A 55,637-nucleotide genomic window follows, 5' to 3' on the forward strand; every position below is an offset into this window, starting at 1 on the left:
GAGCATGAGACACATACGCCATTCGTCACCACGTCAGATGCTGCTCGCATCGTTTACAGTCGCGGCTTTCGCGATCACTTCCTGCGCTGATACCGGCGTTTCACCCGCGAACCCGAAGGCAGCAAGCGACAGCGCCGCCACCCCACCATCGACGTCAGAAGTACCCGAAAACCTCAAAGGCCGCCTGGCACACCAAGGTCAACCAGTGGTCGGCGCAAAAATTCGCGTGGAAGACGCGAACGGAAAACTCATCGGCGAACCCAAAACAAACACCCAAGGCACCTGGACCCTCCAAGTACCTCACCCCGGAACCTACAAAGTCACCCTCGACCCAACCTCCCTACCCAACCACATCACCCTCCTCACCCCAGACCGCGCAACCCGCACCGTAACCGCCTACGAGGACCACGACATGACCGTCCTCTTCGCACTCACTCAGAAGAAAACCTCTTAGGGAGTTTCGACGCGCCCGATTACGAGCCATTGTCAAATAGGTCCTTGAGCACAGCCAGAGCACGCGGCCCGATCTCTTCACCGGGAAAGAACCTGTCGCAGCACTCCACTGCCTCAGCCGAAGACGTGATCCCCACCAGCGTCGCCAGGCTAAGCAGATCATCGATGTCGCGCGTCCGTGCCGCCATTGCCTTCATCGCGAACACATGCTCTGGCGACGCGGCCATCACCCTCAACCCCGGATGGTCGAAGACCCGACGCTTACCCGGATCCGGCTCTCCCGAGATATAGACACTGGCCTGCTCATTCAGCCACCACGGCGGCAAGTCGAGTTGTGCCGCCACTGCCCGCGCCTCTTCCAGTACGACACCGTGCGGCAGGAACAAGGCATCGACATCCCTTGTCACCGCACAGCGTCATGGGCCAGCGCCATCGCGGCTCCTCCGACGATGAACAGGTCCGCGACCACGCCCCGCCGCACCAGGCGTTCGCCCAGCGCCGTAAACGCCTGCTCCGATTCCGCGCGTCCGAGCAGTCCGTCTGACGTCATGCTGCCTCCAGGTCGCTGCCGGCAAGAAACACGCCGTGCTTGCGGAACGCCGCCGGCGCCCACACAAGTGCCTCAGCCCGCTTCGACGGAAGCTCAGAGACGAACCATGGTGTCCGCAGGACCCGCGACACCGTCCATTCCGGCGGAGCCGCGTCGTGTCGAGCCGCCAGGTGCTCAGCCAATGCGGCCAGCAGGACATCCCAGCGCTCGTCCCCAACCGGTTCGGGTTCCTCCCGCAGCAGCGGCAACTGGCGCTCCGATTCCTCCCACCGGTACTCCTCAAGAAACTCCCATACGAGTTTCCAGCGGACCCGGTCGTCCTCGGCGGCCACGAGCCGGGCGCCGAGTTCGGTCATGGTCATGGGCAGGTACGCCACCAGTGCGCCTCCTCCGCCGAGATGTACGCAGACTCACCAGCGAGTCTATGGCTCCGGGCCGCAGCCATCATGCCCTGCGCCGCTTCTTCCCCCGCCCGGCCAAATGTGCTGTCGATCGCCTGCGGCGACTGAATACCGAGCGGCAGCTCGTGTCCAGCCTGCTGTGCCTGGGCTTGCCCCCTTGAGGAAGGCGCCTGAGCGAAGCGAAGTCCTACAGGGGTCGGGCCCCCGGCCCGACTGGAGGAACGCGGGAGCGAAGCGACCACGTTTGTGGCGGGGCGGGCATCAGCTGGTCAACACTCCAGCTGGGCAACGGGCGGGCCTGGAAAAGCGTCTGAGCGACAGCGAAGTCCTTTGGCCTTGGGAAGGGCGCCTGAGCGAAGCGAAGTCCTTGCCCTTTAGGAGCGCAGCATCGGGGGGTGGAGGAGTTCGGCTGGGCCGCGTTTGTAGAGTTTGGCCGGGCGGCCGCCGTCCCGGGTGGTGGTGGCGCCGGTTTCCACCAGGAAGCCTTCCGCCTTGGTGACCTTTCTGTGGAAGTTGCGGGGGTCCAGGAGTCTGCCCCACACGATCTCGTACACCCGTCTCAGGTCCGCCACCGTGAACTCCGGTGGGCAGAAGGCCGCGCCCAGCGACGTGTACTCCAGCTTCGCCCGTGCCCGTTCGATGGCGTCCAGCATGATGCGCCGGTGGTCGAAGGCCATCACGGTCAGTTCGGCCGCCGGGATCCACGCCATGTGCGCCTTCTCGGAGGCGGGCAGGTCGGGGGCCAGTCCCAGATAGGCCACGCTCAGCACACGCTGTCTCGGGTCCCGGTCGGGGTAGCCGTACGTCTGCAGCTGCTCCAGGTGCACGGGCGCGCCGGGCAGGCCCGCCCGTTCGGCCAGGATGCGGCGGGCCGCGTCCGGCAGGTCCTCGTCGAGCTGGATGAAGCCACCTGACAACGACCACCGCCGGAGAAAGGGCGGGTTGTCCCGGCGCCAGACCAGCGCGCTCAATGCCTGGCAGCGCACCGTGAGCACGACCAGGTCCACGCTCACCGGGACGCTCGGCACCATGCTCCGCACGTTACACGCTGATCCGGACCCGAAGCGGTTCCGTCGCCGCCTGTCCGGAGGGGAGCTTCACCCCGATGCGGATCCATTCGCCGGGCGGCACCTGCGACCAGTCGAAGGGTACCCACGCGGTCTGCAGACCTTTGGCGAGGCTGGGGTCCTGGGGAGCCTTGTCCAGCCAGCCCACGCCCGCGATGTCGAGGTCCTTGGTGCCGCCGCTCCATTCGACGGTGACGCTGCCGCCTTCGAGGTTGTAGCCGCGTACCTCCATGCCGTCCTGGATGTCGCGGTTGCGGCGGATGGCGTCCACGACGATGGGGCGGGCGTAGTCCTTGATGATCTCCTTCTCCAGGGAAGGGTCGCCGCAGGTCATGTAGTCGCTCCACATGTAGGAGACGACCTTCTGCACGTAGCGGCCGGCCATGGTCACGGCCTGGTCGAGGCGCTTCTTGTCGGTCTTGCCGCGGGTGCCCTGGGGTGTGCAGGGCTGGTCGCCGGAGGGTTCGAAGGCTTCGACGTTGGCCCAGAGGTCCACCTTGAAGCCTTCCGCGAGCATCTGCTCGCGGGCGATGGACATCTCGCGGTAGTAGTCGCGGGTGGAGCCGTGGTAGGTGTCGCCGTACGTGCTCTCGCCCACGAGCGGCCGCAGGCGGGGGTCGACCTCGTCGCCGCGCTGGTCGGGCCAGAAGAGGCCGACCTTGCCGGTGCCCCGGCTGTCCTGCGGGGCGATGATGCCGACGCCGGTCCTGGCCAGTGCCTTGAACGCCTCGGCCACCTGCAGCGGTGTCTGGCCGAAACCGACCCGCTTCCTGGCGTCCATGTAAGGGCTGATCAGGATGGGCTTGTCGGGAAGCTCCTGTTCGACGATCTCGTGCTGGTCGGCGTACACGTGGAGCGTGGGGTTGCTGGTGAGCGTGGCGCCCATCTGTACTTCGAAGGGCTGGTAGACGCCGCCGAGTGCGGCGCGGCCGTCGAAGCGGGCGCCGTAGTCCTGCAGGATGCGGCGGGTGAGCGTGGTCAGGGCACCGATGTGGGCGGGGTTGGCCCTGGTCGGGGTCTTCTGGTCGCGGGGGGCCAGCGGCAGCGCGGGGAAGACCCGGACGCCGAACTGGTCGCCCAGCTTGAGTAGCTGGGTGAGGCTGTCCATCTCGGACGCGGCGATAAGGATGAGGTCGTACTTGCCGGCCCCGTCGAAGTTGCAGCTCGCGTCGTCGGAGCCGTCCATGGGCGCGATGAGGCGGAAGTAGACGCGCTTGCCGACCTTGATGGTCCGTTCCACGTCGGTGCAGCGGAAAATGCTCGTGCTGTACGACTCGTCGGTCCGGTAGACGAAGGTCCTGGCGATGCGGTTGCCCGGGTTGAACTTCTTGAGGTCGTCGTCCGCCGCCTGCCGGCAGGTCCTGCCGTTCTCGACGCAGTCGGCGTAGAGGTCGTCGACCTGGTTGTTGTCGCGGCGCAGGATGCGTCCCTGGTCGTCGATCGGCCGGTACTGCATGCCGTACCCGATCCTGATGACGGTGTCGCCGCCGACCCGGTGGATCTCCTGGAACTGGTGGCGCCAGGTGCACGGGTTCGACTTCGGCATGATCCAGTAGCCGGTGACGGCGTAGGTGTACTTCTCGTCGGTGTCGAAGGTGCCGCACGGGTCGCTGAACTCGGTGACCTGTGGCGTCGGCTGTTCCTTGGTGGGGCTCGCGACCGGCTTGCTGCTGGTCTTGATCGGTTTCTCCGAGGAGGAGGGCAGCACGATGACCACAGCCGCTACCGCGGCGAGGACCGCTACGCCCAGGAGGACGAGGAGCCAGCGCACGTTCAGGAACCTACCGCCCTCGTGATGTGCCGGAAATAAACAGCCAGAGCTACTTCTTCACCCCGGCCCACGCCTCAAGCTGGGCCACGAACCGCTTGGCGGAGTTCGGCCAATGGTGGTTGGCACGGGCCGCCGCGTAGCCGCGGGCGCCCTGGCCCTGCCGTTCGCGCACGTCGTCGCGGAGCGTCAGCACCGCCTGGGCCACGGCCTTGGGATCCTGCCACGGTACGACGACGCCGCTGTCGTATCGCTCCACCAGCTCCACCGCGCGCGGCGACGGGGTGGTGATCACGGGGATGCCGTGCGCCATGTACTCCACGATCTTCGTGGGCATGGAGTGGCGGTAGTTGGGCTCGTCGTGGAGCAGCGAGAGCCCGGCCAGAGCGCCGTCGAGCCGCTTGAGCGCCTCGTCGTTGGGCATGAAGTCGCGCCATTCGAGCACGCCTTCCGCCACGGCCTCGTTGAGCATGGGACGGCTCTGCGGGTCGGCGTAGCCGATCAGCTCGACCGACACCTTGTACGGCTGCAGGATGCGGGCCACCTCGACCGCCTCGCGTACGCCGCGTGCCCACGACAGCCAGCCGAGGTAGACGACCCGGTCGCCGCCCGGGGCGGTGACGGTGTCGGGCACCCATGTCTCGTTGGGCACGATCAGGTGGGCGTGCTTGAACCGGCCCGCGTACGCGGTCTCGGCCAGCAGCAGGTGAAGGTGACGCTCCGCCGTACCCTCGAGGAGCCTGGCGAAGAAGCGGACCGGCGGGCGCAGGAACGACGGCAGCCAGTGCTTGAGCGAGAGCGTCGCCGGCGTGTCCTCGTGCACGTCCCAGACCACGGGCGGGCGCTTGCGCACGCCCCAGACCGCGAACAGCAGTTCGGGGTCGTGGATCAGCACCAGGTCAACCTTGGCCCGCATCCGCTTGAACAGCTTGCGGGCCGCGAGCACGGCCGAGATCCGCTTGCGCTCGGCGGCGCGCGGCAGGTCGACGCTGTTCACCCAGGAGCGGGGAACGACTCCGCGCGCCGTGTACGGCGCGGCGTACGTGACCTCATGACCGGCATCGACGAGCGCACGGATCTGCCGGTGCAGGATCCTGGCGTCCTCGGGGTGATGCACCACCGTCATGACGAGCACGTGCACTGCGCGCAGCCTCCGTCGCTACAGCCGCTCGACGCGTTCACCCTCGGTGAGCACACCGCGGGTGTCCAGCACGAGCCGGGCCTTCTCCTCGATCATCCCGAGGTCGAAAGCGGCGTGCTTCTGCAGCAGCAGGGTCACGTCCGCCTCCACTACGGCCTGGGCCAGATCCTCCTCACGCGGCACCGGAGTGCCGTCCACGAGCCATTCCTTGACGTGCGGGTCGACGTAGGAGAGGTCGGCGCCCAGTTCCAGCAGGGCCCTCGCCACCGGCAAGGCCGGCGTCTCCCGCTCGTCGGCGATGTCTTCCTTGTAGGTCACGCCAAGCATGACGACCTTGGCGCCGTTGACGGCCTTCTTATGCCGATTCAGCAGGCGTTGCGCGCGGGCCACCACGTAGGACGGCATCCGCTCGTTGATCTCCTGGGCCAGCTCGACGAACCGGAAGGGGTAGCCGAGCTTGCGTACCGTGTACGAAAGGTAGGACGGGTCGACGGGGATGCAGTGCCCGCCGACGCCCGGTCCCGGCAGGAACTTCTGGAATCCGAACGGCTTGGTGGCCGCCGCCTCGATGGCTTCCCAGAGGTTGATGCCGAGTTCGTCGCAGAAGATCGCCATCTCGTTGACGAGGGCGATGTTGACGTGCCGGTAGGTGTTCTCGAGCAGCTTGGCCATCTCGGCCTCGCGGGTGCCGCTGACGGGCACGACCTGCTCGATGAACTGCGCGTAGAACGCGGCGGCGCGGTCGCGGCACGGCGTGGTGTAGCCGCCGACGACCTTCGGGGTGTTCCGCAGGCCGAACTTGGGGTTGCCCGGGTCGATGCGCTCGGGCGAGAAGGCCAGGTGGAAGTCCTGACCGGCGATGAGACCCGAGGTTTCGAGCAGCGGGCGGGCCACGTTGTCGGTGGTGCCCGGGTAGGTCGTGGACTCGAGCACGACGAGCGTGCCCTTGGTGAGGTTGCGCGCGACCGTGCCGGTGGCGCCTTCGACCGCGGACAGGTCCGGGCGGTGGTCCTCGTCCAGCGGGGTGGGCACGCAGATGACGATGGTGTTGCTCTTGGCCAGCACGGACTCGTCGAGCGTGGCGCTGAAGCCGTTGTCCAGCATGTGCTCGAGATCGGCGTCCGTCAGGTCATCGATGTAGGACTGACCGGCGTTGAGCGCGTCGACCTTGCGGGGGTCGACGTCGACGCCGACGACCCGCAGTCCAGCCGCCACGGCTTCCTTGGCCAGTGGCATGCCGACGTATCCCAGGCCGATGACAGCCAAGTCGATTTCTGTCACAGCTGTACCTTGGCGAGCCGGAAACAACACTTCATGGTCGCAAAGGTTATCTCAAGTCCACTCAGCTCACGCCTAATGCGAGCGAACCCGTCACAACCGGCAGGCAAATCCCGGGTCATCGTTCGTCTAGGGATCGGTAGAGCGTTCGATAAGTCTCGGCAACGCGGCTCCAGGTCCGCTTGGCGGCCACTTCAGCCCGTCCCGCCTCACCCATCTCAGCACGTCTGGCGGGGTCCTCGCGGAGTGCGGCCAGCGCCTTCGCGAGCTCTTCCGGGTCTCCGGGCGGCACGAGCAGACCGGCGCCGTCCGAGCCGACAAGCTCCGACAGAGCAGGCAAATCACTGAGGACGACGGGCTTCCCGAGCGCCATCGCCTCGACGGGTTTCAATGGCGTAACGAGTCGGCAAACCCGCAGGTCCTCCCGAGGACAGACGAAGATGTCGATCGCCGCCTGAGCTTTCAGCGCTTCTTCAGGATCGACCCGTCCGGGCAGGATCGCGCTGTCCAGGCGCAGCTCCTTGACCAGTTCGAGGAGGTTCTCCCGCTCGCTGCCGTCGCCGACGATCAGCGCGCGCACCGGAGTGCCCTGGTCGCGCAGGTACGCCGCCGCCCGCAGAAGAGTGGCGAAGCCCTCATAACCGACGATGCTGGAGACCGAGCCGACCACGATCTCGCCGTCGGCGATCCCCATGTCCCGGCGGAACGCGCCGCCGTCGTAGGAGACGCTCAGCAGTGAGTCGTCCACGGCGTTGGGCGCCAGGTAGATGTTCTCGCGCGGCACCCCGCGCTCGACGATCTCGGTGGCCATCGTCTCGGCGAGCGTGACGACGGCGTCGGCCTCGCGCATGAGGAACGCCTCGCGCTCGCGCTGCAACACCGCGCGCTGGCTGCCGGTACGCACGTCGGGGTCACGCGAGACCCAGGTCTCCTCCAGGAACCCGCGTACCTCGTAGACGAAGGGCGTGCCCGTCCGCTGACGTACGGCGTGGGCCACCGAGCCGTTGCGATGGTCGGTCGCCGCGTGCAGAACCTGGGGCCGCAACTTTTCGACCAGCCCGGTTACCTCGTCGGCGCCCCTGATGATCCGCCCGGTGGTCTCGAAGGGCATCTCGCCCCGCCCGTCCGGCAGAAGCCGGTAGTACGGGATGCCGTCGACCTCCTCGAACGGCGTCGCGTCCGCGTGTCCCTGCAGCATCGGCCAGCCCCAGCTGGTCACGACGTGCGGGTCGAGCCCGGCGGCCTTCTGCGCGGTGACGATGCGGTGGGTGCGCACGGTGTATCCGGCCTGCGTGTACGGCAGGGCGTTGGTGACGCAGTGCAGCACCCGCCCGGCGACCCGTACCCCGATCGCCACGGCCGGCTTCGGCGGGATCGGATCGGGGCTGATCGCGGCCAGCTCGCCCCGGTAGTAGGCGGCCCTGCGCTTGACGAAGGGGTATTTGACGTGGGGGTCGAGCACCTGGGCTGCTTCGGTGATCCGGCCGGCGTCCCAGTGCTCCTTTGCCTCGTTCCACGGGGCCTGGACCGCGCGCATGCTGATCTTCCGCACCGCCCAGCGCACCTTGCGGGCGGCGGGCCAGGCGACCTTGCCCACGATGGGACGCAGCACCGGCGGAAGCGCGTCCGCGGCGGCCTGGGCGACCCGCACCGGATCCGACTTCACCTTCGTCACGACGACGCGGGACACGATGATCGGGTGCTGGACGAAGCCCTTGAGTAGTCCGCCGACGCCCGCTCGGGCCGACTTGGCGGAAACCTTGCGTCTGGCGTCGGATACCACGCGGTGACCGTACCATAGGCAACGTTTTTCCCTGGTCGCTCTAATTTCCGCAGGTTCACGATGAAAGGCGAGGTCAATGAGGGAGAACCCCCTGGTCCTTCACGTTCTGGGCGCCCGGCCCAACTTCGTGAAGGCCGCCCCGGTGGTCCGAGCACTCGGCGAACTCGGTGTGCGTCAGGGCATCATCCACACAGGTCAGCACTACGACGAGTTGATGTCTGACGTCTTCTTCCGCGACCTCGCGCTGCCCGACCCGCTCGCGAACCTGGCCGTCGGCTCCGGCACCCACGCCAAGCAGACCGCGGCGCTCCTGATCGGCCTCGAAGAGGTCTTCACCGAGCACGATCCCGACCTGGTCGTGGTCTACGGCGACGTCAACTCCACGCTGGCCGCGATCCTGGTGGCGGCCAAGCTCGGCATCAAGACCGCGCACGTCGAGGCGGGCCTGCGCTCGTTCGACCGCGGCATGCCGGAGGAGGTCAACAGGATCGTCACCGACTCGCTGTCGGACCTGCTGTTCACCACCTCGCCGGACGCGCTGCAGTTCCTCGCGCGCGAGGGCGTCGCGCCGGAGAAAGTGCACTTCGTCGGCAATCCGATGATCGACAGTCTCTTCTCCGCGCTGCCCGCGCTGGACCCCGCGCCGATCGTGGCGCGGCTGGGTCTGCCGGAGCGCTACGCCGTGGCGACGCTGCACCGCCCGGCCAACGTCGACAGCCCGGCCGCCGCCAAGGAGCTGGTCGACTCCGTTCTGTCCGTGGCCGAGCGCATCCCGCTCGTCGTGCCGATCCACCCGCGCGGGCGTACCCGGCTGGCCGAGGCCGGTCTCGTGGACGGCCCGGCGGTCAAGGTCGTGGACCCGCTCGGCTACGTCGAGTTCCTCTCGCTGGTACGCGGGGCCGCGCTGGTCGTCACCGACTCGGGCGGCGTGCAGGAGGAGACGACCATGCTCGGCGTCCCGTGCCTGACCGTGCGGCCCAACACCGAGCGCCCGGTCACCATCACCCACGGCACCAACCGCCTGGTCACCCCGGCCTCGCTGCCGGCCGCCGCGGACAAGGCGCTGGCCGACGGCGCGGCGACGCCCTCGGGCGAGCTGCCGCCCCTGTGGGACGGCGCCGCCGGCCCGCGGATCGCCCGGGTCGTGGCCGCGTGGCTGAAGGGGGACAACCTGTCTCCGGCCGCGCAGGGCACTCGGGGCGAATAACCCCACAAACCCGGACAAGGGGTACGGCGCAGCCGTACCATCGACTGACCCCGCGAAGCGATAGGCGAGCACCATGGCCGAAACCCCAGAAGAGCCGACCTACCAGCGGCTCGGTCCCGTCAACTGGCTCCCGGAGGAGCGCAAGCTCGTCGAGCGTTACGAGGCCGACATCAGGGAGCTGCGGCGACGGCTGGAGATCGCCGAGGCCAAGGCCGCCTACGCCGGATGGAAGCTGGAGGCCACGCAGGCCAAGCGGACGTTCAAGCTGGGTGAGGCCCTCGGCGCCAAGAGCCCGGGGCAGATCATCAAGGCCGTCCGCTCGCACGACAAGGCGCCCAAGGCGCCCGAGCAGGCGGTGACCGAGATCATCGAGCAGGCGGGCAAGCGGCCGCCGCTGGTCGACGTGCCCGCGATCAAGTGGCCGGCGGGCCCGGTGAACCGCCCCGATCTGCGCGTGGCCGTGATCCTGGACGACTTCTCCCGGATGGCCTTCCGCTACGAGTGGGACCAGATCGAGTTCGGGCTCAAGGACTGGCCGGAGATCTTCGCCGAGAAGCGGCCCGACCTGCTGTTCTGCGAGTCGGCCTGGCACGGCAACCAGGGCCGCTGGCGCTACCAGATGACCGGCACCAACGCTCCCAAGGACCCGCTGCGGGACCTGGTGGCCTGGTGCAAACAGGAGGGCATCCCCACGGTCTTCTGGAACAAGGAGGACCCGCCGAACTTCGACTTCTTCATCGACACGGCCAAGCTGTTCGACTACGTGTTCACCTGCGACGGCGACATGCTGCCGAAATATCGGGAAACACTGGGACACGACCGGGTGGACGTGCTGCAGTTCGCCGCCCAGCCCCGCGTGCACAACCCGATCCAGCAGAAGCAGGGCCGCCTGCACGACGTGGTCTTCGCCGGCATGTACTTCCGCGACAAGCACCCCGAGCGCCGCGAGCAGATGGAGACCGTCCTCGACCCGGTACGCGAGCTGGGCCTGCACATCTTCGCCCGCAACGGCGAGGTGGACGAGAAGTACGCCTGGCCGGAGAAGTACCGCCCGCACATCGTCGGCGAGCTCCCCTACGACCAGATGCTGGCCGCGTACCGCATGTACAAGGTCTTCCTCAACGTCAACTCCGTGCTCGACTCCCCGACCATGTGCGCGCGCCGCGTCTTCGAGCTGTCGGCCTGCTCCACCCCGGTCGTCACCGGCTGGTCGCGCGCGATCGAGGAGACGTTCGGCGAGCTGATCCCGATCGCCCGCGAGCCGATCGAGTCCTACAACCAGGTGCTGCACCTCGTCAACAGCCCCGAGTTGCGCGCCCGCATGGGCCACCTGGCCATGCGCGAGGTGTTCGACAAGCACCTGTTCTCCCACCGCGTCGACCAGATCCTGCGGCTGCTGGGCCGCCCGGTCAGCGCCGGCGAGCGCTCGATCTCGGTCGTGCTGCCCACCAACCGCGCCTCCCAGATCGAGCACGCGATCTCCTCGGTGGCCAAGCAGATCCACCGCCCGCTGCAGCTCGTGATGGTGCTGCACGGCCTCGACATCGACCCCGTCGTCGTGGCCGACAAGGCGCGCATGGCGGGCATCAGCGACGTGACCGTGCTGCCGGCCGCCGCGGAGCTGTCGCTCGGCGCGTGCATGAACCTCGGCATCGCGGCCGCCGAGGGCGAGCTGATCGCCAAGATGGACGACGACAACCTGTACGGCGAGCACTACCTGTCCGACCTGGCCCGCGCCTTCGACTACACCGACGCCCAGCTCGTCGGCAAGGGCGCGCACTACAGCTACTTCGAGGGCTCCAACACCACGATGCTCCGCCTGCCCGGCCTGGAGCACCGCTACTCCTTCCTGGTCCAGGGCGGCACGTTCCTCGGCAAGGCCGAGATGTTCCGCGCCTACCCCTTCGCCGACATCACCCGCGGCGAGGACACCCACCTGGTCCGCCGCCTGAAGGAGGACGGAGTCAAGATCTACTCGGCCGACCGCTTCAACTTCGTCTACTGGCGCAGCGCGGACGCCAGCATGCACACCTGGCAGGCCGACCACATCAAGCTGACCCGCAACGCCCAGTTCTCCTTCGTCGGCCACCCCGGCCCGCACGTGCTCATCTGAGCACCGCGCGGATCATCACCGCCAGACAGAACACCCCGAGCACCAGCCCCCACACCACGTCGGTGACGTAGTGCATGCCCCGGTAGAGCCGGGAGGCCGCCACGATCAGCGGCAGCCCGGCGCCCATCGCCCAGACCAGCCCGGTCAGCACCCGGTGCCCGTGCAGATGGATCGCCAGCAGGACGGCCAGGCCGCCGTAGAAGCAGACGGCGGCGCTGACGTGCCCGGACGGCCAGCTGCTCGTCGGCGGCGCGGCGTCCAGGTGCGCCACCGGCGGACGGCTCCTGGCCACGAGCGCGCTGGTCGCCAGGAACACCAGCGACTGCGACCACACCGCCGCGACCAGGAACACCGACTCCCGCCAGCGACCCAGCGCCAGCCGGAACCCGATCGCCGCCAGCGCGGTGAGCACCACGATGACGGGGGTGTCGGACAGGCTGCTGCCGATGTGGGTGGCCTGATTCAGGAGCGGCACGCGCTCGGCGGCGATGTCCGCCATGACGCCCGGCTCTGCCCAGTCGGAACGCTCGACCAGTTCCCCCAGCGCGAACGTCGCCGCCGTCATCAGCAACAGCCACACGACGGCGGGCCATAACCGGTCGATGATGTCACGCACGTCGCGCCACCTCCGGTTCCACGCCTTCTACCAGCGGTTCGGCGGGCTCCTTGCCCATGTCGCGGCGCCAGCCCTCGAAGGCCGCCGTCGTGGCGGCGATCACCAGCAGTCCGAGCAGCACCCCGCCCACCGCGTCGCTGACCCAGTGCACGCCGAGCGCCACGCGCGTGGCGGCCACCGACACCGCGAGGAACGCCGCGATCCCCCACGCCAGCACCTTGCCCGCCCCGCGCAGCCGGGGCAGGAGAAGCAGCACGAGCACCCCGGCGCCGAGCGTGGCGGTCAGCGCGTGCCCGGAGGGGAACGCCTCGCCGGGCGCGGTCGAGACCGGGTCGGGCAGTTCCGGCCTGATCCGGCCGACGACGATCTTCAGCAGCAGGCCGAGCACCCCGCCCGCGGTGATCGTGACCATCGCCCAGACCGCCGGCCGGGAGGCGCCCTGCCAGGCCAGCCACGCCGCGACCGCGATCACCGCCAGCCGCCACGGCCAGGGACCGAACACGTCCGTCCAGGTCAGCATCCACCGGGTCAGCTCCGGGTTGGCCGTGGCGACGGCGTGCATGCCGTACGCGGTCTCGCGGTCGAGCTGCCACAGCGGCGGAAAAGCCGCCTCGACCAGAAGCGTGAGCGCGGCGAAGAGCGCACCCGCGCAGAGGGCGACGACGACGGCGAGCGTGAGCCTGAGACCGAAGCGGGGCATCAGAAGTCCTTGGTACGGCGCAGCCGCGGCGGCCGGCCATCCGGGTCGACGACGAGACGGTAGAGGGGCATCGCCAGCGCCTTGCTCACCCGCCCCAGCTCAGGACGGCCATGGCGGCGCAGGCGGCCGGGCGGGCGGGGGCCGCGCCGGTCGTTCTCGTGCCAGGCGTCCAGCCGCGCGGCGGACTCGGCGAACGCCTCGAAGGCCGCCTTCGGATCGCACAGGTCAAGGACGTCGTCCTCGTCGCGGTCCAGGTGCTCGGCGGCCAGCGTGAGACGCAGGTCGCGGGCGAAGCGCCGCGCGCCGGCGGGCGGGCGCGGATCGGGCTCCTCGTCGACCACCGCGCAGCTCAGCTCGGAGTCGAACGTCCAGGAGCGCAGGTTGACGTTGTCGGAGCCGATCGTGGCCCAGACGTCGTCCACCACGCAGACCTTCGCGTGCACGTAGACGGGCGTGCCCTCGTGGTTCTCCAGGTCGTAGATGGCGATGCGGCCGCCCCCGGCGCGCGTCAGCCGGTCCAGCGCCTCCGCGCGGCCGATCAGGCTGGCCGGGCCCGCCAGCCAGCCGTCCTGGTCGGGGTGGCGTGGCACCACGATGATCATGTGAAGGCCGGGTTCGCGCTCCAGCGCCTCGGCGAACGGCTCGATGACCTCCGTGGACCACAGGTACTGGTCCTCCAGGTAGACCAGCGAACGGGCGCGGGCCAGGACCTTGAGGTAGGCCCGCGCCACGCTGCGCTCGCCCTCCGGCGCGAACGGCAGAGCCTTGCGCAGATGCGGGTAGGTCCGCAGCAGTTGCACCGCGTGGGTGCCCGCGGGCTCCGGCGGCGGGCCCGGCTCGGGCAACGGGGGCGCGTCGTCCATCTTGCTCAGGCGGTCGCGCAGGCGCCTGAACGGCTGGCGGGTCTCCGGCGCCGGGTCCTCCCAGCGTTCACAGAAGACCTTCTCCACCTCGGCCACCGCCGGGCCGCTGATCGCCACCTGGGCGTCGTGCCAGGGCGGGCGCGCGCCGTACGCGCCGGGCATCGGGGCGGCCTGCGGGTCACCCTGGTGGGTGACGTCGTCGCGGCGGCTGTGGCACAGGTCGATGCCGCCGACGAAGGCGACGTCCCGTCGTGTGTCGCGGTCGTGGCGCAGGATCACGAACTTCTGGTGGTGGGAGCCGCCGTGCCGTACGCGGGTGTCGAGGAGGCACTGGCCGCCGGCGGCCTCGATCCGCTCGCCCAGGTGGCGGTTCTCCTCGGCGCTGAAGCGCAGGAAGTCCAGGTGCGAACGCCAGATGAGGCCCCTGACCAGCGCGCCCCTCTGCGCGGCCGCGGCCATCGCGCTCGCGACGGCCGGGCCGTCCTTGGCCAGGCGCTCGTCCGGGTCGCCCCGCCAGTCGGCGAACAGCAGCAGGTCGTCGCGGCCCAGGTCGGCCAGGCGATCCCGGAGTTCGGCGAAGTAGGTGGCGCCGTGGATGAGCGGGCGGACGAGGTTGCCCCGGGTCCAGGCTTCGAGCTTGGTCCCGGGGTTCCCGCGTTCGTCCTCGGTGAGGAACCAGTCGTCGAGTCTCATGTCCGGCGCCAGCGCGACTCCCCGAAGCAGTAGCCGGCGAACAGCAGCAGCCCGAGCGCGACCACCACGAGCAGCCACGGGCCCACCGGGGTCTTGGCGAAGGCCCTGAGCGTGCCGTCGATGCCGCTGACCTTGTCGGGGTCGAAGGTGAGCGCCGCCTGGACCACGAAGATCCCGGCCAGCCCGGCGATCAGTCCGCGGGCGGTGTAGCCGGCGATGCCCAGGCGGTCCATCACCTTGCGGGCGCGCGGCGGCATCCGGCCGATGTCCAGCTCTTCGCGGAACTTCTTCTTCACACCCTGGTAGACCCAGTACGCGCCCAGCGCGATCAGCCCCAGCCCGATGACGGTGACGATGACCTGCCCGGCGGGCAGCGAGAGCAGGTCGCCGGTGACGTCCTGCGACTTCTTGTCCTCCGACTTCGCGCTCCCGGACAGCAGCACGGTCAGCAGCGTGAAGACGATGAACACGTACACCGCCACCCTGCCCACCGACTCGGCGCGGTCCAGGGCCTTCCTGCTGCCGAAGAAGACTTCTGACAGCTGCCAGAGCGCCAGCGCGGCGAACCCGACGACCATGATCCACAGGACCACGGCCCCGAAGGGCAGGTCGGCGATCATGCCGATGGCGCCGTTCTTGTCGGCCTCCTGGTCGCCGTCGCCCAGTGCGATCTGGACGGCGAGCACTCCGATCAGGCCGTAGAGCACGCCACGGCAGGCGAGCCCGATGCGGGCCAGCCGTACCATGGCTGGACTGTCGGCCGCTTGGCGGGCCGCGGTCTCTGCCTGGCTCACCGATTCCTCCTGAAGGTCGTTGAGACCCCCAAGTGCCCGAGATGAGGTGCTTTAGACGTCTCGCACGGTTTCGGCCGCATGCCAGCTCGCCAGAAACCGCAGCGCCTCCTCGGTAGGCGAGCCCGGCTCGGCCAGGTAGGTGACCAGAACCTGGTCGCCCTGCTCGCCCGGCCGCAGGCTGTCGTAGTCGAGCACCAGTTCGCCGGCGAGCGGGTGGTCCAGGATGTTGCGCCCGGCCGACCGCTCCCGGACCTCGCGCTCGGCCCACAGGCGGCGGAAGTCCTCGCTCTTGACCGACAGCTCGCCCACCAGCGCGGCCAGTTCCCGGTCCCCGGGGTGGCGGCCCGCGTCCAGCCGCAGGAACGCCACCGTCTCGCGGGCCTTGTGCTCCCAGTCACGGAACAGGGATCGGGTGTGCTCGTCGAGGAAGACCAGGCGGGCGCAGTTCAACGGGCCCTCCGGCGGAGTGGGCCGGTTCCAGAACAGCAGGGCGGCCAGCCGGTTGCAGGCCAGCATGTCGGTTCTGCGGCCCATGACGAAGGCGGGGATGTCGGGCATGGAGTCGAGCACCCGCCTGAGCGTGGGACGGACCCGCTCCACCGGGGACGTCACCGCCTTGCCGCTCGCCGGGCGGGCGAGGTCGTGCAGATGGGCGCGTTCGGTGTCGTCCAGGCCGAGCACGCGGGCCACGGCGTTCAGCACCTCGGCGGAGACGTTGCCCGCCCGCCCCTGCTCCAGCCGGACGTAGTACGGCACGCTGACCCCGGCAAGCACCGCGACCTCTTCCCTGCGCAGCCCGGCCACCCGGCGGCGCTCGCCGTACGTGGGCAGGCCGGCGTCGGAGGGCCGCACCCTGGCGCGGCGCGATCGCAGGAACTCCCCGAGGTCATTGCCCATGACCCCATTGTCGGACATCTCCCCACGCGGCGCCTGACCCTGCGAGTACCACCCTCGGCACGGTCCTGGTTACCCCGTCGGCGCCTTCCCAGGATGAAGCCATGGACAACCGCATCGCAGTCATCACCGGCGCCTCCTCGGGCATCGGCGCCGCCGTGGCCGTCAAGCTCGCCGGCCAGGGCGCCCGGGTCGCGCTCGTGGCCCGCAGGAAGGAGCGCGTCGAAGCGCTCCGCGACCAGATCGGCGACCGGGCCCTCGCCGTGGCCGCCGACGTGAGCGACCCGGCCGAGGTCGAGGCGGCCAGGAGCCGCATCGCCGCGGAGCTGGGCCGGGCCGACCTCGTCGTCAACGCCGCGGGAATCCTCGTCCCCGGCCTGCTCGACACGCCGGGACCCGGTACGCCCACGGACTGGCGGCGCCAGCTCGACGTCAACGTCGCCGGCCTGCTCCACGTCTTCCGCGCGTTCCTGCCCGACCTCCAGGCCGCCGCCGAGGCGGGCGGGCCCGCCGACCTGGTGAACGTCTCCTCGATCGCGGCCGCCAGGATCGAGCCGGGCGCGGCGGTCTACGCGGCCACCAAGGCCGCCGTCAGCCACCTGTCACGAAATTTCCGGAACGAGTTGGCGCCCAGGAACATCCGCGTCACCAACCTCGAACCCGGCGTCGTCGTCACCGAGCTGCTGTCCGCCTCCGAACTGGGAACGGCCTGGCTGGAGGACATGAAGACGAGGATCGACCCGCTGGCCGCCGCCGACCTGGCGGAGGTCGTGGCCTTCGCGGTCAGCCGCCCGATCCACGTGAGCCTCCCGGAGATCACCGTGGTGCCGACCCGCCAGGTTTAGATCTTCCATGTACATGCATATTCTGTACGTGCATGTACAATGAGGTTCCGCACGGAGGGAGGCGCCTGATGGCGACGGACGACGACGACATGTGGGTGGGCGTGATCCGCCTGCACGCCAGGGTCGAACACGAGGTGGCCGCCGCCCTGCAGAAGCACGGCCTCGGCCTGTCGGAGTACCGGGCGCTGTGCCACCTGTCGATCGCCGACGGCGGCTACCTGCGCATGCAGGAACTGTCCGACCTCCTGGGCCTCAACCAGAGCTCGGTCACGCGCCTGGTGGGCCGCCTGGAGAGCAGCGGCCTGAGCCGCCGCGACTTCTGCGACCAGGACCGGCGGGGCGTCTACACCCTCATCACCGACGAGGGCCGCGCCAGGAAGGACGGCGCCGCCCCGACCTACGAGGAAACGCTCACCGCCGCCCTGGACAGAGCCGCCAAGGAGGGCCTGGCCGACACCGTCACCGCCCTGCGCGCCTCCATGCACCGCACCACCTGAGCCCCCGGGAACGTCAGGAGACGGGCCTGATCGTGCGGAGCTCGGCGATCAGGTCCTTGATCACCGAGGATCCTGCCAGTTCGCGGGTGGTCACGTACCCCACCCGCCGCAACGGCGCCCCCTCCCCGAGCTCCACCGTGGCCACCTTGGGCGGCGCCCCGGCGGCCGACAACCGGGGCACGATGGCCGCCCCCAGCCCGTGCCCGACCATCGACATCGCCACCCCGTCGTCCTCGGGGCAGGCGCTGGCCGACCTGGCGGACCGCCGTACGGTGGGGAAGGTGGTTCTCAGGCCGTGATCCTGGCCAGCTTCTCGTCGGCCAGGCGGGCGAGCTCGTTCAGCCCTTCCTTCTTCACCTTGGTGCCGATGACCAGCAGGCTGGTGACGACGCCCTTCCTGGCGATCACCATCGCGGCGATCTGGGCGGCCTTGCCGTCGCTGACCGCGGTGGTGACGAAGGCGTGCGAGCGTTCGCCGCGCGCGGGCATCTTGAGCGCGACGGTCCGGTAGGTGACCTTGGCGCCGGCGACCTCGGCCCGGTACTTCGCGCACCGTGCCGGCACCGGTCCGGGGAAGGAGTCGGTGGCCACGATGGCCTGGGTGATGGAGCCGTCCTTGGAGGAGTAGGCGACGACGGCCGCCGGCGCGCCGCCGAGCTCGGCCGGGTCGAGCTGCCCGACCCCGGCGCAGTCCGGCTCGGACACCTTGGCCTCCTTGAGTGCGGCCATGCCCTGCTTGGTGGCCTTGAGCGAGCCGTAGGCGCCGGTCTCGGGGCCGTAGGCGACGCTCATGCCGTTCGGCGCGGACAGCAGCCCCGCGCCGAGCCTGGCCGCGTCGACCGGCTTCTTCGCGGAAGGGGAAGGGCTGGCGGCCTGCCCGCTGGAGCAGCCGACGCTGACCGCCATGACGAGAATGATTCCGGAAAAAGCCTTGTGCATGAATTCCCCGATTCGCATCTGCGGCATTTTTTATCACGCTAGACGAATCGGAGCACGCGTTTTCCGACCTTGACGGAACGCCCCGCCTTTACGGTTTCACAGGCTTTTGTGGTTTTTCTTCGGCGCCATTGGGCGTCGCCCCGTTGAGAATGGCGCGGGCCAGCCCCAGTCCGGTGCCGCCCAGCGTGAGCGCCTTGGCCAGGAGCTCCTCGACGCCCTGCGCGCCGTTGAGCACCACCATGTGGTCCACGTTGCCGAACGCCTGGGCGCCCGCCTGCACCACCTCCGGCCAGCGCTCGGCCAGTTGCTGGGCGATGACGGCCTCCTGGTTGTCGGCCAGCGCCTCGGCGCGCGCCCTGATGGCCGCCGCCTCCGCCAGGCCCTTGGCCTGCTCGGCCTCCGCCTCGGCCAGGCCCAGCGCCCTGGCCGCCTCGGCCTGGGCCAGACCGCGCGCCTTGGCCGCCGCGGCCTCCGCCTCGCCGGCGACCCTGGTGGCCGCGCCCGCGGCCTCACCGCGCAGCCGTACCGACTCCGCGTCCGCCGCGGCGGCCTGCTTGACCTGGGAGGCCTGGGCCACGGCACGCAGCTCGGTCTCCCTGGCCTCGGCCTCGGCCTGGGCGATGCGGGCGTCGCGTTCCGCCTGGGAGAGCGTGACCGTCTCGTACGCCTTGGCGTCGGCGGGCTTGCGTACCTGCGACTGCAGGCGCTGCTCGGACAGCTGGGCCTCCAGCTCGGCGGCCCTGGTCTCCTGGACGACCACCTCCTGGCGGGCACTCGCCTCCGACAGCGGTCCCGCCTGCCGGGAGGTCGCCTGGGCGCGGTCGATCTCGGCCTGGTAGGAGGCCTGCTTGATCTGGGCGTCGCGCCAGGCCGCCGCCTTGTTGGCCGCGGCGACCTGCTCGGCCTCGGTGGCCTCCTGGTCGCGCTGCGCCTCGGCGATGCGGGCGCTGGCGGCGATCTTGGCGGCGTGCGGCTTGCCGAGGTTGGCGATGTAGCCGGTCTCGTCGTCGATCTCCTGTATCTGCAGCGAGTCGACGATCAGGCCGAGCTTGCTCATCTCGTCGGCGGCCGAGGCCCTGGTCTCGCTGGTCAGGCGCTCGCGGTTGAGGATGAGGTCCTCGACGGTGAGGCCGCCGATGATCGAGCGCAGGTGGCCGGTGAACAGCTCGTGGATCGCGCCCGTCATGAAGTCCTGCTGGTCGAGGAAGCGCCGGGCGGCGTTGGCGATGGAGGTGAGGTCGTCGCCGACCTTGTAGATGACCACGCCCCTGATGTGGACGGGGATGCCCTGCTGGGTGACGCAGGAGACCTGGAGGTTGGCGGATCTGGTGTCGAGGCGCAGGCGCCTGGCGGTCTGGAAGCCGGGCAGCACCGCCGTACCCTTGCCAGTGATGATCTTGAAGCCTAACGAGTCGAGAGTGTCGCCGCGGCGACGGGCGCCGAGGCCCGAGATGATCAGCGCCTCGTTCGGCTCCGCGACCCGCCAGACGGCCTTGAACAGCAGGATGATGACGACGACAGCGACGAGGATCCCCCCGCCGGCGATGAAGAACTCCGGGGACATCAGGCCTCCCTAGACCAGTGCGCGAGCCACGTAGACCGTGCGCGGCGGGAAGTACTCCACCACCACCACGATCGTCCCGACCGGGAATTCCTCGTCGGCCACGCTCGGATGGGCGTAGAAGGCCTCGACGCCGCCCCTTACCTGGACCATCACCTCGCCGACCAGACCCGGGCCGATCCTCCCCGTGACCCGTCCCTGCTTGCCGACCATCGGTCTCCCCCCGTCGGTGATATTCCGGACGGTACTCCAATCAGGCATTCGCGGTAATAGGCGCCGCAAAATGTTCCTCCAGGGGCTGCGCGCCTTAGAGCGGTATTTACCGCCCGTAGCGATGATCGCGCCCATGAGTGACATCAACCCCCGCAGGGCACACGAGCTCGGGATGGGACGGCCTATATCGCGCCGGGACTTCTTCGACGGCGTGGCGATGGCCGCGGGGGTTGCGGCGCTCGGCGCCGCGGCGGGCTGCGGGCCGCGTTCCGGTGAGCCGGGCGTCATCGGCACCCCCGAGCTCCAGGTCCCGGCGGACGTGAAGTTCCCGCCCACGCTCACCGGCCTGCAGGGCAACACCGCGCAGGCGCTCAGCGTGCCGCACGCCCTGCGCGACGACCGCTTCTGGGAGTACGCCGGCACGCCCGAGTTCACCGGCGAGAACTACGACCTGGTCGTGGTCGGCGGCGGAATCAGCGGGGTCAGCGCCGCCTTCGAGTGGCTCCGGACCAACCCCGGCGCGCGCATCCTCATCCTGGACAACCACGACGAGATCGGCGGCCACGCGCGCCGCAACGAGTTCACCCCGCAGGCCCGCAAGGGCCCGCTCATCGGCTACGGCGGCTCGCAGTCGATCGAGGCGCCCTCGGTCTGGACGCCCGAGGGCAAGAACCTCCTGCAGCAGCTCGGCGTCAAGGTCGAGAAGTTCGAGAAGTACTTCGACCAGAAGCTCTACACCAACCTCAAGATGTACGACAGCGTCATGTGCGACCGGGAGACCTTCCCGGTGGAGCGGCTGGTCAAGTACACGCCGGGGATCAAGGCCGAGGAGTGGATCGCCCAGCTCCCGGTGGCCGCGCAGGCGAAGAAGGACCTGCTGCGCCTGTACAAGAACCCGCCCGACTGGTTCCAGGGCATGTCGCGGGCCGAGAAGGAGCGCAAGCTCGCCGACCTGACGTACTCGCGGTTCCTGCTGGAGGTGTGCAAGGTCCACCCGGACGCGGAGTTGTTCCTGCGTACGCAGTCCAGCGACGAATGGGCCTACAGCACCCAGGCGTTCGGGGCGATCGACGCCTGGGGCAGCGCGGAGGAATGGGACTACCCCGGCTTCCAGGGCCTGAAGCTCGACGCCGGCAAGCCCTCCAAGTTCAACTCCCCCAGCATGATCAAGGAATGGGACGCCGACGACGCGTACATCTACCACTTCCCCGAGGGCAACCAGGCCCTCGTCAGGATGATGGTCGGCCGGATGATCCCCGGCTTCGCCAGCGCGACCGGCATGGACGACATCACCACCGCCTCCTTCGACTACGGCAAGCTCGACCTGCCCTCGAACCGGGTGCGCTTCCGGCTGTCCAGCCCCGTGGTGTCGGCGTACAACGACGGCGACCCCGACACCGCGACCACCGCCACCGTGGGCTACTTCGACGGCCACCAGATCAAGACCGTGCGCGCCGGCGCCGTCGTCATGGCCTGCTGGAACATGGTCATCCCCTACCTGGTCCCGTCGCTGCCGCCCGCGCAGAAGCAGGCCATGCACCAGGCGGTCAAGATGCCGCTGCTCTACGCGATGGTGCAGTTGCGCAACTGGGAGGCCTGGCGGAAGGTCGGCATCAACCACACCCGCTGGACCGGCGCCTACTGGTGCGTCTCCGAGCTCGACTACCCGGTCAGCATGCCCGGCTACGAGTGCCCGAAGGACCCCTCCCAGCCGATCAACGTGCACATGATCGCCACACCGTGCGTGTCGGCGATGGGCCCGAGCGAGGGCGCGATCGCCGGTCGCCACAACCTGCTCAAGACGGACTTCTCCTTCTTCGAGTACACGATCCGCGACCAGCTGGCCAGGCTCCTCGGCGCCGGCGGCTTCGACCCCGGCAAGGACATCGAGGCGATCACCGTCAATCGCTGGGGCCACGGCTACGCCCCCGAGTACTGCCGCCCCTGGAACGCCTTCTACCCCGAGGGCCCCTTCCCGGCCGAGACCGCGCGCAGGCAGCACGGCAGGATCGCGATCGCCAACTCCGACTCGATCCCCGCCGCCTACGCCGACGCCGCCATCACCGCCGCCTACCGAGCCGTCGCGGAGCTGTCCACATGAGACCCTGGCTGAAGATCTTCCTCATCGGGCTGGCGCTGTGGGCCGCGTCGGTCCTGGTCACGATCTGGACGGAGAACTCCAACCTCGTCCCCACCGTGGTGCTGCTCGGCAGCTTCCTGGTTCCGGTGACGTTCGTGGTCTGGGCCTACACGCGCGAACGCTCGTCGGAGGTGACCGTCGAGCTGCTGTTCAAGGCGTTCGTGATCGGCGGCGTCCTCGGCGTGCTCGGCGCCTCGATCCTGGAGAGTTACCTCCAGCCGTCGCTGGTCATGTACGCCGGCGTCGGCCTCATCGAGGAGGGCGTCAAGCTCGCCGCCCTGATACTGCTGACCCGCGGCCTGCGCCGGCACGACGTCTGGGACGGCGTCGTGCTCGGCGCCACGGTCGGCTTCGGCTTCGCCGCCTTCGAGAGCGCCGGGTACGCCTTCAACTCGATGTTCACCAGCGAGGGACTCTCGGTGGCGCAGATTGTGGAGACCGAGATCCTTCGGGGCGTGCTCGCGCCCGTCGGCCACGGCCTGTGGACCGCGATCGCCGGCGGCGTGCTGTTCTCGGCGGGCGGCAGGCTGGTCGGCAAGGTGATCCTTGCCTACCTCGGCGTCTCCCTTCTGCACGCGCTCTGGGACTCGATGAGCGGGCTGGCGATCGCGATCACGCTGTTGCTGACCGGTCAGCCGTGGCAGTTCCAGCTGATCCGCATCGGGAAGGTGCCCGGCGTCACCGACGGGCAGATCCACCTCTACACGGTGCTGAACTGGGGCGGGCTGATCGTCATCTCGGCCCTCGCGTTGCTCTGGCTGCGCTCGATCAGCAGCCGAGCGCGCTGAGGCTGGCCGTCCAGAGCCGCTCGGCCAGGTCGTGGTCGGCCCTGCCGCGGGCCGGCTTCTCCTTGACGTAGTAGCGGCCCGGCTCGCCCGCGGACGAGGCCAGGTGGACCAGCGTGCGCGCGCCCGCCTCCGGCGGCTTGGCCATGCCGGGAACCGCCAGGTAGAAGCGCATCAGCAGCGTGTCGCCGGCGAAGCCGGTGCGGATGACGCCCGGATGGAAGCAGGTCGCGTGCACCCCGCGGGTGGCCAGCGCCTGTGTGAAGAGCATGTTGGCCTGCTTGGTGTCGCCGTACTGCATCCACGCGTTCCACCGGCGCCGCTCCCTGCTGAGGTCGCCGGGGTCCAGGCGGCCGGTGCCGGCCGCCATGGAGGTCGTCGTGACCACCTTGTCAACCCGGTCGGTCAGAGAATGGGTCAGCAGGAACGGCGCGAGATGGTTGACCTGAACCATCAGCTCATGGCCGTCTCCTGTCACTTGACGCCGCTTGCTGAGCACCCCGGCGTTGTTGGCCAGCACGTCGATGCGCTCGTAGCGCTCGCGCAGCACTCCGGCCAGCCGCCGCACGTCGTCGAGCGAGGCGAAGTCGCAGGTCAGGACGTCAGCTTTGGGGCCGGTCAACCCGCCGGCCACAGCCTTGAGCCGGGCCGCGTCGCGGCCCACGAGCACGACCTCGTGCCCGAGGGCCGACAGCCGCCCGGCCGCGGCGGCTCCGATCCCGGCACTGGCCCCAGTTATCACGGTAATCATCACGTTCCTCCCACTGCGCCGGAACCTTAATAGGTGCTAGTCTCCTGTGCGATCTTCCGGAGGTGTATTTACACAAAGTGTGGATATACGCCTCGACCCCGAGGTTGGAACATGGGCTCCCGAAACCGGTCAATTCGGTTCAAGATCTTCTTATTGCTGCTGCTCCCCCTGCTGTCTTTGAGCGCGCTCTGGGGGTTCGTCCTCAACCTCACCGTCGGTGACGGACAGAACCTTCTTCGGGCCAACACCCTGTACCAGACGATCGGCGTGACCTCCACCGATCTAGGGCTCCAGCTTCAGGCGGAACGTACGCGCTCCGTCGCCGCGGCCACCACGCGCAGGCTCACCGAGGACCTGGGCGAGCAGCGGGCCCGCACAGACACCTCCGTCAGCCGGTTCCAGAAGGCCGCCGTGGAAGCCGGCGACTCCGTCACCGAGGAGATGCGCCCCACCCTCGACGCCCTCAACGCCGAACTCGCCCGGCTGGGGTCCATCCGCGGCGACATCGACACCGGCAACAGCTCCCGGCTGAGCGGCATGAACGAGTACAACCGGGTGCTGGACGCGCTCTTCCGCCTCTACGACCACCTCGTCACCGTGCCCGACCTCGCCCTGTTCCAGCAGGCCTCCTCGCTGCAGTCCATGGGCAACGCCCGCGAGCTCATCGCCAGGGAGCAGGCGCTCGTCGGCGGCGCGGTGCTCAGCGGCGACCTCAGCCCCGCCGAGGTCACGGCCATGACCGAGTACGTGGCCTCCCGCAAGTTCATGCACGCGCGCGGGCTGGCCGGGCTCGACGTGTCGCTGCGGCAGCCGTACGAGGAGGTGTTCGGCGGGGAGGCGTTCCTGAACTTCAGCGCCGCCGAGCTGAGCGTGGTCAAGACCGGCAGGCCCCCGGCCAACGCCGACGAGTGGAACACCGCGGTCACCAAGCTCACCGACCAGCTCGACAAGATCGGCGCCTCCTCCACCGGGGTCATCGCCGAGCGCGCCACCGACGGCGCCACCGCGATCATCGTGCGCATCGCGCTCGCGGGCGGCGTCGGGCTCGTCGCCGTCATCGCCTCCATCCTCATCTCCGTACGCTTCGGCCGCCGCCTCGCCGCCGAGCTCGCCGGCCTGCGCACCGCCGCCCTGGACCTGGCAGAGGTACGGCTGCCGCGCCTGGTCCAGAGGCTGCGCGACGGCGACGAGATCGACGTCAAGAAGGAGGCCAAGCCGCTCAAGGTCAGCGGCTCGGCCGAGATCACCGACGTGGCCAGCGCGTTCGGCTCGGTGCAGCGCACCGCGGTGGAGGCCGCCGTCGGCCAGGCGACCGTCCGCCAGGGCGTCAGCCAGGTCTTCCTCAACCTCGCCCGGCGCAAGCAGGGCCTGCTCCACCGCCAGCTCTCCCTGCTGGACGCCATGCAGCGCCGTACGCACGACCCCGACCGGCTGGATGAGCTGTTCCGGCTCGACCACCTGACCACCCGCATGCGCCGGCACGCGGAGGGCCTGATCATCCTGTCGGGCGCCGCCCCCGGCCGCGCCTGGCGCAAGCCGGTGCCGGTGCTCGACATCGTGCGCGCCGCCATCGCCGAGGTCGAGGACTACGCGCGGATCAACGTCGAGACCATGCCCGGCGCCGCCCTCGACGGCGGCGCCGCGGCCGACCTCACCCACCTCGTGGCCGAGCTGGTCGAGAACGCCAGCATCTACTCCTCGCCGGAGACCGCCGTGCAGGTGCGCGGCGACCTGGTCAGCAACGGCTACGTGCTCGAGGTCGAGGACCGTGGGCTGGGCCTCAGCCCCCAGGAGTACGCCGAGATCAACGCCCGGCTGGCCGACCCGCCCGAGTTCGACCTGGCCGACAGCGACCGGCTCGGACTGTTCGTCGTGGCGAGGCTGGCCCAGCGCCACGGGCTGCAGGTGACGCTGCGCGCCTCCCCCTTCAGCGGCACCACCGCGATCGTGCTCATCCCGAAGCGGCTCGTCACCGAGCGGGAAGCGCTGCCTCCCGCGCCGGAGGAGGAGCCGATCGAGCTGCCGAGCCGTTCGAGCAAGAGGCCCAAGCCGCTCGCCGTGGTGGGCCAGCCGAACGACGGCCTGCCCAGGCGCGTACGGCAGGCCAACCTGCCCGCCCAGCTCAGCAAGCCGCCGGATCCACCGCCGCCGCCCACAACTGAACGCTCTCCCGACGAGGTACGCGACCTATTCTCCGCGTTCCAGCGGGGAACCCAGCGCGCCCGAGAAGAAGCAGACAACGAGGGGGACGACTCATGAGCACGCCCATCACGAACACCGGGGAGCTCAACTGGCTCCTCGACGACCTGGCGACCAGGGTCGCAGCCGTCAGGCAGGCCGTGATCCTGTCCACCGACGGCCTCGCGGTCGGCTACTCCAAGGGCCTGACCCGCGAGGACGCCGAGCATCTGGCCGCCGTGGCGTCGGGTTTCCACAGCCTGGCCCGCGGCACCGGCCGCCACTTCGAGGGTGGCGACGTGCGCCAGACCATCGTGGAGATGGAGCAGGCGTTCCTGTTCGTCACCGCCGCCGGGCAGGGCACCTGCCTGGCTGTGATGGCCGAGGCGAACGTGGACGTCGGCCACATCGCCTACGAGATGGCGATGCTGGTCAAACGGGTCGGGCAGCACATCACGACCAACCCCCGATCGGGCCTGTCATGACGATGTGGATGGACGACGAGGCCGGGCCGCTGGTCCGTCCTTACGCTCTGACCCGGGGCAGGACGCGGTCCGCCTCGGGTGAGACGCTCGACCTGATCGCCATGGTGAGCGCCGTGGGCGATCCGCCGGGCGGTCTCGGCCCCGAGCAACTCGCCATCCTGCGGGCAGCGCGCTCGCCGATCTCGGTCGCCGACGTCGCCGTCGAGCTCGACCTGCCGGTCGGCGTCGTCCGCGTGCTGCTGAGCGACCTGCACGACCACGGACTCATCTCGGTGACCGCTCCCAACGCGGCGGGGCCGCGGCCCAGTGAGCGACTTCTCAAGGAAGTGATCAATGGACTCCGAGCTCTCTGACGACCCCGTAGCGCTCAAGATCCTCATCGCGGGCGGCTTCGGCGTCGGCAAGACCACCCTGGTCGGCTCGATCAGCGAGATCAAGCCGCTGCGGACCGAGGAGGTGCTGTCCGACATCGGCATCGGGGTGGACGACCTCGACGGGGTCGAGGCCAAGACGACCACGACCGTGGCCATGGACTTCGGACGCATCACGATCAGGGAGGGACTGGTCGTCTACCTGTTCGGCACGCCCGGCCAGGAGCGGTTCTGGTTCATGTGGGACGAGCTCTCCCACGGCGCCCTGGGCGCGGTCGTCATCGCCGACACCCGGCGGCTGACCGACTGCTTCCCCTCGGTGGACTACTTCGAGCAGCGCGGCACGCCGTTCGTGGTCGCCGTCAACTGCTTCGACGGCGCCTCCAGGCACAGCGTCGAGGACGTGCGCGTGGCGCTGGACCTGGACGACGACGTGCCGGTGCTGCTCTGTGACGTGCGGCGGCGGGCGTCCGCCAAGGAGGTCATGGTCTCCCTGGTGGAGCACTCTCTGCGCACGCTGACCGCCGCGGGCTAGGTGTGCGGTGGTCCGGTGTACGGGAAGCCGGGCAGCAGGTCGGTGTGCGGCCCGATCCCGTCACCCTGGATCTTGCCGTTGCTGACCAGCTGCAGGCGGATGTCGGTGACGTCGTCGTCGAGCCGCCTGCCGTTCGGGTAGCGGGCGGGCTTGGAGCGGTCGAAGCGCAGCACGTCGGGCAGGACCGCCTCCAGGGCCTTGGCTGCCTCTTCTGAGGTGTAGCCGCCGGTGTGCTCCAGGACCTTGACCCACGTGTCCCGATATTTCCGGATGTCGTCCACGGGCTCGCCGGCGTTGTACGCGTCCTTGGCGTCCTCGGCGTTGAAATAGGCCGTGAGCGACGGATGGGCGCCCCGGTCCACCGAGACCCACCGCCCGTCCCGTGCGACGGCCACGCGGCCCCACAGGCCGATCAGCGCCTCGTCTCCGAGTACCTGGTCGGGCATCTCCATCGCGATGCTGATCACGTTGTTGCCGGCCATGGTGTCGTTGCCGGTCCACGTGAAGTCGTTGCCGATGCCTTCGAGGTCGGCGAAGAACGGGTCGCTGCGCAGGCCCACGGAAAGCGTGAGCCAGCCCTCCCTGACGATGTTCGGGTCGGCGCCGAAGCTCACGTCCACGTCGCGGACGACCACCTCGCCGCTCGCGTGGTGCTCCGTGGCCTGCTCGCCGGTGGCGTGGTAGAGGGTGACCTTCTGGCCGCCCTCGGCGTCCGGCTCCGAGAAGACGAAGCTGAACGCCACGTCGGACCGGTTGTCTCCGTCGGTGTCCACGTTGATCCGGTAGACGGCCCCGGGGTACGGGTGGGGGCCGGCCGGCGGGTCGAAGCCGAAGGAGTTCACATTCATGATCAACACGGTGTGATCCCGCCGGTCCGGCGACTGGAACGCGAACAGGTCGGTGAGGTCGAGACGGGCGTCCCCCACGGGCGGGCGCAGGTTGGGGCCGCTCAGATGATGTGACATGCCCGGCTCGTTCCCGGGCCCGCCTCTGGACTATCCCAGGATTGCTACAAGGCCTTGAGGCCGCTGATGACCTCTCTGAGCAGGTTCTCCGTAGGAGAGCCCACCTTGCCGAGCGGCGGGCGTATCTGGACCAGCCCGTAGTCGATGAGATCGCCCAGCAGCACCCGCACGACTCCGACCGGCAGGCCCAGCTCGGCCGCGACCTCGGCCACCGGCGCGCCCCGCCGTTGGGAGATCTGGCCCAGGAGCCTGCGGTGCTGCGTGCTCAGCTCCGCCTGCGCGGGCACGGGCAGCCCGGTCGCGGCCACCGTCGCCAGCAGGTCGAGAGCCGCCGAAGAGGAACGCGTGCGGCCACGGGCCACCGCGTACGGCCGCACCACCGGCCCGGCCTCCTCATCCACCCACTCGTCCTCGCGACTCACGATTCAGATCCCCCATCCTTCTCGCTGTCCTGGCGTCCGCGCTGCCAGCCTGACTGCAGCGAGGAGAGCAGCGCCCTCGTCTCCTCGGGCGAGCGTTCCTCTGTCTGTTCCTGCTTTACCCGTTGCGGGAGGTTTGCCTGCCTCGTACGGCGGGGCAGTTCCGTGTTCTTGGTCGTGGTCCGCGTACGGCGCGGCAACCCGGTCTCGGTCGTGCGCACCACCGAGACGGAGACCGACTCCAGCTCAGGCGGCGCGTCGGCCATCGTGGGCAGCGGCTCGATCAGCGCCGACGGCAGGAGCACGATGGCCGTCGTGCCGCCGTAGGGGGAGGGCTTGAGCGTCACCACCGCGCCGTGCCTGGCCGCGAGCATGCCCACGACCGCGAAGCCGAGCCGCTCGGTCTGCGACGGGTCGAACTCCTGCGGCCTGGCCAGCCGCTCGTTCACCGCCGACCTGGCCTCCTCCGACATGCCCAGGCCGCGGTCCTCGATCTCGACGGCGAAGCCCCTGCCGACCAGCTCGCCGCGTACGGAGACCTCGTTGCCCGGGGAGGAGAAGGCGGCGCCGTTCTCCATCAGCTCGGCGAACAGGTGCATGAGGTCGGCGACCGCGGCTCCGGCGACGCCGCACTCGGGCATCGGGTAGACGCGGACCCGGGTGTACTCCTCGACCTGGGCCGCGGCGCCGCTCAGGACGTCCTCGACCGGGATCGTGGAGCGCCATCTGCGGCCGGCCGTACCGCCGGACAGGAGCACGAGGCCCTCGGCGTGGCGGCGCATGCGGGTGGTCAGGTGGTCGAGGCGGAACAGGCGCTCCAGGGCCTCCGGTTCCTCGGTCTGGCGCTGCATCTCATCCAGCAGCTTGAGCTGGCGCTGGACGAGCGACTGGCTGCGGCGGGCCAGGTTGCGCAGCGCCTCGGCGATGCCCTGGCGGAGCCTGGCCTGCTCGACGGCGGCGTCGATCGCGGTGCTCTGCACGCTGTCGAAGGCGGCGGCCAGGTCGACCACCTCGCTGGTGGAGCCCGCCTGAACCGTGACGGGCGGCGCCTCGGCGACCAGGTCGACGTTCTCGCCCTTGCGCAGGCGGCCGACGAGCTCGGGCAGCCTCAGCTCGGCCAGCTCCAGCGCGCCGCGGCGCAGCGTGGCCAGTTCGCGGGTGATCCGGCGGCCGACCCTGACGGAGACGATGATCGAGAAGATCACGGCCACCAGGCCGAGCGCGCCCGCGGCGACGGCCCGCAGGATGATGGCGTAGCCGGCGGGCTCCATGCGGGCCAGCAGCGCGTCGCCGTTCTTCCAGACGGCTTCGTCGTAGCCCTTGAGCACGGGTTCGGCGACGCCGCGCCAGAGCTCGACGTCGCTCTTGCCGCCCGCGAGGTAGCCGGTGATCATGCGGTCCAGGACCGTCGTGTCGACCTTCTGGAACGGCACCCGCAACCCGGGTTCGAGGTCGGCCATCGCCCGCGGGTACTGGTAGCCCCTGGCGCCGTCGAGGCGGGCCAACAGCTGGCGGTCGGCTTCCGACGGCGCGCCCGAGGCGGCGACGATCAGCGCGTGCTCGCGGTTGAGCAGCTCGCGCACCTGGTCGGCGCCGATGAGGCCGCGGGCCTGCTGGTAGAGCTGCAGGTCGGTGCCGAGGGCGAACGCGGCGTACAGCCGGTGGACGGAGTCGGAGATCTCGCCGTAGGCGGCGATCAGCTCGGCCGGGGTCGCGGAGCCGGCGTCGACCAGCCGCCGGGCGTCGGCGAGGTCGCCGACGGCCGCGAGGGTCTCATTGAGCTGGCGGGCCATGTCGGGGCTCAGGGCGGCGATGGTGTCGGCGGAGGAGGCCTGCTCGGTGAAGGTCTTGCGGGCCTTGTCGGTCCTGGCCCTGCTCGCGGACAGCGCCGCGGGGTCGCTCTGGTTTCCGGCCACCTTCTCGGCCGAGGCGAGCCGTTCCTGCTGGAGAGCGCCGACCAGGCTGTCGGCGTGGTCGATCGCGCCGCGCCACAAGGTGTCGATCTTCAGCAGGTTGAGGGCGTCTCCGGAGGTGGTCCCGGCGGCGAATCCCCAGAGCCCCACGAGGGAGACCAAGGGGATCACGAGCAGCGCCGAGATCTTGAATCGGATGGATCTGCCCGATGCCATGACACCTGCTCCCGGTTAGAAGATCGCGGGAGAGGATAGCACCGAAGTAGTAGGTGATTATGATCAATTCGTGAGAAACTTGTGATATGTCAGGATTTGGACACGCTTTGCCCAGGCCAGCCTGACCAACCACGCGGCCAGAACCCCGAGCACCGCGACCTCCGCGACCAGCAGCACGCGCTCCACGAGCCCGATCAGCACCCGGTCGCCGGGCATCGCCACGTAGGCGATCGCCAGTACACCCAGCCCGCCCGCCAGGGCCAGCCACTCCATGGTCCGCGCGATCGGCTTCCACCGGGCATCGGCCGTGAACCTCGGCACGAGCAGCGCGGCCGCCGCGGGCAGGCTGACGAACGCGGCGATCGAGACGTAGCGGTGGATCAGCGCCGTCGTGGTCATGTCCACCCCGATGGGGGTGGTCGGCACCACCGCGGCGACGATCAGCGCTCCCGACCACACCCCCAGCAGCCACTGCGGCAGCCCCTTGATCGGCGCCCCCGCCGCCCGGAGCCCTGCCAGCAGCACGAACGACCCCAGCCCCAGAATCGCCATCCCCAGCTCCGTGACGCCCCCGCGGTCGGCCACGGCGTACTCGCTGACGGTCACGTTCATCGGGTCCAGATACGGGTCGGGCACGATCTGGCCCACGACGACGGCGATCACCGAGAAGGTGATCGCCAAGAACGCGATGTGGGGGTAGAACCTCTTTACTGCGGCCATATCCCAAGACTGCCCGGCACGGGCCGGCACAGGCATCGGGCCATACCCCTGACCTGACCCTGATCCCGTCTCAGGGGTCCCCGGGGGTCAGCGCTCGTCGGGGCCGCCCTCGATGAGGTGGTCCAGAACGCGCTCGATGGCCTCTCCCACCGGGCGCAGGACGGTGGTCGCCGCGTTGACCAGCGGCGCCACGATCTCGGTCAGTTCGTCGAACAGGTCGGGCTCTTTGGTCTCCGGAGGCGCCCAGCGCATCGAGTCGGCGCTCATCGCCTCCCAGTCGTCGACCACCCCGTCGATGACGTCGACGATGTGCTCAGGGTCGCTCCGCATGACCTTCTCCCAGGCGAGTCAGTCCGTTATGGCCACGGTAACCCGGAAATTGGCAAGTTCGCGGAAAGTGCCGGTAGCGTCCTGCGGACCCTGGCAGCGTCTCCAGGCGGGGTCTCCAGGCGGGGTTCCTAGGCGGGGATGGAGACGCCCACGCCGCCGCGGGTCTGCCCGCCGTACCGCTGGATGTCCTTGGCGAGGTCGAGGGGGCGGATGCCGGAGCGGGCGGCGATCACCTCGTCGGTGATGAGCGCGGCGGGCAGCAGCCAGGAGACCTCGAACTCCAGCCCGTCGGGGTCCTTGGCGTAGAGCGCCTTGGTGGTGGAGTGGTCGGAGGCGCCCGCGAGCGCGCCGAGCTCGCTCAGCTTGGCCGCGATGCGCCCCAGTTCGTCGAGCGTGTCGACCTCCCAGGCCAGGTGGTAGAGCCCGACGGAGGTACGCCCGGCGGTCGTGGGACCGGCCTGCGCGCCCATCTGGAACAGCCCGAGATCGTGGTCGTTGGTCGAGCCCGGAGCCTGCATGAAGGCGGCGCCCGGCATCTCCATGACGATCTCGAAGCCGAGCGCGTCGCGGTAGAAGGCGACGCTGCGCTCGACGTCGCGGACGTAGAGCACCGCGTGGTTGAGCCGCTGGACCGGCATGACGATCCCTCCTCGGAAATTTGAACTCTCAAGCAACATACCCCGACTTATTTGAGAGTTCAAGTAAACTGACCGACATGACCCGATGGCTCGACGACGAAGAGCAGCGCATCTGGCGCAACTTCCTGGCCACGACCCAGCTCGTCAACGAGCGCCTGGACCGCCAGCTCCAGCGTGACGCCGGAATGCCGCACACCTACTACATGATCTTGGTTGCCCTGTCGGAGACGGAAGGCCGCTCCATGCGCATGACCGACCTCGCCCAGCGGGCCCAGTCCTCGCAGAGCCGCCTGTCCCACGCCGTGGCCCGCCTGGAGGAGCGCGGCTGGGTCCGCCGCGCCCCCTGCGCCGACGACCGCCGCGGCAACATCGCCGTCCTCACCGACGAGGGCTTCGCCGCCCTGGCCGCCGCCGCCCCCGGCCACGTCGAAGAGGTACGGCAGGGCCTGTTCGACGCCCTCACCCCCGCCCAGTTGCGCGCCCTCGACGAGATCTGTACGGCGGTGCGGAGCAAAACTGTCGGCGGCTCGTCATAGCGTGACCCCCGGGGAAAATCTGTCGACGATGAGACGGGGTCGCATGCACAACACGGACGCAGCGCTGTTCCAGGCCGTTCACGGCATCGCGGGCAGCCTGGCGGGCCAGCCGGTGCCGGTGGTGATGGAGGCGCTGCTGCGGCAGTTGCCCAAGGCGCCGGGCCTGGAGGTCTCGGAGATCCGCAGGATCGCCGAGGAGATCAGCGTGGGACGTGATCCCTCGGGCCTGTGAGACCCGCGGGGCATGCGGCCGACCGGATCACCGGTCGGCCTTCGCTCGTTCGTGAACGGGAGTTTGCCACGCCCTGAAACGGGGCATACCGGGGCCAATCTCTGCGCTCTAATCTCATCCGTGGGAGCTGATCAGCGTGGGAGAAGGCGCGGGGGACATCATGCCCGGCGAGCGCGAGTGGCCTGGGCCTCTCGACGTCCAGGGTCTCCTCGAATCCGGATGGCGTCCCACGCCGTTCCGGCAGTTCATCGTCAAGCTCCACAGCCGCTGCAACCTGGCCTGTGACTACTGCTACATCTACGAGATGGCCGACCAGGGCTGGCGCAGCCAGCCGAGGCGGATGTCCAAGGCCACCATCGACCGCGTGGCCGCCCGCATCGCCGAGCACGCCGCCGGTCACGGCCTGAGCGGAGTCGAGGTCATCCTGCACGGCGGGGAGCCGCTGCTGGCCGGCGTCGAGCACACCCGCTACGCGGTCACCGCGCTGCGCGCCGCCCTCGGCGCGACCGATCTGGTGCTGCGGGTGCAGACCAACGGCGTCCTGATCGACGAGGCGTTCCTGGAGCTGTTCGCCGAGCACGAGGTCTACGTCGGCGTCAGCCTCGACGGCGACGCCGAGGGACACGACCTCCACCGCCGCCGCGCCTCGGGCCGCGGCACCTACGACGAGGTGCGCACCGGCCTCGAACGCCTGGCCGCCCCCGCCTACCGCCATCTGTTCAGCGGCCTGCTGTGCACGCTCGAACTGGCCAACGACCCGGTCAAGACCTACGAGGCGCTGATCGAGTTCCGGCCGCCGATGGTGGACTTCCTGCTGCCGCACGGCAACTGGGAGAGCCCGCCGCCCGGCTGGTCCGGCACGACCACTCCCTATGGCGACTACCTGTCCGCCGTCTTCGACCGCTGGTACGCCGCGCCGGAGCGGGAGACGCAGATCCGGCTGTTCACCGAGATCATCCGGCTGCTGTGCGGCAGGACCTCGCGCAGCGAGGCCATCGGGCTCTCACCGGTGGCCGTGGTCGTGGTGGAGACCAGCGGCGCCGTCGAGCAGGTGGACACGCTCAAGTCCGCCTACGACGGGGCCGCGGGCACCCTGCTCCACGTGCTCAAGGACTCCTTCGACGCGGTCCTGACCCTTCCGGCGATCGCGGCGCGGCAGATCGGCATGCGCGCCATGTCCGGCGCCTGCCTGTCGTGCGACCTCGTGCGGGTGTGCGGCGGCGGCCTGTACCCGCACCGGTACCGGCCCGGCAGCGGATTCCGCAATCCGTCGGTCTACTGCCAGGACCTGTACCGGCTGATCTCCCACATCCGCCGGGTGATGGTCGAGGACGTGTCGCTGCTGTCGCAGCCCCGCGCCTAGATCGGCGGCGGATCGAAGTCGCAGTCGAGATGCCGGCCCTCCATCGCGACGACCGCGTCGCGGTGGTCGAGGCCCAGCGTGTCCCGGTAGCGGTCCATGGTGGCGGCCGACAGCGCCTCGGCCTTCTCCGTCTGGCCCGACTGCGCGAGGTCCACGACCAGGTTCGCGGCGGCGGCCAGCGTCGTGGGATGGTCCTCGCCCAGCAGGCGGCGCAGCCGTTCGAGAGCGTCGGCGCCCAGCTTGCAGGCCTCCTTGAGCTCGCCGAGCATGGCCAGGTCGCTGGCGAGGTTGACGGCCACCGTGAGCGTGAAGTGGTGGTCGCGCCCGACCCGCTGGTCCAGGCCCTCCATGGCGCGCTCGTTGAGCCGGCGGGCCTCAAGCGGCTCGCCGCGCACCCGGTACATCAGCGCCACGTTGCTGGCGCAGCCGTAGTTGTAGGGATGCTCGGGGCCGTACAGCTTGGGGTAGCGCTGCATCGTGTCGTTGGCCAGGTCGAACGACTCCTGGATGAAGCTGTTCACGCGCAGCGCGTTGGACAGGCACGTCGCCGCGGCCAGGGTGCCGGGGTGGTCGAGGCCGTACAGGCGCACGTACCGCGCATGGACGTCCTGGGCCAGCTCCAGCGCCCGCTCGTGCTCGCCGTAGCGGTGCAGGGCGATCGACAGGTCCTTCTGCGTCAGCAGGACGCGCGGATGGTCGGCGTCCAGCAGTTCGCGGCCGAAGGCCAGAGCGTCCTCGCCGAGGTCGCAGGCCTCGCTGTAGAAGCCGCACAGCCGGACCGACCGGCCGAGACCGGCCCACAGGTTGAGCTGCGTGATCCGGTTGACCGCGTTGCCGCCCGAGCGCAGGGCCTCCTCCAGCAGGGTCCGCGAGCCCAGGTAGTCACTGGTCAGGCCGTAGTCGAGCGCCAGGTTGTTGACCGCGCGCAGCGTGCTCACGTGGTCGGGCCCGAACACCTTGCGGTGCAGGCGCACGGACTCGGTGTCGTGGTCGCGCGCCTCCTGGAAGAGCCCCTGGGCACGCAGGTCCGCGCCGATGCCGTTGAGCAGCACCAGGCTGTCGGGGTGCTCCACGCCCACGCGCGCCTGGATCTTCGCCAGCGTCGCGGTGTTGAGCTGGTGGCCCTCGGTGTACTGGCCCATGCTGCGCAGCAGGTCGCCCTGCACACGCCGGGCCCGCAGCACGTAGAGGTCGTCGGGGCCGAACTCGTCGGTCCACTTCTGCAGGAACGTGTCGAGGTGGTCGCGCAGCCCCTGGTGGTTTCCCGAGGCGTTCAGGTAGGTGAAGACGTTGAGCGCGAAGCCCCGCACGTCGTCGCGGACGCTGTCGGCCAGCCTCGCCGGTTCGAGATGGGCCAGCAGCGCGTCGTACGTCGTCCAGTCCGTCGGGTTGTCCGGTGACTCCGGCGCCGCGCCCACCAGCAGGGAGTGCACCTCCGAGCGGATCTCCTCCTGCGTCTCAGGCTCCAGTTCCTCGCGCAGCAGCGCCTGGATCAGCCGGTGGACCTGGAGCGTGGTGGGCCTGGACGGCTCCGACTCGATGCGCACCAGCGCGTACTTGCCCAGGCGCCGGATGGCGGTGCCCAGCCGGATCGGGTCGGCCAGCAGGTCGGCGATGACCGGGCGGACCGGGCCGTCCACCGAGACGAAGATCGAGCGCGGGATCGGCTCGGGACCGAAGAAGGCACAGCAGCGCAGCAGCTCCATCGCCTCGGGCAGATTGTCCTTGAGCTCGTTCACCGACAGGCTCCACGCCGCCGTCATCGGCAGCGGGTACTCGCTCGGCTTGCCCTCGCCCAGCAGGATCGCGGTGCGCTCGGTCAGCATGCGCAGGTAGTCGTCGGCCGACATGCCGGTCTCGGTCTGCAGGGCCGCCGCCTGCTCCAGCGCCAGCGGCAGGTCCCCGAGCGCGCCGGCCAGCCGGTCGGCGTCCTTCTCCGTGATCGAGCGGCGCATGCGCTTGATGAAGAACTCCACGCTCTCCGGACGCGGGAAGACGTCCACGGCCACCGTCTCGTACAGGCTGGCCCAGCGGTGGTTGCGCGAGGTGATCAGGACGTTGCCGGCGCCCTGGGGGAGGATGTCGTTGATGTCCTCGGGCTCGTCGGCGTTGTCGAAGATCAACAGCCATCGGTCGTACGGCTTGCCGCTGCGCAACGTGTCGAGCACGGAGTTGGCGGCCTCCTCGATGCCCGTCGTGGTCGGGTCGGGCAGGCCCAGCTTCGGCGCGAGCTGTGCCAGCGTGGACCGGACCAGGCCGGGCTGGTCGGAGGGGATCCACCAGACCACGTCGTACTCGCCGCGGAAGCGGTAGGCGTACTCGATGGCGATCTGGGTCTTGCCGACACCGCCGAAACCCTGGAGGGCGTGCGGGACCACGGCCGTGGTCTTCTTCGTGATGCTGGAGCGCAAGCTGCCCATGAGCTCGTCGCGCCCGGTGAAGTTCGTGTTGCGCGGGGGGACTTTCCAAACCTCAGGAAAGCCGCCGGTCGCCCCCCGCATGATGGGACGTTCCGAATCGGTCACGCGCTCCGCCCTCCCGTCCGCAGAGAATGGACAAGCAAGGAAACGATAGCCGCAACACCGGTGTGCGGACAGGCTCAGTGGCGGCCCTATCCGCACATTCGGCGTCGCAAGAAAGGCCTTGCGTTTGTGAAGGGTATACCGCAGCTCGCGAATGTGATACATGCCAGTTGAGAACATTCACCGGAACGGCCGCGCCGGGCGGGAAGGAGTGTGATCCGGGCGGCGACACAGCAGGCCGTATGCAGGCGTCGATAGGGGAATGTCCGTGCGACCACAGCTTGCCGAGCACCGCAGCGATTTCGTCGATCTTTCCCTGCTCTCCCATCCCGACCTGGACCGACTCGGGGACACGGTCCTCGCGCAGGCCCTACGTGAGCTGCTCGAACCTGATCTCGAAGAAGGGGAGGGCTTCGCGCGCTTCGACAACAGCACCGCTCTCTAGCGGATCTCGAAGCACCAAAGTCGTCGGACGTGCATGCCTAATAGGCGATTTCGGCCACCCCAATCGAGCTCTTTCGAAATCGAGGAATTGCCGTATTATTGCGGAGCCCCTTGATGGGCGCGCCGCGACGGCGAGCGGGTTTCGGTCTCGCCACAATCGGCAGTATCGTCGCCAGGCGACCGCGGCGCGATCTCAAGGCGGTTGATCCGTACCGTCCTCCATGAGCGAGGTCTGGCTAATGACAGCTTTCTCAGCGGTTCCCGCAGCTCCACGCGGACCATTCATTGGAGCGCGGCCTTTCGAAGCCCACGATGAGATGCTGTTATTCGGACGAGCCGAAGAGGTCCGAAAACTAACCCGGACATGGCAGCAGCGCCGGCTGACGATCCTCCATTCCGACGCCGGCGCGGGCAAGACCTCGCTGCTGCGCGCGGGCGTTGTGCCGGCCCTGAAGGCGGGCAACGCCCACGTGCTCCCCATCGGCCTGACCGCGCCGACGCGGGTGTGGCCCGTCGCCGCCCTGCCCGACCACAACAGGTACGTGCTCGCCCTGCTGTCGTCCTGGCACGCGGCCAACGCGCACACCCACGTCCCGGGCCTGTCCATCGACGACTTCCTGCACCGCCGTGAGGAGGTCGACCGGCAGGGCCGTCCCGCGCCGACGCTGGCCGCCATCGACCAGGCCGAGCTGTTCCTGCGCCCGGCCGGCGGCAACGAGCACGAACGCTGCGCCTTCCTCAACGAACTCCTCGCCACCGCCGCCAAGCGGCCCCGCCTGCGGTTGCTGCTGTCGGTGCGCACCGACTACCTCGACGAACTGCTGCGCGTGGTGAAGGGCTTCGAGGACCTGCAGTACGAGGAGTTCGCGCTCAGCCCCTTCACCCCGGAGGCCGCCGCCGAGGTCGTCCGCCGCTCGATCGAGAGCTCCGGCTACCGCCCCGCCCCCTCCCGCACCCGCGAACTGCTCGACGAGCTCCGCACGATCAGAGACGCGATGGGCCGGCCGCACCGCCCCGTGTCCACCGTCGACCCGATGCTGCTCCAGGTCACCGGAACCCGCCTGTGGAGCCGCCCGCCCGGCCAGGACCACCCCATCGCGCGGATGGAGGACGAGGTCGACGCCGCCCTGACCGAGTACTGCTCGGCCACGCTCGCCTCGATCGCCGCCGACTTCGAGCTGCTGCCCGGCGCCTTCCACGCGTGGCTGCACCAGACGGTCGTGTCCGGCGTCGCCCGCAAGCTCGGCTCGTCGGAGCGGATCACCGCCGCCGTGGTGCGCTCCCTGGAGGACCGCCACCTCATCAGAGCCCCGCAGAAGTACGGCCTGCGCATGTACATCCTGCGCCACCCGAGGCTCATGGCCCCCCTCAGACGGCTGGACCCCGGCCTGTGGCCCCGCCCGGCCCCCGGCACCGCGGACCGGCTGCGCGCCGCCATGGAGGCCGCCTTCGACGGCGAGCCGGAACGCGCCAGGAGCCTCGCCCGCAAGGCCGCCGACGCCTGCTCCCCCGACGAGCTGCGGGCCGGCGCGGCCATCGAGTCGCTGCTCGGCAGCATCGCCTACGAACAGCACCGGCTCAACGAGGCCGCCGGCCACTACCTGCGCGCCTGCGAACTCTACGAGGCGCTGCGCGACAACACCGCGGTGGGCTGGCTGCTGGCCGCGGCCGGCCGGGTCGCGCTCGACCAGGGCAGGCAGCGCCAGGCCACCGGCATGTTGCGCGCCGCCGTCGAGCGGGTGCCCCATGACGTCACCCTGCAGACCAGCCTCGGGCAGAACTTCTGGATGGCCGGGGAGCCGCAGGCGGCGCTGGCCGTACTCAACAACGTGATCAACCGCGAGGGCAACGTGCCCGAGGCGCGGCGCACCCGCGGCGAGATGCTGGCCGACCTGGGCGACGCGGAGTCGGCGCTGCGCGACATCGGGCAGGCGAGCAGCCGCTGGCCGCAGCCCTCCGCCCGCGCGGCCAGGGCGCTGGCGCTGGCGACCCTGTCACGTACGGAGGAGGCCGACCGGGAGCTGGCCGGCGCGGTCGCCGACGCCGGTGACAGCGGCCCGGTCTACCTGCGCGCGGCCAGGGTCCGCATGATCTCCGGCGACTCCTCTGACGCGGCCAGGTACGCCGAGCTCGCGATCCTGGCGATCCACCCTCCGCTGCCGCCACATCAGCACGGCACGGCCAAGCGCCTGTCGGAGGAACCCTGAACCAGCTCGTCATGGTCGCCGTCATCACCGCGTGCGCCGCCGTGTTCGGTGCGTTGACCGGCTCGCTCACCGCGATCCTCACCGAGCGGACCCGCTCGCGGCACGCCCGGCTCGCCGCTGCCGAGCAGCGCGCCGACGACCGGCGGGACACCCGCGATCGCGAGCTCAGGGAGACCTTCGCCACCACAGCGGAGGCCGTGATGAACCTGGCGCTCAACGTCGAGTACGCGCAGCAGCTCCGCCGCGGCGGCGCGACGCGCTTCGACCCCGCCGATCTCGCCAAACAGGTCTGGCAGGTCAGGCATGACACCGTCGCCGCCAAGACCGCGATGGCCAGGCTGCGGCCGCTGTGCCCGCGTGCGTGCCACGCGCGGATCGAGGCGCTCGGTGAGTCGCTCAGCTGGGCCGCGGCGCACGGCGAGCTCGAAAGCCCCAAAGGGATCGCGCAGCCGGTCCGCTCCCGCCTGGAGAACGAGCTCTACGCCCTCAGCGACGCGATCTTTCCACAGCCCGGCCCACATGCGGACCCGGACGAGCAGCCCCCAGGCGAGCGAGCCGTATGACACCGTCAGCGCCATCAGCAGGATGAAGCTGGCGACCATGACGACCGCCATCTTGGTGCCGAGCCCCGCGATCACGTACCCGGCGGCGAGCGCCCCGAGCGGCACCGCCCCGCCGGAGAAGAACCGGCTGACGCTGACCACCCGCGCGTGCAGGTGGACCGGCACCTCCCTGGCGTAGTGGACCGACAGCGCCACGTTGAGGCAGGCCCCGGTGAACCCGATCCCGCCCCAGGCCAGCGGCAGCAGGACGGCGACGTAGAGCACCGAGCCGTGGTCACTGACCGCCAGCGCCGCACTCAGGAACAGCCACGCCCACACGCAGATGACGATCACCCTGCGCGGCTGCCGCCCGCTCAGAAACCGCGGCGCGACCAGCGACCCGAGCACCCCGCCGAACCCGGAGGCGGCGATCAGCACCCCCGTCAGCCAGTACGGCAGCGCCTGCGCGTGAGCCAGCAGCACCAGAGAAAGTCCGACAATCTGGAAGAAAAAATTAGCAAGAGCGCAAACAATCACCACAAGGAACAGGAACGCATCACCACGCAGAAAGCTGACGCCTTCCCTCAAATCACTCGTCATGGCGGATCGATGCGTCACCGGTGGCTTGAATGCCTTCTTGTCCATTTTCAGGAGGAAGAAAGCTGAAAGGGCAGATGAGACCGCATCGAGGAGAAACGGCAGTCCGTGCATCAGATCGAACAGCAGCCCGCCGAACGGCCGCCCCAGCAGCCCCGCCCCGTGGATGCGCGCCTCGTTGCGCGACATCGCCTTCGGCAGGCTCTCCTCCGGCACGAGCCGCGGCACCACCGCCAGCTCAGCCGTGGAGTAGAACACCGCGCAGACGCCCTGCGCCCCGGCGACCAGAGGCAGCAGCAGGGTCACATCGCCATGGCTGAACACCCCCACGACCAGCACCACCGCCAGCGCCATCTGCAGGAACGCGCTGATCACCATGATCGCCCGGCGGTTGGACCGGTCGACGATCACCCCGGCGGGGAGGTAGAGCAGCAGGCGCGGAAGCGTGCCTGCCGCCGTCACCCAGCCGGCGAAGACCGGCGATCCGGTGTGCGCGAGCGCGAGCAGCGGGGCGGCCAGAGTGGCGTTGACGGTGCCGAACTGAGAGAAGGCCGAGCCGGTCCAGAGCAGCCGGAAATCCCGTTTCCAGGCGGAGTCACGAGCGGTGCCGGACTGTACGCCTCTGGTGCTGTCGGCCACCTCAATCCCCGCTCCAGGTGCAAAACGCCACATTTGCCGTAAAAGTGCCCCTGGAGCGTGATTACGCAGCGGCCCAAAGACGTAGCGCCCCGATAGACGGGCGTCAATCTACTGTATTCCCGGAGCCCTTGGGAACTGGTCTCTCCCCCTGGCAAACCCCTTTCATCAGATTGGGAACTGCTCCCTACCCCGAGTAAACCCCTTCCACCAGAGCGGCAAACTCCTCGGGCGACATGACCCGCACGCCCAGCGATTCGGCCTTGGTCCGCTTGGACCCGGCCTTCTCCCCCGCCACCAGCAACGACGTCTTGGCCGAGACGCTCGACGACGACTTGCCGCCCGCGCGTTCGATCAGCTCGTTCATCTGGTTGCGCGACAGCGACTCCAGAGCTCCGGACATCGCCCCGGTCACCACCACCGTCATTCCGGCCAGCGGCCCCTGCTCGGCCTGGCTCTCCGTCGCGCCCTCCTCCGCGGCGGTGCCGGGCGGGGTGGCGCCGGGCTCGGTCATGTTGACGCCCGCCTGGACCAGCTTGTCGATCAGCGGCGCCAGCTCCAGGAGCTCGGCCACCACCACCGGCGCCTTCTCCGGGCCGATGCCCTCGACCTGCTGGATCGCCTCGGCGTCGGCGGCTCGGATGGCCTCCATCGTGGCGAAGTGCCGGGCGATGCGGCGGCTCATCGAGCGACCCGTGCCGCGTACGCCCAGCGCGCAGAACACGCGGCTCAGCGGCCTGGCCTTGGCCTGCTCGATGGCGGCCAGGAGGTTGTCGGTGCTGGTCTCGCCCATCCTTTCCAGGCCGAGCACCTGCTCGCGGGTCAGGAAGAACAGGTCGGCGAAGTCGGTGATGAACCCGGCGTCGAGCAGTTGCCGGATGCGCTGCTCGGCCAGCGTCTCGATGTCGAGCTGGTCGCGGCCGGCGGCGTACTGGATGGAGGCGATCGCGCGGCAGGCGCGGCCCCGCACGCACCGCCAGCGCTCCTGCGAGGCGTCGATCGCGTCGCCGCACGACGGGCAGACCTCCGGGATGGCGATCGGCCGCTCCTCGCCGGTGCGCAGGTGCACGACGGGGGCCTCGACGCGCGGGATCACGTCGCCCGCCTTGTAGACGACGACCGAGTCGCCGAGCATCAGGCCGCGGCGGGCGATGTCGGCCGGGTTGTGGAGGGTGGCGTAGGTGACGATGGAGCCGTCGAGCTCGACCGGCTCCAGCACGGCGCGCGGCGCGATGATGCCCGTGCGCCCGGTGTTCCACTCCACCGCGATCAGCTTGGTGATCTTCTCGGTGGCGGGCAGTTTGTAGGCGATGGCCCAGCGCGGGGCGCGCGAGCTGAAGCCCGCCGCCGCCTGGTCGCCGGCCAGGTCGCACTTGATCACGATGCCGTCGATGCCGAAGGGCAGGTCGGCGCGGGCCGCGGCGATCTGCTCGACGCGCTCCTGGACCCGCTCCAGGCTGTGGGCCACGACGCCGGCGACCGGGGTGGCGGCCGTGGTCTGGACGCCCTGGGCGGCCACCCACTCCATGACCTGGCTGTGCGGCAGCTCGCGCAGGCGGACGGCCAGCTCGGAGGCGTCGTCGGGGGTGGGCAGCGCGCCGTAGCCGAAGAACGTCAGCTCGCAGGTGTAGGGGCGGTCCTGGGCGCGCAGCGTGCCGGCGGCGGCGCTGCGCGGGTTGGCGAAGGTGGTGCCGTCGTGGGCCTGGCGCTTGGCGCAGGCGTCCTCGAACTGCGCGGCGGTCATCATGACCTCGCCGCGCAGCTCGACCGTGACCGGCTCGGCCAGCCGCTCGGGCAGTCCGACGATGGTGCCGGCGGCGTGGCTGACGTCCTCGCCCGCCGTGCCGTCGCCGCGGGTGATGAGCTGGACCAGGCGGCCCCTGCGGTAGCGGGCGGCGATCGCCAGGCCGTCGAGCTTGGGCTCCACGCTCCACTCCGCGACCGGCCTGCCGATCCTGCGCTCGACCGAGGCGGCCCACTCGGCCAGCTGCTCGGCGCCGAAGACGTTGTCCAGGCTGAGCATGGGCACGCTGTGCGGCACGTCGCCGACCACGGCGCCGCCCGCCACCTTGCCCGTGGGCGAGTCGGCCAGCACCTCGTCGGGATGCTCCTCCTCGTAGGCCACGATGCCGCGCAGCAGCCGGTCGTAGGAGTCGTCGTCGAGCGTGGAGGTGCCGTCGGCGTAGTAGGCCGCGGAGGCGTCGAGTGCCAGCTGCACCGCCTCCGCGTAGGCGGTGTGGTCGGCGATGAGGGTGAGGGGAGGCGCGTCGCTCATAGGTTCATCATGCCGGTCACCACTGACATTTCCACGCCCTGAGCTGCTCAGACCCTCCGTTCCACGTGCAGCAGGTACTCCTTGCGGTTGAGCGGGTTGTGGTCGGTCCGCTCGCGCTCGGGCGGCGCGCCGGAGACCGCGTGGTGGCGTTCGAAGGAGCTCTCCAGCACGCCCTCGCCGCGGGTGAGCGCGGGCAGTTGCCGCTGCAGCTCGTGCACCCTGGCCGCGGGGATCTCTCCCTCGATCACGCCCTCGCTCTGCGTCCTGGGTACGGCCCGCAGCCGCGCCAGCAACGGCAGCACCGGTCCCAGCGCGTCGGCCGGGATCTCCAGCCGGAAGCGGTGCAGCGGCTCGCACACCCGCGTGCCCGCCCGCCTGAGCGCGCTCATCAGCACCAGCGGCGTCAGCCCCCTGAAGTCCGCCCCGGTGCTCGACATGCTCTTGTCGAAGCTCTGGTGCGCGTGGCTCTGGCGCGGGTAGTAGCCGGAGTGCGTCATCGTGACCGTGCAGTCCACGACCTGCCAGCCGCGCAGCCCCTGCCGTAGCGTCTCGTGGACGGTGTCCTCGACCGCCTTGAAGAACGCGTACGGCATGTCGCCCAGCGAGATCCCCAGCCGGAACTCCACCCCGCTCCCGACCGGCGCCGGATCCACGCGCAGCCCGACCGTGGCCAGGAAGGGATTGGGGGCCTTGGCGATGAACTCGACCGCCGAACCGGTGCCGATGGGGCGTTCGACGCAGATCGTGGTGGTCTCGCGGAAGGTGACCGCGAGACCGAACTCGTCGGCCAGCGTGGCCTCGATGACCTCCTTCTGCACCTCGCCGTAGAGGGACAGGAAGATCTCCTGCCGCAGGTCGTCCTGGCGCAGGTTGATCAGCGGGTCCTGCTCGGCGAGCTGGGCGAGCGCGGCGCGCAGGGTGCCCTTCTCCGACGGTCGCGCGGGGATGACGACCGTCTCCAGGGAGGGCGGGGCGAAGTGGTGGGCGTCCGCGCCGGGCGCCGCCTCACCGACGCGGTCGCCGATCCTGATGTCGTCCAGGCCCCAGAGCTTGGCGATCTGGCCCGCGCGCGCCTCCTGCCGGGGGATCGCCGCGCCGCTTTCGAAGGCGGCGATCGCGGTCACCTTGCCCTCCCGCCCGGTGCGGAAGGGCAGCTTGTCGCGCACCCGCACGGCGCCGGTGAACAGCCGGGCGTAGGCGATCTTCTCCCCCGCCGGGCCGCGTTCGATCTTGAAGACGGTGCCGGAGACCGGGGCGTCCGCCGCGCCTTCGGCGGCCGGGAGCAGTTCGCGGATGCCATCGCTCAGCTCCGCGACACCGGCGCCGGTGATGGCCGAGCCGAAGAAGACGGGGTGGACCAGGGCACCGGCGGTCTGGGCCGCCAGCTCGCGGCGCAGGCGGTCCTCCGGGACGGCGTCGGCCACGTACGCGGCCAGCAGCGCCTCGTCGTTGTCGGCCAGCACGTCGGCTCCGCCGTACGCGCGATGGAAGGAGGCGGCGGGGGTGCCGAGGTCGCGCGCGGTCCCCAGCGGGATGGCGGCGGGGGTGAGCCGTTCGGTGATCTGGCGCAGGACGGCGTCGGTCCGGGCGCCGCGGCGGTCGATCTTGTTGACGAACAGGATCGTCGGGATGCGCAGGCGCTTGAGCGTGCGCATGAGCACGCGGGTCTGGGCCTGCACGCCCTCCACGCCGGAGATCACCAGCACGGCGCCGTCGAGCACGCTCAGGACCCGCTCCACCTCGGCGATGAAGTCGGGGTGGCCGGGGGTGTCGATCAGGTTGACGGTGACGTCGCCGATCGCGAAGGACACGACCGCGGACTTGATCGTGATGCCGCGGCGGCGTTCGAGAGCGAGCGAGTCGGTCTGGGTGCTGCCGTCGTCGACGCTGCCGATCTCGTCGATGACCCGGCGGCGTAGAGAAGCCGCTCGGTCAGGCTGGTCTTACCGGCGTCTACATGCGCCAAAATCCCCAAGTTGAGCATTCTCACGAAGCGTCATGTCCCTAGAAGAGGTGAAATTTACCTTTTGTGGAAACATGTACGCTTCGCGCATCTGGGACTCCATGAGGTGGGCGGCTGTCCGTCCGAGTAGAGCAGACGGCCGGCCCCGCTCTCAACGCAATTAACCCCCTGCTCTCATGCCGGTCAGCGCCTTGGTCAGGTCACGCGAGGACAGCCAGAGCTTGTACATGATCGCCACCTCGAAGACCAGCAGCAGGCCCGCCGCGGCCAGCGTGACGGGCACGACCAGTCCCAGCAGCGGCCCCACGATGAACACCGCCATCTGGAACTCGATGCCGCTCATCAGGTGCGTGCGCACCCGATGGTCGCGCAGCCAGTCGCGCGCCACCAGATACCAGGAGAAGCGGCTGCGGAAGCCGCGCTGCAGGTCGATCAGCTCCTCCGGCTCCACGTCGTGCTCCTCGTCCGCGCCGCCGATCGCCTCGTCGAGCTGGCGGCGCATCGCGCGGCGGACCTTCGCCACCTGGAAGGCGTCGACGTAGCGCAGCATGTCGAGGAAGACCACCACGATGCCGAGGATCAGGTAGAGGTCCTGGCCGGTCAGCCGGTACTGCCCCCACATGAGCGCCACGGCGCAGGCCAGCACCCGGATCCGGTCGAAGACGTAGTCGAGCCAGCCGCCGAAGACCGTCCCGGTCCCCTTGAGCCGCGCGATCTTGCCGTCGACGCAGTCCAGGACGAAGCTCAGGTGGTACAGGACCGCCCCGGCCGCCAGCCAGCTCCAGTCGCCCATGACGAAGCAGGCCGCCGACCCCAGCCCGAGCGCGAACGCCGCCCACGTGACCTGGTTCGGGGTGATCGAGGTGCGGTTGGCCGCGGCCACCACCAGCCGCCCTGCCAGCGGATCGACCAGGAACACCGTCCACCACGCGTCGCGCGGCTTGTACGTGCGCTCCCTGACCTCAGTCAGTGTGAATGCCATCGCCAACCTCCGCGCTCTCCCAGTCCGGTTCCTCGTCCGTCCAGCCGATCTGCTGGTAGGCGGTGAACGAGCTGACCTCCACGCTCTGGCCGTCGGCCAGCCGCCCCACGCCCTTGGTCTCGTTGGCCAGAGGGAAGCCGCTGTCCGGATCGACCACGAAGCGGGCATCGCTGACCTGCCCCTCCGGCCGGTTGACCTGGTAGCGAAGCGCCTGTCCCGTACGGCCCAGCGGATCGGTCACCTCTCCCTCCGCCGTCATCCCCGGCAGCGAGGCCATCACCTGGTACGCGGAGGCGCGTACCTCCGGCGAGACCGGCAGCCCGGACAGGATCTCCATGCAGCTCTTGCGCAGCCGGGAATCCAGCTCCCGCGGGCCGACCGCGCCGATCTTCGCCTCCAGGTACGAGCGCAGCGGCGCCGCGCCCGCCGGGATCCTGCTGACCTCGTCCCAGTTGACCGGCTCCTTCGGCGCTCCGCCCACCCGCGCGCCCGGCGCCGACTGCACGGTCTCGCCCGCGCCGATGAAGCCCATGCCGGTGACGTCGTCCGGGTAGCGCCAGCTCACCGGGCCGCCCGCCGCCTGCCAGGCCAGCTTGTCCTTCTCCGAGGCCGGCCGGGCGCCCAGGTACTGGTTGAACGACCCGCTCCGCCCGCCCGCCGCCCGGGTCAGCCAGGTCTCGCTGGCCGAGTCGCGGCGCAGCACGTACCGGCGATCAGGGCTGACGATCAGCTTGCCGGTGACCGTGCGCGCCCGCCAGTAGTCGCCGTCCGACGGCGTCCTGGCCATGGCCGTCGCCGCGGCGAGCAGGATCTGCCGCGCGGTCGGCGCGGTGGAGGCGGTGGTCGGATCGGGAGTCAGCAGGACCAGGTCGTCCGAGGGCATGATGACCGCCACCCCCAGCGCGGTGGCGAGCGCGGCGGCGACCATGCCGGTACGCAGCGGCGTGACCCACCTCCTGGGCCGGCGCGACAGCGCGTCGCTCAGGCGCGCGCGGCCTTTGTCGGTCGTCTCCCGGGTGGGGCCTGGAGCGGAGAGCAGATCGCGCACCGCGGTCAGGTCGTCATCCATCGGAGCCTCCGATCATGGGATTGGTTCCGCCCAGGGCCGCGCGTAACTTCTTGCGGGCCCGGTTGAGGCGGGATCCGACGGTCCCGAAAGGAATGTCGAGCACCTGGGCGACCTCCTCGTAGCTGAGATCGGCCAGCGCGATGAGGAGCAGCACGTCGCGGTCCCCATGGGACAGGCGCTCCAGCGCCGACGCGAGCCGCCCCTGTGCGTTCGCGGCGGCGACCCGCGTGGTCACCCTGTCCTCGGGACCGTCGTCGGCCAATGCGTCCACCGGGGCGCGCTGGAAGGCGGCCAGCCGGCGGGTCTCACTCCTGCGGTGCTGGGCGAGGAGCTTGGTGGCGATCCCGTACAGCCACGGCCGTACGGCGCCGCGGGCGGCGTCGTAGGTCCGCCGCTTCCGGAAGGCGACGAGAAACGTCTCGGCGGCCAGGTCGTCGGCGATGTGCGGGCCGAGCCGGCCGGCGAGATAGCGGTAGATCTCGTCGAAGTACCGGTCGTAGAGCACCGCGAACACGTCCGGGCGGCGCCACGACTGCTCGATGAGTGCCGCGTCATCGACTGTCACAGGCACGTCCGGGGGAGCGGCCATTCGCATGGTGTCCCTTCTTTGGGTTACACCCTGTATTCCGCCGAACCCCGGATTCGCCTTCACACTTTTTTAACGCCGGGTCTGCCCGGCTGAGCGCCCTCCAGTTGCGTACATGGTACCCAGTAGCCTAGCCTCGCAATAGCGTACAACGTACCCAATGAGACGGCCAGGAGGGCATAAAGTGTCGCAAAACACCCACGAAGAGATCCAGCAGATCCTGGACCGGGCCGTGGCCGAGGACGGCATCCCCGGCGTCGTCGCCGAGGTTCACGACACCGACGGAATGTGGTTCGGCACCGCGGGAGTGGCCGACCTCGCCACCGGGCGGAGCCGCCAACTGGGCGAGCACCTCCACATCGGCAGCTCCGGCAAGGCCTTCACCGCCGCCACCGTGCTCACCCTGGCGGCCGAAGGCAGGCTGAGCCTCGACGACCCGGTGAACACCTGGCTGCCCGGCGTCATGGAGACGGGTGGCTACGACGGCGACAAGATCACCATCCGGCATCTGCTCAACCACACCGGCGGCCTGTTCCTCACCGGCCTGGCGCCCGAACTGCAGCACAGCATGGTCACCCAGCCGACCCGCGTCTGGACCACCTCCGAACTGGTGAAGCTCGCGGTCTCCCAGCCACCGGCCGGCGAGCCGGGCGAGCAGTTCGTCTACTCCAACGGCGGCTACTACCTGGCCGGCGCGATCATCGAGAAGGCCACCGGCAACACCTACGCCGCCGAAGTCGAACGCGCGGTCATCCGGCCACTCGACCTGACCCACACCCACGTACGGCCCGCCGACGCCACCGGCTATCCCGACCCCCATCCCGCTGCCTACATCACCGGCGCGCTCAAGGACGGCGTCGACCCGGCGACGCTCACCGCCGAGAACTGGGCGTCAATGATCGACCACGACAATCCCCCCACCGACGTCACCGCGCTCAACACCTCATGGGGCTGGGCGGCCGGCGGCATCGTCTCCACCACCGAAGACCTGACCCGCTTTCTCCGGGCGATCGCGACCGGCGGCCTGCTGCCACCGGCTCAGCACCACGAGATGTGGACCATGGTCACCAACGGCGGCGTCGTCTGGCTGCCCCACGCCCGCTATGGCCTGGGCGTGATCGAGTTCGACAGCGCGGGCATGGACGGCCTGACCGTGCGCGGCGTCAGCGGCACCCTCCCGGGATCCTTCACCCTCGCACTGAGCACCGACGACGGCCGGCGGAGCGTCGCCATCCACACCAACATCGAACCGAAGACCCTGGACCTCCCCATCAAGATCATCAAGGCGGTGTACGGCGTCGCCCTCGCCTGACCTGGGGGTTCGCGGGCCGTCCGCCGGAACTTCGGCCTGGACACGCGCCGATCCGGGTGGTGGGCCGGGCACGGCGCCGGCCCACCGTCGTCCATCTACTCGTGTCCCGAGCCCGTCGCGGCCGCCTGTGCGTACCCCGGGCTCACCTACTTCTGGCCGCCGGGGCGGGTGTCGAGGGGATCCAGGTTCTGCTTTTCGGGGTAGCCGGGGGCCTTGCCGAAGCGGACGGTGTCGCCCTCACGGTTGAACCAGCCCTTGAAACGCCAATTGATGAAACCGCCGTCGCCGGGGTTGACGAGCGTCTCGGCCGTGTCGAAGACGTAGACGGAGTAGACATGGGCGGGAGCGAACTTCTTGCGGGTTTCGGGGTTGGTGCCGCCGAGCCCCCAGTGGCACAGCGTCAGCTTGGCCGCCGGTTCGCTCTGGACGAGGCTGCCGCCCCAGTCATGCTTCTTGAAGTAGGCGCTGCCGTTGCCCGCGCTGGGTGCGATGGTTTTGCCGTCGTAGGTGAGGCCCTGGTAGAGGACGGCGATGTTCCACCGGCCGCCGGAGGCCTTGTCCGCGGCGGCGAGGGCTTCCTCGGTGAACTTCTCGCGCCGGCCGTCCATTCCGGTCTCCTCGACGATCATGGAGATGAGACCGCCGATCGCCTCTCCGGCGCTCATCATGCCGTTGGAGCCGCCCCCGCCCTTGCCGTGCTTGCCGTTGGGGTTCCACTGGTTGGCGGCGGGGTTGACCGGCAGGAACGGCGAACCGGCGCGGCCCTCCTGGCACGGGTACTTGTCGTAGCCGGCCGCGGCCGAAGCCGCCGGCGCGGCCACGAGCATCGAGCCCGCCACCACGACGGCGGCTCCGGCGACCGCGAGCTTGCTGGTGATCGTCATGAATCATCTCCCTCGATCGGACACTGACCGGCAGACCGTAACGACGGGAGATAGACAGCCTGTGACAGAGAGATAAATCCGGCTGGGATACGACCACGACCACGCACGGATCGGCTGCCGAGGACGGGGAGATCATGGCGCGGGTGACGGCTGGGCCGAACAGCCGTTGTCTCAGGTCAGGCGGTGTGCCGTGCCGCGTTGGCGTGGATGGCGTCCCGTATGTACTGGGTCAGCCCCTCGGCCAGCGGCTCGTAGTTGGCCGCGAACCGGGGGTCGGCCACGTACATGTCGCCGAGCCCGCGGTGGATCTCGTAGGTGCAGTCGTAGCACCAGCGGGTGAGGTGCTGCCGGTGTTCCTCGGCCAGGTCCATGGCTCGCGGGCCGTCGGCGGGCGCGCCCGCCTCGTACGCCTCGGCCAGCGCCCGTGCCACGGCCCCGCCCTCCTCGGTGAACCTCACCCAGTCGGCCTTCGTCATGTTCGCCATGCGCGTGCGGGACTGCTCGTAGGCCGTGCTGCCGCCCCAGCGCCGCTCCGCCTCCTCGGCGTGGTCCTCGGGGCGGAAGTCCCCGAACACCTCGAAGCGCTCCTCGGGCGTCAGGTTGATGCCCATCGTCCGTGCCTCCATCTCCTTCTCGATGGCCGCGGTCAAGTTCTTGAGCCGCTCGATGCGCCGCACGAGCAGTCCGTGCTGGCGCCGCAGGTGCGTCATCGCGCTCGCGTCCGGCCGGTCGAGGATGACCGCGATCTCCTCCAGGGGGAACCCGAGCTCGCGGTAGAACAGCACCTGCTGGAGCCGGTCCAGGTCGGACTCGGTGTACCTGCGGTACCCCGCCGCCGTGCGCTCACCCGGGCTGAGCAGCCCGATCTCGTCGTAGTGGTGGAGCGCGCGCACGGTGACACCGGCGAGCCTGGCGACCTGGCCGACCGAGTAGCTCATGTCAGCAGTCTGCGGCCTCACGCTACGTGAGGGTCAACAGCGAAGGACATCGCGCCGCCGTACCTGACGGCCGTGGTTTACGCGCGGCGGGCGGCGGTGATAACGATGCGTCCAAAGTGGTACAGGGGTAAGGTTCGGCCACGTGTCATCCTCGAATGGAGACTGGCTGGGCGACGCGAAGCCCCAGGTCACGGCGCCGTGGCCTTTGTGTCAGTTCGTCCTAAAAATACATAGTAGATGTGACCTGAGGTGCGATTATTGTTATGTCTACGAAATGGCCGACCAGAGCTGGAAAGACCAGCCGCGTCGGATTTCGAAAGACGTCATCGCACACACGGCTTCCCGGATCGCCGAACACGCCCACGCGCACCGGCTGCCTTCCGTCCATCTGATCCTGCACGGCGGGGAGCCGCTGCTGGCCGGTGCCGATCACATCGCCCACGCCGTGCGCTCCGTCCGGCGGGCTCTGGGCCCGGATGTCCGGCTCAACGTCAGCCTGCAGACGAACGGGATGCGTCTCGACGAGACCTACCTGAAACTGTTCGACGACCTCGGGATCCGCGTCGGCGTCAGCCTGGACGGCGGCGCCGACGATCACGACCGGCACCGGCGGCGCCGCGACGGGCGCGGCAGCCACGCGACCGTGTCCGCCGCACTCGGGCTGCTCTCCGCAGCACGTTGGACAGGTTGCTCGCCGCCGCGACGGTCTCCGGGTGGTGGTCGCCCATGATGCGCTGCAGGCGGGAGTGAACGTCCTTGGCGAGTTCGAGCGATCCGTCGAAGTCACCCGCCCTGCGCTTGGCGATCGACAGGTCGCGGGCCGTGCGCAGCGTCCACAGATGCTCGGCGCCGAGTTCCTGAACCCCGTAGGCGTAGGCGTCCTCGCCGAGGTCGACCGCCTCTCGCGAGTCGCCCGTCAGCCGGACGGCCCTGGCCAGGCCGTTCCAGCTGTTGAGGACGTCGGCCTCGCCGATCCGCTCCCCGCTCTCGCTCTGCTTGCGGTGCACGGTGTCGTGCAGGGCCCTGGCCGCCTGGTAGTCGCCGTTGAGCCCGTAGTCGATGGCCAGGTTGTTCATGATCTGCAGGGTCGCCGCCGCCTGCTCGCCGAACGCGGTCGTGTGCTGGGACTGCAGCCTCTCGTCCAGTTCCTGCGCCGCCGACCAGTCCCCCATGGCCCGCAGGTCGGCCGCGAACCCGCTGCTGAGCACCAGCGTCTCGCGGTGCTCGGGCCCCAGCACCTCGGTCATCTTGGTCAGCGTGGCACTGTCGAGATCGTAGGCGGCACGGTATTCGCCCAGCTCGCGGACGATCCCGCCAAGGTGGCGCTGGGCGATCAGCACGTCCGGATGATCCGGCCCCGACACCTCGGCCCACCGCCGTACGAACTGCTCGGCGAACGAGCGCGCGGACTGGTAGCTGCCCGACCGGTAGAGGTAGTAGATGACGTCGCGCGCCATGCCCCGCACCGCCGGATCGGGGCAGTCCTCCACCTGCGACGGCAGGATGTGCGCGATCAGCTCGTTGTAGCGCTGCCAGCTGGCCGTCTCGTCGGGCATTCTCGGGGCGGCGCCGGCCAGCAGGAGATGCACCTCGTGCCGGAACCGGCTGCGTTCGTCCTCGTCCAGCTCGTCCCGCAGAAGCGCCTGGACCAGACGGTGCACCTGGATCGTACGTGCCTGCGAGTCGATGGCCGCCAGCGCGAACCTGCCCAGCTCCCTGATCGCCCTGGTCAGCAGGATCGTGTCGCCGAAGATGCCGCTCAACCTCAGGTCGGACGCCTGGTGACCGGCCCGGCGGAAGACGTCGCGCGGGATCGGCTCAGGGCCGAAGAACGCGCAGCAGCGCAGCACGTCGACGGCTTCGGGAAGCTTGCTGCGCAACTGCCCCACCGAGAGCGCCCAGGCGGCGGTCATGGGCATCGGGTACTCCGACGGCTTGCTCTCCGAGAGCAGGGCGCTGGTCTGCTCCTTCAGCAGCCGCAGGTAGTCGTCCACCGAGATGCCGGTCTCGACGTGCAGCGCGCCCGCCTGCTCCAGGGCGAGAGGAAGATCACCCAGCTGCTCCGCCAGCCGGTCCGCGTCACTGTCGGACAGCGACGCCCGCCGGGACAGGAACTCCACGCTCTCCTCGCGGCGGAAGACGTCCACCGGCACGGTGTCGACGATGCCCTGCCAGCGGTGGTTGCGCGAGGTGATGATCACCTGGCCGGGCCCGCGCGGGATGAGGTCGCTGATCTCCTCCGGCTGGTCGGCGTTGTCGAAGACCAACAGCCATCGGTCGTACGGCTCGCCGCGCCGCAGGGCGTCGAGCACCGCGTCCGCGGCGTCCTCGGCCCCGCTTCTGGTCGCGGCCTGCAGCCCCAGGTGCGGCGCCAGGCCCGCCAGCGACGACTTGACCAGGACGGGCTGGTCGGCGGGAATCCACCAGACCACGTCGTACTCGGACCGGAACCGGTGGGCGTACTCGACCGCGAGCTGTGTCTTGCCCACGCCGCCCAGCCCGTGCAGGGCGTGCGGGACCACGGCGGTCACCTCGGTGGACAGGCCCGCGTGCAACCGCTCCAGCAGGATGGACCGACCGGTGAAGTTGACGTTGCGGGGCGGGATCTTGCCCCAGATCTCGGGAATCCGCCCAGCTGGCCGTTAACCTGATATCACGCTTCCGAGGCGGGGACCGTCCACCCAGTAATAGAGGCTGAGCCCTTCCAGCTCCTAGGACGCATTTGCCGTATCACTATGGTTATCCTCTTGCCGACAGAGTTCCGGATCGTAAGGGGCTTCAATGAGCGATGAGCAGGCCGGGCCAGGCCTAGTCGATGTGAGTGACTTGTCCCTGGTCGAACTCGACAAACTGGACAAGTCAGCACTTTCCCATGCTCTGCGCACATTGATGCGTGTGGGCGAAGATGCGATGGGGCCGATCTCCGGGTTCAGCCAGAGCATCGATGGCCACAACGCGCCCAGTTCACGCCACGACCACACATATCAACAACAGTGACAGCCCATAGACCCCGATGGCGAAGTGCAGGGCCACCCACAGCCGATGAAGGCGGATGCGATGCATTCGGGGGAAGGCGCGATAGTGATCAGCGCGTGCTTCTACCAACCTCTCATCAGTGCCCAGCACTCCACGCTCCGCGAGGTCTTTGGTCAAAGCACGCGCCTGAGACAGATGGTAGGAAGCTCTCTCGTAGTACTTTGAGACAGCGACGACGCCATACAGGCCAGCCAGCGAGATAAAGACACACAGGGGCAGGACGTACAGCGAGAAGCGCTGCTGAACGATCAGAGCGCTCAAGGCGGCCGTGATTACAATCAGCAGGTTGCTAAGCGTCGAGCGCTGAGTCTCGCACTGGCGTAACTGTTCCCGATGTTCCTTCCAGTAGGCGCGTATCGCTTCATCCGAGATCTCGGCCATTGACTCCGCCTCACCTGCATCCGGATACCATGTGCTGCACGAACCGCCATGGTTCACAAAGTGAAACCTCGACCAGTGGAGACATCATATCGTGAGGGTCTTTATCAGCAGCGTACGGAAGGGCTTGGAGGAAGAACGCGACTCCCTCCCTGGCTTGATCACCGCGCTGGGCCATATCCCAGTGCGCTTCGAAGACTTCTCAGCCCAGACCACTCCCAGCAGAGAGGCATGTCTGGCCGCTCTGGAGTCCGCAGATGCCTGTCTGTTTCTCTTGGGTGCCGACTATGGTCATGTGTTCCCGGAAACTGGA

The 55,637-nt window shown here is 69.5% G+C and carries 53 protein-coding genes and 3 pseudogenes (1 of these 56 running past the window's edge); 20 read left to right on the top strand and 36 right to left on the bottom strand.

Translation table 11 applies throughout. The features are described from left to right. A pseudogene (locus ACIBKY_RS53700) lies at positions 1-454 on the top strand (hypothetical protein); the annotation flags it as partial. A 19-nt stretch (positions 455-473) separates the two neighbouring features. Here ACIBKY_RS53700 and ACIBKY_RS53705 read toward each other — a convergent pair. From ACIBKY_RS53705 to ACIBKY_RS53740, 8 genes are all read right to left on the bottom strand, one after another. Next, complete coding sequence (locus tag ACIBKY_RS53705; RefSeq protein ID WP_397110214.1) at positions 474-860, bottom strand: hypothetical protein; 387 nt, start codon at positions 858-860, stop codon at positions 474-476. Continuing rightward, on the bottom strand, positions 857-1,003 hold the full coding sequence (locus ACIBKY_RS53710) for a hypothetical protein (protein WP_397110216.1): 147 nt from the start codon (positions 1,001-1,003) through the stop codon (positions 857-859). The genes ACIBKY_RS53705 and ACIBKY_RS53710 overlap by 4 nt, the downstream gene beginning before the upstream one ends. Beyond that, complete coding sequence (locus ACIBKY_RS53715; protein ID WP_397110218.1) at positions 1,000-1,380, bottom strand: hypothetical protein; 381 nt, start codon at positions 1,378-1,380, stop codon at positions 1,000-1,002. The genes ACIBKY_RS53710 and ACIBKY_RS53715 overlap by 4 nt, the downstream gene beginning before the upstream one ends. A gap of 398 nt (positions 1,381-1,778) precedes the next feature. Next, a complete protein-coding gene (locus tag ACIBKY_RS53720) occupies positions 1,779-2,435 on the bottom strand; it encodes an NrtR DNA-binding winged helix domain-containing protein (RefSeq protein WP_184958899.1) in 657 nt (218 codons plus the stop codon). A 10-nt stretch (positions 2,436-2,445) separates the two neighbouring features. Further along, a complete protein-coding gene (locus ACIBKY_RS53725; protein WP_397110220.1) occupies positions 2,446-4,242 on the bottom strand; it encodes a DUF4434 domain-containing protein in 1,797 nt (598 codons plus the stop codon). 49 nt (positions 4,243-4,291) lie between these two features. Then, positions 4,292-5,380, bottom strand: coding sequence for a glycosyltransferase (locus ACIBKY_RS53730; RefSeq protein ID WP_397110222.1), 1,089 nt, complete (start codon positions 5,378-5,380; stop codon positions 4,292-4,294). An 18-nt stretch (positions 5,381-5,398) separates the two neighbouring features. Next, complete coding sequence (locus ACIBKY_RS53735; RefSeq protein WP_379611199.1) at positions 5,399-6,661, bottom strand: nucleotide sugar dehydrogenase; 1,263 nt, start codon at positions 6,659-6,661, stop codon at positions 5,399-5,401. 115 nt (positions 6,662-6,776) lie between these two features. Then, positions 6,777-8,441, bottom strand: coding sequence for a glycosyltransferase family 4 protein (locus ACIBKY_RS53740; RefSeq protein WP_397110224.1), 1,665 nt, complete (start codon positions 8,439-8,441; stop codon positions 6,777-6,779). A gap of 76 nt (positions 8,442-8,517) precedes the next feature. On the opposite strand from ACIBKY_RS53740, the gene wecB reads away from it, so the two are divergent. Together wecB and ACIBKY_RS53750 are read left to right on the top strand one after the other, a co-directional pair. Continuing rightward, positions 8,518-9,648: a non-hydrolyzing UDP-N-acetylglucosamine 2-epimerase gene (gene wecB / locus ACIBKY_RS53745; RefSeq protein ID WP_397110226.1), complete on the top strand. Its 1,131-nt coding sequence runs from the start codon at positions 8,518-8,520 to the stop codon at positions 9,646-9,648. 73 nt (positions 9,649-9,721) lie between these two features. Further along, entirely contained in the window at positions 9,722-11,761 is a 2,040-nt protein-coding gene (locus ACIBKY_RS53750; protein ID WP_379631568.1) for a glycosyltransferase, read from the top strand. Here ACIBKY_RS53750 and ACIBKY_RS53755 read toward each other — a convergent pair. From ACIBKY_RS53755 to ACIBKY_RS53775, 5 genes are read right to left on the bottom strand one after another with little or no spacing between them, the layout of a single operon-like run. Further along, positions 11,754-12,377 (bottom strand): phosphatase PAP2 family protein, encoded by a 624-nt coding sequence (locus tag ACIBKY_RS53755; protein WP_397110228.1) that lies wholly within the window; start codon positions 12,375-12,377, stop codon positions 11,754-11,756. The two genes, ACIBKY_RS53750 and ACIBKY_RS53755, sit on opposite strands and share 8 nt — an antisense overlap. After that, complete coding sequence (locus ACIBKY_RS53760) at positions 12,370-13,077, bottom strand: phosphatase PAP2 family protein (protein WP_397110230.1); 708 nt, start codon at positions 13,075-13,077, stop codon at positions 12,370-12,372. The genes ACIBKY_RS53755 and ACIBKY_RS53760 overlap by 8 nt, the downstream gene beginning before the upstream one ends. Further along, positions 13,077-14,633, bottom strand: coding sequence for a phospholipase D family protein (locus ACIBKY_RS53765; RefSeq protein ID WP_397110232.1), 1,557 nt, complete (start codon positions 14,631-14,633; stop codon positions 13,077-13,079). The genes ACIBKY_RS53760 and ACIBKY_RS53765 overlap by 1 nt, the downstream gene beginning before the upstream one ends. Then, positions 14,630-15,427, bottom strand: a complete 798-nt coding sequence (locus tag ACIBKY_RS53770) for a DUF1206 domain-containing protein (protein WP_397110234.1) — start codon at positions 15,425-15,427, stop codon at positions 14,630-14,632. The genes ACIBKY_RS53765 and ACIBKY_RS53770 overlap by 4 nt, the downstream gene beginning before the upstream one ends. Positions 15,428-15,478: 51 nt before the next feature. Beyond that, positions 15,479-16,324: a helix-turn-helix transcriptional regulator gene (locus ACIBKY_RS53775; RefSeq protein WP_397110236.1), complete on the bottom strand. Its 846-nt coding sequence runs from the start codon at positions 16,322-16,324 to the stop codon at positions 15,479-15,481. Between the two features lie 101 nt (positions 16,325-16,425). Between ACIBKY_RS53775 and ACIBKY_RS53780 the strand changes: the two genes are divergently transcribed. Together ACIBKY_RS53780 and ACIBKY_RS53785 are read left to right on the top strand one after the other, a co-directional pair. Beyond that, on the top strand, positions 16,426-17,166 hold the full coding sequence (locus tag ACIBKY_RS53780; RefSeq protein WP_397110238.1) for an SDR family oxidoreductase: 741 nt from the start codon (positions 16,426-16,428) through the stop codon (positions 17,164-17,166). 68 nt (positions 17,167-17,234) lie between these two features. Next, a complete protein-coding gene (locus ACIBKY_RS53785; protein ID WP_397110240.1) occupies positions 17,235-17,663 on the top strand; it encodes a MarR family winged helix-turn-helix transcriptional regulator in 429 nt (142 codons plus the stop codon). A gap of 13 nt (positions 17,664-17,676) precedes the next feature. On the opposite strand, the gene ACIBKY_RS53790 is transcribed toward ACIBKY_RS53785, so the two are convergent. The 4 genes from ACIBKY_RS53790 to ACIBKY_RS53805 form a co-directional block, all read right to left on the bottom strand. Next, the gene (locus ACIBKY_RS53790) at positions 17,677-17,886 is read right to left on the bottom strand and encodes a hypothetical protein (RefSeq protein ID WP_397110242.1); all 210 of its coding nucleotides are present in this window, start codon (positions 17,884-17,886) and stop codon (positions 17,677-17,679) included. Between the two features lie 65 nt (positions 17,887-17,951). After that, on the bottom strand, positions 17,952-18,620 hold the full coding sequence (locus ACIBKY_RS53795) for a hypothetical protein (RefSeq protein ID WP_397110244.1): 669 nt from the start codon (positions 18,618-18,620) through the stop codon (positions 17,952-17,954). A gap of 70 nt (positions 18,621-18,690) precedes the next feature. Then, positions 18,691-20,166 carry an SPFH domain-containing protein gene (locus ACIBKY_RS53800; protein WP_397110246.1) on the bottom strand — a complete coding sequence of 492 codons (1,476 nt, stop codon included), beginning with the start codon at positions 20,164-20,166 and terminating at the stop codon, positions 18,691-18,693. 9 nt (positions 20,167-20,175) lie between these two features. Continuing rightward, positions 20,176-20,376 (bottom strand): hypothetical protein, encoded by a 201-nt coding sequence (locus tag ACIBKY_RS53805; RefSeq protein WP_379611183.1) that lies wholly within the window; start codon positions 20,374-20,376, stop codon positions 20,176-20,178. A 133-nt stretch (positions 20,377-20,509) separates the two neighbouring features. Here ACIBKY_RS53805 and ACIBKY_RS53810 point away from each other — a divergent pair, with 133 nt between their 5' ends. After that, on the top strand, positions 20,510-22,477 hold the full coding sequence (locus ACIBKY_RS53810) for an NAD(P)-binding protein (protein ID WP_397110248.1): 1,968 nt from the start codon (positions 20,510-20,512) through the stop codon (positions 22,475-22,477). Then, entirely contained in the window at positions 22,474-23,304 is an 831-nt protein-coding gene (locus tag ACIBKY_RS53815) for a PrsW family intramembrane metalloprotease (protein ID WP_397110250.1), read from the top strand. Before ACIBKY_RS53810 ends, ACIBKY_RS53815 begins: the two co-directional genes overlap by 4 nt. Here the strand turns inward: ACIBKY_RS53815 and ACIBKY_RS53820 are convergent. After that, complete coding sequence (locus ACIBKY_RS53820; RefSeq protein WP_397110252.1) at positions 23,285-24,052, bottom strand: SDR family NAD(P)-dependent oxidoreductase; 768 nt, start codon at positions 24,050-24,052, stop codon at positions 23,285-23,287. The two genes, ACIBKY_RS53815 and ACIBKY_RS53820, sit on opposite strands and share 20 nt — an antisense overlap. A 153-nt stretch (positions 24,053-24,205) precedes the next feature. On the opposite strand from ACIBKY_RS53820, the gene ACIBKY_RS53825 reads away from it, so the two are divergent. From ACIBKY_RS53825 to ACIBKY_RS53840, 4 genes are read left to right on the top strand one after another with little or no spacing between them, the layout of a single operon-like run. Next, complete coding sequence (locus ACIBKY_RS53825) at positions 24,206-26,311, top strand: nitrate- and nitrite sensing domain-containing protein (protein WP_397110254.1); 2,106 nt, start codon at positions 24,206-24,208, stop codon at positions 26,309-26,311. Beyond that, the gene (locus ACIBKY_RS53830) at positions 26,308-26,715 is read left to right on the top strand and encodes a roadblock/LC7 domain-containing protein (protein ID WP_184958917.1); all 408 of its coding nucleotides are present in this window, start codon (positions 26,308-26,310) and stop codon (positions 26,713-26,715) included. The genes ACIBKY_RS53825 and ACIBKY_RS53830 overlap by 4 nt, the downstream gene beginning before the upstream one ends. Then, positions 26,712-27,068 carry a DUF742 domain-containing protein gene (locus ACIBKY_RS53835; RefSeq protein WP_184958918.1) on the top strand — a complete coding sequence of 119 codons (357 nt, stop codon included), beginning with the start codon at positions 26,712-26,714 and terminating at the stop codon, positions 27,066-27,068. The genes ACIBKY_RS53830 and ACIBKY_RS53835 overlap by 4 nt, the downstream gene beginning before the upstream one ends. Further along, on the top strand, positions 27,049-27,621 hold the full coding sequence (locus tag ACIBKY_RS53840) for a GTP-binding protein (RefSeq protein ID WP_397110257.1): 573 nt from the start codon (positions 27,049-27,051) through the stop codon (positions 27,619-27,621). The genes ACIBKY_RS53835 and ACIBKY_RS53840 overlap by 20 nt, the downstream gene beginning before the upstream one ends. Here ACIBKY_RS53840 and ACIBKY_RS53845 read toward each other — a convergent pair. From ACIBKY_RS53845 to ACIBKY_RS53870, 6 genes are all read right to left on the bottom strand, one after another. Continuing rightward, the gene (locus tag ACIBKY_RS53845) at positions 27,618-28,586 is read right to left on the bottom strand and encodes a DUF4331 family protein (protein WP_397110259.1); all 969 of its coding nucleotides are present in this window, start codon (positions 28,584-28,586) and stop codon (positions 27,618-27,620) included. The two genes, ACIBKY_RS53840 and ACIBKY_RS53845, sit on opposite strands and share 4 nt — an antisense overlap. A gap of 44 nt (positions 28,587-28,630) precedes the next feature. Then, positions 28,631-29,008: a DUF742 domain-containing protein gene (locus tag ACIBKY_RS53850; protein WP_397110261.1), complete on the bottom strand. Its 378-nt coding sequence runs from the start codon at positions 29,006-29,008 to the stop codon at positions 28,631-28,633. Continuing rightward, a complete protein-coding gene (locus ACIBKY_RS53855; RefSeq protein ID WP_397110263.1) occupies positions 29,005-31,134 on the bottom strand; it encodes a nitrate- and nitrite sensing domain-containing protein in 2,130 nt (709 codons plus the stop codon). The genes ACIBKY_RS53850 and ACIBKY_RS53855 overlap by 4 nt, the downstream gene beginning before the upstream one ends. 63 nt (positions 31,135-31,197) lie before the next feature. Then, positions 31,198-31,854 carry a DUF998 domain-containing protein gene (locus tag ACIBKY_RS53860; protein ID WP_397110265.1) on the bottom strand — a complete coding sequence of 219 codons (657 nt, stop codon included), beginning with the start codon at positions 31,852-31,854 and terminating at the stop codon, positions 31,198-31,200. An 87-nt stretch (positions 31,855-31,941) separates the two neighbouring features. Further along, a complete protein-coding gene (locus ACIBKY_RS53865; protein WP_397110267.1) occupies positions 31,942-32,184 on the bottom strand; it encodes a hypothetical protein in 243 nt (80 codons plus the stop codon). Between the two features lie 128 nt (positions 32,185-32,312). Further along, positions 32,313-32,822, bottom strand: a complete 510-nt coding sequence (locus tag ACIBKY_RS53870; RefSeq protein WP_397110269.1) for a VOC family protein — start codon at positions 32,820-32,822, stop codon at positions 32,313-32,315. 77 nt (positions 32,823-32,899) lie between these two features. On the opposite strand from ACIBKY_RS53870, the gene ACIBKY_RS53875 reads away from it, so the two are divergent. From ACIBKY_RS53875 to ACIBKY_RS53885, 3 genes are all read left to right on the top strand, one after another. After that, positions 32,900-33,358 carry a MarR family winged helix-turn-helix transcriptional regulator gene (locus tag ACIBKY_RS53875; RefSeq protein WP_397110271.1) on the top strand — a complete coding sequence of 153 codons (459 nt, stop codon included), beginning with the start codon at positions 32,900-32,902 and terminating at the stop codon, positions 33,356-33,358. Between the two features lie 43 nt (positions 33,359-33,401). Continuing rightward, positions 33,402-33,590, top strand: coding sequence for a hypothetical protein (locus tag ACIBKY_RS53880; protein ID WP_379611168.1), 189 nt, complete (start codon positions 33,402-33,404; stop codon positions 33,588-33,590). 136 nt (positions 33,591-33,726) lie between these two features. Continuing rightward, positions 33,727-34,953, top strand: coding sequence for an FxsB family cyclophane-forming radical SAM/SPASM peptide maturase (locus ACIBKY_RS53885; protein ID WP_397110274.1), 1,227 nt, complete (start codon positions 33,727-33,729; stop codon positions 34,951-34,953). On the opposite strand, the gene fxsT (ACIBKY_RS53890) is transcribed toward ACIBKY_RS53885, so the two are convergent. Beyond that, positions 34,950-37,454: an FxSxx-COOH system tetratricopeptide repeat protein gene (gene fxsT / locus ACIBKY_RS53890; protein ID WP_397110276.1), complete on the bottom strand. Its 2,505-nt coding sequence runs from the start codon at positions 37,452-37,454 to the stop codon at positions 34,950-34,952. The genes ACIBKY_RS53885 and fxsT (ACIBKY_RS53890) overlap by 4 nt on opposite strands. A gap of 289 nt (positions 37,455-37,743) precedes the next feature. Here fxsT (ACIBKY_RS53890) and ACIBKY_RS53895 point away from each other — a divergent pair, with 289 nt between their 5' ends. After that, the gene (locus tag ACIBKY_RS53895) at positions 37,744-37,920 is read left to right on the top strand and encodes a hypothetical protein (RefSeq protein WP_184958929.1); all 177 of its coding nucleotides are present in this window, start codon (positions 37,744-37,746) and stop codon (positions 37,918-37,920) included. A 238-nt stretch (positions 37,921-38,158) separates the two neighbouring features. Beyond that, complete coding sequence (locus ACIBKY_RS53900) at positions 38,159-40,126, top strand: ATP-binding protein (protein WP_397110278.1); 1,968 nt, start codon at positions 38,159-38,161, stop codon at positions 40,124-40,126. Here ACIBKY_RS53900 and ACIBKY_RS53905 read toward each other — a convergent pair. The 7 genes and pseudogenes from ACIBKY_RS53905 to ACIBKY_RS53935 all read right to left on the bottom strand — a co-directional run bounded on the left by ACIBKY_RS53905 (position 40,087) and on the right by ACIBKY_RS53935 (position 48,755). After that, positions 40,087-41,904 (bottom strand): MFS transporter, encoded by a 1,818-nt coding sequence (locus ACIBKY_RS53905; RefSeq protein WP_397110280.1) that lies wholly within the window; start codon positions 41,902-41,904, stop codon positions 40,087-40,089. The two genes, ACIBKY_RS53900 and ACIBKY_RS53905, sit on opposite strands and share 40 nt — an antisense overlap. A gap of 184 nt (positions 41,905-42,088) precedes the next feature. Continuing rightward, positions 42,089-44,176, bottom strand: a complete 2,088-nt coding sequence (gene ligA / locus ACIBKY_RS53910) for an NAD-dependent DNA ligase LigA (protein WP_397110282.1) — start codon at positions 44,174-44,176, stop codon at positions 42,089-42,091. A 47-nt stretch (positions 44,177-44,223) separates the two neighbouring features. Next, the gene (locus tag ACIBKY_RS53915; protein WP_397110304.1) at positions 44,224-44,613 is read right to left on the bottom strand and encodes a hypothetical protein; all 390 of its coding nucleotides are present in this window, start codon (positions 44,611-44,613) and stop codon (positions 44,224-44,226) included. Continuing rightward, a pseudogene (locus ACIBKY_RS53920) lies at positions 44,605-46,160 on the bottom strand (GTP-binding protein); the annotation flags it as partial. The gene ACIBKY_RS53915 and the pseudogene ACIBKY_RS53920, both read right to left, overlap by 9 nt. Before the next feature lie 139 nt (positions 46,161-46,299). Next, positions 46,300-47,121, bottom strand: coding sequence for a CDP-alcohol phosphatidyltransferase family protein (locus tag ACIBKY_RS53925; RefSeq protein ID WP_397110284.1), 822 nt, complete (start codon positions 47,119-47,121; stop codon positions 46,300-46,302). Then, the gene (locus ACIBKY_RS53930; protein WP_397110286.1) at positions 47,102-48,190 is read right to left on the bottom strand and encodes a CU044_5270 family protein; all 1,089 of its coding nucleotides are present in this window, start codon (positions 48,188-48,190) and stop codon (positions 47,102-47,104) included. Before ACIBKY_RS53930 ends, ACIBKY_RS53925 begins: the two co-directional genes overlap by 20 nt. Beyond that, positions 48,183-48,755: an RNA polymerase sigma factor gene (locus tag ACIBKY_RS53935; RefSeq protein WP_397110288.1), complete on the bottom strand. Its 573-nt coding sequence runs from the start codon at positions 48,753-48,755 to the stop codon at positions 48,183-48,185. The genes ACIBKY_RS53930 and ACIBKY_RS53935 overlap by 8 nt, the downstream gene beginning before the upstream one ends. 205 nt (positions 48,756-48,960) lie before the next feature. On the opposite strand from ACIBKY_RS53935, the gene ACIBKY_RS53940 reads away from it, so the two are divergent. Further along, positions 48,961-50,088 (top strand): serine hydrolase domain-containing protein, encoded by a 1,128-nt coding sequence (locus ACIBKY_RS53940; protein WP_397110290.1) that lies wholly within the window; start codon positions 48,961-48,963, stop codon positions 50,086-50,088. A 146-nt stretch (positions 50,089-50,234) separates the two neighbouring features. Here the strand turns inward: ACIBKY_RS53940 and ACIBKY_RS53945 are convergent, their stop codons facing one another. Beyond that, complete coding sequence (locus ACIBKY_RS53945; RefSeq protein WP_397110292.1) at positions 50,235-50,972, bottom strand: hypothetical protein; 738 nt, start codon at positions 50,970-50,972, stop codon at positions 50,235-50,237. A 176-nt stretch (positions 50,973-51,148) separates the two neighbouring features. Next, positions 51,149-51,910, bottom strand: a complete 762-nt coding sequence (locus ACIBKY_RS53950) for a MerR family transcriptional regulator (RefSeq protein WP_397110294.1) — start codon at positions 51,908-51,910, stop codon at positions 51,149-51,151. A gap of 274 nt (positions 51,911-52,184) precedes the next feature. On the opposite strand from ACIBKY_RS53950, the pseudogene ACIBKY_RS53955 reads away from it, so the two are divergent. Next, positions 52,185-52,526, top strand: a pseudogene (locus ACIBKY_RS53955) (radical SAM protein); the annotation flags it as partial. Here the strand turns inward: ACIBKY_RS53955 and fxsT (ACIBKY_RS53960) are convergent. After that, positions 52,480-54,465 carry an FxSxx-COOH system tetratricopeptide repeat protein gene (gene fxsT, locus ACIBKY_RS53960; RefSeq protein ID WP_397110296.1) on the bottom strand — a complete coding sequence of 662 codons (1,986 nt, stop codon included), beginning with the start codon at positions 54,463-54,465 and terminating at the stop codon, positions 52,480-52,482. The pseudogene ACIBKY_RS53955 and the gene fxsT (ACIBKY_RS53960) overlap by 47 nt on opposite strands. Before the next feature lie 226 nt (positions 54,466-54,691). Between fxsT (ACIBKY_RS53960) and fxsA the strand changes: the two genes are divergently transcribed. Further along, positions 54,692-54,907 (top strand): FxSxx-COOH cyclophane-containing RiPP peptide, encoded by a 216-nt coding sequence (fxsA, locus tag ACIBKY_RS53965; RefSeq protein WP_397110298.1) that lies wholly within the window; start codon positions 54,692-54,694, stop codon positions 54,905-54,907. On the opposite strand, the gene ACIBKY_RS53970 is transcribed toward fxsA, so the two are convergent. After that, a complete protein-coding gene (locus tag ACIBKY_RS53970) occupies positions 54,875-55,327 on the bottom strand; it encodes a hypothetical protein (protein WP_397110300.1) in 453 nt (150 codons plus the stop codon). The two genes, fxsA and ACIBKY_RS53970, sit on opposite strands and share 33 nt — an antisense overlap. Before the next feature lie 91 nt (positions 55,328-55,418). Between ACIBKY_RS53970 and ACIBKY_RS53975 the strand changes: the two genes are divergently transcribed. Then, positions 55,419-55,637, top strand: the 5' end (the start) of a protein-coding gene (locus ACIBKY_RS53975) for a DUF4062 domain-containing protein (RefSeq protein WP_397110302.1). 903 nt of this gene lie beyond the right edge of the window; the window shows 219 of its 1,122 coding nt (coding positions 1-219); the start codon lies at positions 55,419-55,421; its stop codon lies beyond the right edge, outside the window.

The organism is Nonomuraea sp. NPDC050394, from assembly GCF_044459065.1.
GTDB lineage: Bacteria > Actinomycetota > Actinomycetes > Streptosporangiales > Streptosporangiaceae > Nonomuraea.

Excerpts from the sequence above, each read along its gene's own strand:
- ACIBKY_RS53780 (WP_397110238.1), top strand. The coding sequence starts at position 16,426 with ATGGACAACCGCATCGCAGTCATCACCGGCGCCTCCTCGGGCATCGGC.
- ACIBKY_RS53950 (WP_397110294.1), bottom strand. The coding sequence starts at position 51,910 with ATGAGCTACTCGGTCGGCCAGGTCGCCAGGCTCGCCGGTGTCACCGTG.
- fxsT (WP_397110276.1), bottom strand. The coding sequence starts at position 37,454 with ATGCGGGGGGCGACCGGCGGCTTTCCTGAGGTTTGGAAAGTCCCCCCG.
- ACIBKY_RS53915 (WP_397110304.1), bottom strand. The coding sequence starts at position 44,613 with ATGTCGAGCACCGGGGCGGACTTCAGGGGGCTGACGCCGCTGGTGCTG.
- ligA (WP_397110282.1), bottom strand. The coding sequence starts at position 44,176 with ATGAGCGACGCGCCTCCCCTCACCCTCATCGCCGACCACACCGCCTAC.
- ACIBKY_RS53765 (WP_397110232.1), bottom strand. The coding sequence starts at position 14,633 with ATGAGACTCGACGACTGGTTCCTCACCGAGGACGAACGCGGGAACCCC.
- ACIBKY_RS53760 (WP_397110230.1), bottom strand. The coding sequence starts at position 13,077 with ATGCCCCGCTTCGGTCTCAGGCTCACGCTCGCCGTCGTCGTCGCCCTC.
- ACIBKY_RS53750 (WP_379631568.1), top strand. The coding sequence starts at position 9,722 with ATGGCCGAAACCCCAGAAGAGCCGACCTACCAGCGGCTCGGTCCCGTC.
- ACIBKY_RS53775 (WP_397110236.1), bottom strand. The coding sequence starts at position 16,324 with ATGGGCAATGACCTCGGGGAGTTCCTGCGATCGCGCCGCGCCAGGGTG.
- ACIBKY_RS53795 (WP_397110244.1), bottom strand. The coding sequence starts at position 18,620 with ATGCGAATCGGGGAATTCATGCACAAGGCTTTTTCCGGAATCATTCTC.
- ACIBKY_RS53815 (WP_397110250.1), top strand. The coding sequence starts at position 22,474 with ATGAGACCCTGGCTGAAGATCTTCCTCATCGGGCTGGCGCTGTGGGCC.
- ACIBKY_RS53880 (WP_379611168.1), top strand. The coding sequence starts at position 33,402 with ATGCACAACACGGACGCAGCGCTGTTCCAGGCCGTTCACGGCATCGCG.
- ACIBKY_RS53900 (WP_397110278.1), top strand. The coding sequence starts at position 38,159 with ATGACAGCTTTCTCAGCGGTTCCCGCAGCTCCACGCGGACCATTCATT.
- ACIBKY_RS53800 (WP_397110246.1), bottom strand. The coding sequence starts at position 20,166 with ATGTCCCCGGAGTTCTTCATCGCCGGCGGGGGGATCCTCGTCGCTGTC.
- ACIBKY_RS53865 (WP_397110267.1), bottom strand. The coding sequence starts at position 32,184 with ATGCGGAGCGACCCTGAGCACATCGTCGACGTCATCGACGGGGTGGTC.
- ACIBKY_RS53870 (WP_397110269.1), bottom strand. The coding sequence starts at position 32,822 with ATGCCGGTCCAGCGGCTCAACCACGCGGTGCTCTACGTCCGCGACGTC.
- ACIBKY_RS53840 (WP_397110257.1), top strand. The coding sequence starts at position 27,049 with ATGGACTCCGAGCTCTCTGACGACCCCGTAGCGCTCAAGATCCTCATC.
- ACIBKY_RS53970 (WP_397110300.1), bottom strand. The coding sequence starts at position 55,327 with ATGGCCGAGATCTCGGATGAAGCGATACGCGCCTACTGGAAGGAACAT.
- ACIBKY_RS53720 (WP_184958899.1), bottom strand. The coding sequence starts at position 2,435 with ATGGTGCCGAGCGTCCCGGTGAGCGTGGACCTGGTCGTGCTCACGGTG.
- wecB (WP_397110226.1), top strand. The coding sequence starts at position 8,518 with ATGAGGGAGAACCCCCTGGTCCTTCACGTTCTGGGCGCCCGGCCCAAC.
- ACIBKY_RS53810 (WP_397110248.1), top strand. The coding sequence starts at position 20,510 with ATGAGTGACATCAACCCCCGCAGGGCACACGAGCTCGGGATGGGACGG.
- ACIBKY_RS53875 (WP_397110271.1), top strand. The coding sequence starts at position 32,900 with ATGACCCGATGGCTCGACGACGAAGAGCAGCGCATCTGGCGCAACTTC.
- ACIBKY_RS53860 (WP_397110265.1), bottom strand. The coding sequence starts at position 31,854 with ATGGCCGCAGTAAAGAGGTTCTACCCCCACATCGCGTTCTTGGCGATC.
- ACIBKY_RS53820 (WP_397110252.1), bottom strand. The coding sequence starts at position 24,052 with ATGATTACCGTGATAACTGGGGCCAGTGCCGGGATCGGAGCCGCCGCG.
- ACIBKY_RS53785 (WP_397110240.1), top strand. The coding sequence starts at position 17,235 with ATGGCGACGGACGACGACGACATGTGGGTGGGCGTGATCCGCCTGCAC.
- ACIBKY_RS53710 (WP_397110216.1), bottom strand. The coding sequence starts at position 1,003 with ATGACGTCAGACGGACTGCTCGGACGCGCGGAATCGGAGCAGGCGTTT.
- ACIBKY_RS53855 (WP_397110263.1), bottom strand. The coding sequence starts at position 31,134 with ATGGCATCGGGCAGATCCATCCGATTCAAGATCTCGGCGCTGCTCGTG.
- fxsA (WP_397110298.1), top strand. The coding sequence starts at position 54,692 with ATGAGCGATGAGCAGGCCGGGCCAGGCCTAGTCGATGTGAGTGACTTG.
- ACIBKY_RS53830 (WP_184958917.1), top strand. The coding sequence starts at position 26,308 with ATGAGCACGCCCATCACGAACACCGGGGAGCTCAACTGGCTCCTCGAC.
- ACIBKY_RS53845 (WP_397110259.1), bottom strand. The coding sequence starts at position 28,586 with ATGTCACATCATCTGAGCGGCCCCAACCTGCGCCCGCCCGTGGGGGAC.
- ACIBKY_RS53930 (WP_397110286.1), bottom strand. The coding sequence starts at position 48,190 with ATGGATGACGACCTGACCGCGGTGCGCGATCTGCTCTCCGCTCCAGGC.
- ACIBKY_RS53805 (WP_379611183.1), bottom strand. The coding sequence starts at position 20,376 with ATGGTCGGCAAGCAGGGACGGGTCACGGGGAGGATCGGCCCGGGTCTG.
- ACIBKY_RS53925 (WP_397110284.1), bottom strand. The coding sequence starts at position 47,121 with ATGGCATTCACACTGACTGAGGTCAGGGAGCGCACGTACAAGCCGCGC.
- ACIBKY_RS53945 (WP_397110292.1), bottom strand. The coding sequence starts at position 50,972 with ATGACGATCACCAGCAAGCTCGCGGTCGCCGGAGCCGCCGTCGTGGTG.
- ACIBKY_RS53835 (WP_184958918.1), top strand. The coding sequence starts at position 26,712 with ATGACGATGTGGATGGACGACGAGGCCGGGCCGCTGGTCCGTCCTTAC.